General features: G+C 44.0%; 35 protein-coding genes, 1 pseudogene and 1 other annotated feature (1 of these 37 cut by a window edge). Of the genes and pseudogenes, 4 read left to right on the forward strand and 32 right to left on the reverse strand.

Translation table 11 applies throughout. The features are described 5' to 3' along the window. The 5 genes from AB5Z12_RS05725 to AB5Z12_RS05745 all read right to left on the reverse strand — a co-directional run. On the reverse strand, positions 1 to 1,543 hold the 5' portion of the coding sequence (locus tag AB5Z12_RS05725; protein WP_173718786.1) for a glycoside hydrolase family 65 protein. Its footprint begins 809 nt before the window's first position; 1,543 of the gene's 2,352 nt are visible here — the first part of the coding sequence; it begins with the start codon at positions 1,541 to 1,543; the stop codon falls past the left edge of the window. 4 nt (positions 1,544 to 1,547) lie between these two features. Continuing rightward, positions 1,548 to 2,390, reverse strand: a complete 843-nt coding sequence (locus tag AB5Z12_RS05730) for a carbohydrate ABC transporter permease (RefSeq protein WP_173716400.1) — start codon at positions 2,388 to 2,390, stop codon at positions 1,548 to 1,550. Next, complete coding sequence (locus AB5Z12_RS05735) at positions 2,390 to 3,268, reverse strand: carbohydrate ABC transporter permease (protein WP_173716399.1); 879 nt, start codon at positions 3,266 to 3,268, stop codon at positions 2,390 to 2,392. The genes AB5Z12_RS05730 and AB5Z12_RS05735 overlap by 1 nt, the downstream gene beginning before the upstream one ends. 113 nt (positions 3,269 to 3,381) lie before the next feature. After that, complete coding sequence (locus tag AB5Z12_RS05740) at positions 3,382 to 4,692, reverse strand: ABC transporter substrate-binding protein (protein WP_173716398.1); 1,311 nt, start codon at positions 4,690 to 4,692, stop codon at positions 3,382 to 3,384. Then, positions 4,670 to 4,867, reverse strand: coding sequence for a hypothetical protein (locus AB5Z12_RS05745; RefSeq protein WP_173716397.1), 198 nt, complete (start codon positions 4,865 to 4,867; stop codon positions 4,670 to 4,672). Before AB5Z12_RS05745 ends, AB5Z12_RS05740 begins: the two co-directional genes overlap by 23 nt. Before the next feature lie 89 nt (positions 4,868 to 4,956). Here AB5Z12_RS05745 and AB5Z12_RS05750 point away from each other — a divergent pair, with 89 nt between their 5' ends. The 3 genes from AB5Z12_RS05750 (at position 4,957) to sstT (ending at position 9,575) form a co-directional block, all read left to right on the forward strand. Beyond that, positions 4,957 to 6,714, forward strand: a complete 1,758-nt coding sequence (locus AB5Z12_RS05750; protein WP_226840987.1) for a sensor histidine kinase — start codon at positions 4,957 to 4,959, stop codon at positions 6,712 to 6,714. After that, the gene (locus AB5Z12_RS05755) at positions 6,704 to 8,227 is read left to right on the forward strand and encodes a response regulator (protein ID WP_173716396.1); all 1,524 of its coding nucleotides are present in this window, start codon (positions 6,704 to 6,706) and stop codon (positions 8,225 to 8,227) included. The genes AB5Z12_RS05750 and AB5Z12_RS05755 overlap by 11 nt, the downstream gene beginning before the upstream one ends. A 124-nt stretch (positions 8,228 to 8,351) precedes the next feature. Next, the gene (sstT, locus tag AB5Z12_RS05760) at positions 8,352 to 9,575 is read left to right on the forward strand and encodes a serine/threonine transporter SstT (RefSeq protein WP_173716395.1); all 1,224 of its coding nucleotides are present in this window, start codon (positions 8,352 to 8,354) and stop codon (positions 9,573 to 9,575) included. Between the two features lie 112 nt (positions 9,576 to 9,687). Here sstT and AB5Z12_RS05765 read toward each other — a convergent pair. The 13 genes and pseudogenes from AB5Z12_RS05765 to AB5Z12_RS05825 form a co-directional block, all read right to left on the reverse strand. Continuing rightward, positions 9,688 to 9,756: pseudogene (locus tag AB5Z12_RS05765) on the reverse strand (DUF6783 domain-containing protein); the annotation flags it as partial. A gap of 8 nt (positions 9,757 to 9,764) precedes the next feature. Further along, a complete protein-coding gene (locus tag AB5Z12_RS05770; RefSeq protein ID WP_173716394.1) occupies positions 9,765 to 10,481 on the reverse strand; it encodes a SigF/SigG family RNA polymerase sporulation sigma factor in 717 nt (238 codons plus the stop codon). 12 nt (positions 10,482 to 10,493) lie between these two features. Further along, positions 10,494 to 10,919: an anti-sigma F factor gene (spoIIAB, locus tag AB5Z12_RS05775; RefSeq protein ID WP_118583239.1), complete on the reverse strand. Its 426-nt coding sequence runs from the start codon at positions 10,917 to 10,919 to the stop codon at positions 10,494 to 10,496. Continuing rightward, positions 10,919 to 11,263, reverse strand: coding sequence for an STAS domain-containing protein (locus tag AB5Z12_RS05780; RefSeq protein WP_148461256.1), 345 nt, complete (start codon positions 11,261 to 11,263; stop codon positions 10,919 to 10,921). Before AB5Z12_RS05780 ends, spoIIAB begins: the two co-directional genes overlap by 1 nt. A gap of 123 nt (positions 11,264 to 11,386) precedes the next feature. After that, positions 11,387 to 12,751, reverse strand: coding sequence for a lipopolysaccharide assembly protein LapB (locus tag AB5Z12_RS05785; protein WP_195589075.1), 1,365 nt, complete (start codon positions 12,749 to 12,751; stop codon positions 11,387 to 11,389). A 15-nt stretch (positions 12,752 to 12,766) separates the two neighbouring features. Then, positions 12,767 to 12,919, reverse strand: a complete 153-nt coding sequence (locus tag AB5Z12_RS05790; protein WP_021925740.1) for a hypothetical protein — start codon at positions 12,917 to 12,919, stop codon at positions 12,767 to 12,769. A 67-nt stretch (positions 12,920 to 12,986) separates the two neighbouring features. Next, positions 12,987 to 14,294 (reverse strand): folylpolyglutamate synthase/dihydrofolate synthase family protein, encoded by a 1,308-nt coding sequence (locus AB5Z12_RS05795; protein WP_334285933.1) that lies wholly within the window; start codon positions 14,292 to 14,294, stop codon positions 12,987 to 12,989. Positions 14,295 to 14,568: 274 nt separating this feature from the next. Next, positions 14,569 to 16,581 (reverse strand): LTA synthase family protein, encoded by a 2,013-nt coding sequence (locus AB5Z12_RS05800; protein WP_173773381.1) that lies wholly within the window; start codon positions 16,579 to 16,581, stop codon positions 14,569 to 14,571. 14 nt (positions 16,582 to 16,595) lie between these two features. Then, the gene (locus AB5Z12_RS05805) at positions 16,596 to 19,247 is read right to left on the reverse strand and encodes a valine--tRNA ligase (protein ID WP_173773382.1); all 2,652 of its coding nucleotides are present in this window, start codon (positions 19,245 to 19,247) and stop codon (positions 16,596 to 16,598) included. A gap of 38 nt (positions 19,248 to 19,285) precedes the next feature. Further along, positions 19,286 to 19,567 (reverse strand) — a binding site (T-box leader). 121 nt (positions 19,568 to 19,688) lie between these two features. Beyond that, on the reverse strand, positions 19,689 to 23,759 hold the full coding sequence (locus tag AB5Z12_RS05810; RefSeq protein ID WP_368357339.1) for an FtsX-like permease family protein: 4,071 nt from the start codon (positions 23,757 to 23,759) through the stop codon (positions 19,689 to 19,691). A 7-nt stretch (positions 23,760 to 23,766) separates the two neighbouring features. Further along, entirely contained in the window at positions 23,767 to 24,483 is a 717-nt protein-coding gene (locus AB5Z12_RS05815; RefSeq protein WP_118583251.1) for an ABC transporter ATP-binding protein, read from the reverse strand. 253 nt (positions 24,484 to 24,736) lie between these two features. Continuing rightward, entirely contained in the window at positions 24,737 to 25,708 is a 972-nt protein-coding gene (locus tag AB5Z12_RS05820) for a hypothetical protein (protein ID WP_226815465.1), read from the reverse strand. A gap of 576 nt (positions 25,709 to 26,284) precedes the next feature. Beyond that, positions 26,285 to 27,904, reverse strand: coding sequence for a GGDEF and EAL domain-containing protein (locus AB5Z12_RS05825; protein ID WP_243872239.1), 1,620 nt, complete (start codon positions 27,902 to 27,904; stop codon positions 26,285 to 26,287). A 239-nt stretch (positions 27,905 to 28,143) separates the two neighbouring features. On the opposite strand from AB5Z12_RS05825, the gene AB5Z12_RS05830 reads away from it, so the two are divergent. Beyond that, on the forward strand, positions 28,144 to 28,275 hold the full coding sequence (locus tag AB5Z12_RS05830) for a DUF6783 domain-containing protein (RefSeq protein WP_368357340.1): 132 nt from the start codon (positions 28,144 to 28,146) through the stop codon (positions 28,273 to 28,275). A 13-nt stretch (positions 28,276 to 28,288) separates the two neighbouring features. On the opposite strand, the gene AB5Z12_RS05835 is transcribed toward AB5Z12_RS05830, so the two are convergent. From AB5Z12_RS05835 to AB5Z12_RS05900, 14 genes are all read right to left on the reverse strand, one after another. Further along, the gene (locus tag AB5Z12_RS05835) at positions 28,289 to 29,593 is read right to left on the reverse strand and encodes an O-acetylhomoserine aminocarboxypropyltransferase/cysteine synthase family protein (protein WP_173716385.1); all 1,305 of its coding nucleotides are present in this window, start codon (positions 29,591 to 29,593) and stop codon (positions 28,289 to 28,291) included. Between the two features lie 173 nt (positions 29,594 to 29,766). After that, positions 29,767 to 30,366: a pyridoxal 5'-phosphate synthase glutaminase subunit PdxT gene (gene pdxT, locus AB5Z12_RS05840; RefSeq protein ID WP_173716384.1), complete on the reverse strand. Its 600-nt coding sequence runs from the start codon at positions 30,364 to 30,366 to the stop codon at positions 29,767 to 29,769. A 1-nt stretch (position 30,367) separates the two neighbouring features. Continuing rightward, positions 30,368 to 31,243, reverse strand: a complete 876-nt coding sequence (gene pdxS / locus AB5Z12_RS05845) for a pyridoxal 5'-phosphate synthase lyase subunit PdxS (protein WP_173716383.1) — start codon at positions 31,241 to 31,243, stop codon at positions 30,368 to 30,370. Between the two features lie 359 nt (positions 31,244 to 31,602). Continuing rightward, entirely contained in the window at positions 31,603 to 31,791 is a 189-nt protein-coding gene (locus tag AB5Z12_RS05850; protein WP_118583262.1) for a small, acid-soluble spore protein, alpha/beta type, read from the reverse strand. A 207-nt stretch (positions 31,792 to 31,998) separates the two neighbouring features. After that, positions 31,999 to 32,184, reverse strand: a complete 186-nt coding sequence (locus AB5Z12_RS05855) for a PspC domain-containing protein (RefSeq protein WP_021924744.1) — start codon at positions 32,182 to 32,184, stop codon at positions 31,999 to 32,001. 93 nt (positions 32,185 to 32,277) lie between these two features. Further along, entirely contained in the window at positions 32,278 to 32,697 is a 420-nt protein-coding gene (locus AB5Z12_RS05860) for a DUF4097 family beta strand repeat-containing protein (RefSeq protein ID WP_368357338.1), read from the reverse strand. After that, positions 32,684 to 33,145: a hypothetical protein gene (locus AB5Z12_RS05865; protein ID WP_368357337.1), complete on the reverse strand. Its 462-nt coding sequence runs from the start codon at positions 33,143 to 33,145 to the stop codon at positions 32,684 to 32,686. The genes AB5Z12_RS05860 and AB5Z12_RS05865 overlap by 14 nt, the downstream gene beginning before the upstream one ends. Then, positions 33,142 to 33,867 carry a DUF1700 domain-containing protein gene (locus tag AB5Z12_RS05870; protein ID WP_173716381.1) on the reverse strand — a complete coding sequence of 242 codons (726 nt, stop codon included), beginning with the start codon at positions 33,865 to 33,867 and terminating at the stop codon, positions 33,142 to 33,144. The genes AB5Z12_RS05865 and AB5Z12_RS05870 overlap by 4 nt, the downstream gene beginning before the upstream one ends. Before the next feature lie 5 nt (positions 33,868 to 33,872). Then, on the reverse strand, positions 33,873 to 34,226 hold the full coding sequence (locus AB5Z12_RS05875; protein ID WP_173716380.1) for a PadR family transcriptional regulator: 354 nt from the start codon (positions 34,224 to 34,226) through the stop codon (positions 33,873 to 33,875). A gap of 338 nt (positions 34,227 to 34,564) precedes the next feature. Beyond that, positions 34,565 to 35,077 carry an HD domain-containing protein gene (locus AB5Z12_RS05880; protein ID WP_368357336.1) on the reverse strand — a complete coding sequence of 171 codons (513 nt, stop codon included), beginning with the start codon at positions 35,075 to 35,077 and terminating at the stop codon, positions 34,565 to 34,567. After that, positions 35,074 to 36,186: an RluA family pseudouridine synthase gene (locus AB5Z12_RS05885; protein ID WP_368357335.1), complete on the reverse strand. Its 1,113-nt coding sequence runs from the start codon at positions 36,184 to 36,186 to the stop codon at positions 35,074 to 35,076. Before AB5Z12_RS05885 ends, AB5Z12_RS05880 begins: the two co-directional genes overlap by 4 nt. 232 nt (positions 36,187 to 36,418) lie before the next feature. Then, positions 36,419 to 37,912, reverse strand: coding sequence for a hypothetical protein (locus AB5Z12_RS05890; protein ID WP_368357334.1), 1,494 nt, complete (start codon positions 37,910 to 37,912; stop codon positions 36,419 to 36,421). A gap of 75 nt (positions 37,913 to 37,987) precedes the next feature. Next, positions 37,988 to 40,489: a LuxR C-terminal-related transcriptional regulator gene (locus tag AB5Z12_RS05895; RefSeq protein ID WP_368357333.1), complete on the reverse strand. Its 2,502-nt coding sequence runs from the start codon at positions 40,487 to 40,489 to the stop codon at positions 37,988 to 37,990. After that, positions 40,465 to 40,736 (reverse strand): hypothetical protein (locus tag AB5Z12_RS05900; protein ID WP_368357332.1); only part of this gene is annotated, 272 nt, incomplete at its 5' end. The genes AB5Z12_RS05900 and AB5Z12_RS05895, both read right to left, overlap by 25 nt.

The following is a 40,736-nucleotide window of genomic DNA, read 5'->3' on the forward strand; positions in this document are numbered from 1 at the left end:
CCATAAGATTGGTATAAAAATTATTATCCGTAATAGCATTGTACTCATCTGGTCCTGTTACCGCACAAATACAGTATTTTCCGCCCTTGCACTCAGCAAAATATCCTACATCCGCCCAGACTCTGGCAGTCTCCACAAAAACCTCAGCAGCCATATCTTTGAAAAACTCCATATCCCCGGTAACACTCACATACAGCCAAAACGCATAGGCAATATCTGCATTGATATGATACTGGGCCGTACCAAGTGGAAAATAAGTGGAAGCTTCCTCTCCATTAATAGTACGCCATGGATAAAGAGCCCCCTTCTGGTGTCCAAGAACTTTTGCACGGTCCCGGGCCTGATCCAATGTACGGAAACGATACTCCAGAAGTTTTCTTGCAAGCTCCGGTGCTGTGTACACAAATACCGGAAGCACATACATTTCTGTATCCCAGAAATAGTGTCCTTCATATCCTTCCCCAGAAAGCCCCTTTGCTCCCATTCCTGTGCGTCCGTCTCTTCCTGCAGACTGCATAATATGAAACAGGTTAAAACGGATTCCCTGCTGAAGGGTCTCATCATCATAAATCTGAACATCGGAAACATCCCAGAATTCATGGATTTTATCCATATGAGCCTGGAATTCCTTCCTCCATCCATTCTCAGATGCCTCTTTCAGTTCTTTTTTCGTAAATCTTTCCAGCTCGCTAACCTCCATGTCCTGACTGGATGTATAGACAATAGCTTTCTCACAGGTAACCGTAGTATTTTCCGGAATCTCCATTCTGCTTTCACACACAGCATGTCTTTTTTCTTCCTCTGTTTCAAAAACAGTTACAATCTCTCCGGCTCCTTCTATTTTATACTGACTTCCACAGCCCACAGTCATGCAACTCTGCAAAGTAGTGCCCTCATAATACAGCACACCGTCTTCAGCCTGAAGTTTATCCATATGCAGTCTGCTTCCAAAAGGACCATAGCCGATCAGCGGATTTGTCTTCCTCGTATGATTCTCCACATCCCCATTTAAATGAGAGCAGATACGAATCTCCCCTGAAAAATTCACTGGTGTGATCTGAATTCGCTGGTACATTCTGTTCTTATGCACCAAAGACACAAAACGTTCCATCACAAGCTGCAGCTTTTTCCCCTTTGGAGAAATCCAGGTCAGCTTTCTTTCCACATAGCCATCTTTCATATGGAGCACACGGCTGTAATCTTCCACCTTGCCGGTGCGCATGTCAAACAGCTCTCCATCTGCATAGATTTCTGTTTTCTTAAGATCCGGCAGATTCAGAAGTGACTGGCTCTTGGTCGGAAATCCATAATTCCACTCTCCGTAAGGAATGTCCACACTTTCATAAAATCCGTTGATAAAGTTGCCTTCCAGCCCTTCATCAACAGAGAAATCATAGCCTTCTTCAAAAGTACCTCTGGTACCAATATATCCATTTGACAATGCAAAGGTTGTCTCATTCCGGTAATTGGTTTCCATGGAAAATTCCTTTTCTGTAACATTCCATGTCTCTACTGGATAAATCGGTTTCTTGTTGATATCCATATTCTCATCCTTTCACAGCCCCTGCAGTAAGACTCTCCATAACCTGTCTCTGCAGAAGGATAAATAAAATAATTGTAGGAAGCACCGTCATCACAACTGCTGCAAACAGCGCGGAATAGTTGTTTGCAAAAGTTCCCATATAATAATTCAACGCAATAGGAACTGTCCTTGCACGGTCACCGCTTGTCAACATCAAAGCGAAATAGAACTCATTCCAGATATTGATAAACTGAATCATGGCAATGGTCACAAGTCCCGGCTTCGCCAGCGGCAGGATAATATGTAAAAATGTCTGGATAAAAGTTGCGCCATCAATATAAGCCGATTCCTCAAGCGCTGTGGAAATGGTCTTATAATAGCTGACCATAACAAAGAAAGACATTGGAATTCCCATTGCAGAATACACAATGATCAGACCAAGCTTTGTATCAAAAATCCCCAGCTTCTGGAAAATGGCAAACAATGGCTGGGAAATTGCCTGTGCCGGAAGCATTAAGGATGCTGAGATCAAAAGCACGATCAGAGTTTTCAGTTTAAAATCAAATCGAGAAATCACATAAGCGCACATTGCAACCAGCGCTACCGTAACAAGAACACTGATTCCCACAATGAGCACACTGTTCATGAAATATTTCAAAATCGGTGCATACTGAAGTGCCGCCTTATAGTTATCCAGGTTAAAACTGGATGGCAGGGACAATGCAGAGGAGTTAATCTCTGCATAAGATTTAAAAGACCCCAAAAACGCCCAAATGATTGGTGCCAATGAAATAAAAATCAAAAAGATCATAAAGAAATATTTGAAAAAGGACGCGATCCCATTTTTCACTCTGCTTGTTTTTCTCATTATGCCGCCTCCTTTTTCTCACGGAAAAGACCTTTGATCAGAATAACCAGTGTGATTCCGATAATGATCTGTACTACCCCTACTGCGTTTGCTTTTCCATAATTGTTTTCCAGTGTCGCTGCCTTATACAGATAAATGGGCAGGTTCAAAGTAGAAGTTCCAGGTCCGCCTTTTGTTGTCATGTAAATAATGTCAAACTGTGACACCATGGCCACACTTGCAAGAGTGACACAGGTTCCGCATACATTTCGCATCAGCGGTAGCGTAATATAACGGTCTGCCTGCCAGGGAGTTGCACCGTCGATTGCTGCTGCCTCATAAATCTCTTTGCTTACAGCACCCATTTCTGCCAGAAAAATAATGGTGTTAAATCCGGAATAGAGGATCCAGGTTGCTGTCACCGTCCAGAATGCATATCTGGAATTTCCGAACAGATTTGGAACCATGGCGTAGTCGATTCCAAGAAAATCCATGATTGGCTTTACAATTCCGAACATAGGATTTAAAAGCAGAGTAAACATAACACCTGTTGCCGCTGTAGGAATGATATTTGGGATCATGTATGCTGTTCTTGCAAATTTCCAGCCCTTCGGTTTTCTTCGAAGAACAAGTGCCATAGCAAGACCAACACCTACATGTATGGTGGACTGCAGCACTACCCACAGAAGGGTGTTCCGGATGGAGCAGATAAAATCGCTGTCACTGAAAATCGTAATAAAGTTTTTGATTCCCTGAAATGCAGGTGAATTAAAAGCGGTATAATCACACAGAGATGTGTAAAAAACAGTGATGATAGGAGCCGCATATACCAGTGCAAATAAGATCATGCAGGGAATGGTAAACAAAAAAATCCATATCTTTTTATTCTTTGTATTCATTTTTTCTCCTCACAAAAAGAATCCTGCCTGCAGAAAATTCCAACGGAATTTCCTGTTTCATAAAAACAGCCTGTCACCAGAGCTGTATTGGTGCCGGTGACAGGCTATTTACATTATTCCACGTTCTTTGCTGCCGCTTCTGACAGTTTTGTGCAGAACTCTTCTGCTGTGATGTTTCCATATGCCAGTTCCGGAAGCTCTGTTGAGAAGGTATCAATTGTATTCTGATACCAGTATGCCTGATTCTGTCCGTAAGTCACCTCTGCCTTGCCCTGGATTTCAAGTGCCTGTGCCATCAGAGGATCGCTCTCGGAAAGTGTATCCGGAACCTCAAGATTATCAGATACAGGCTGTAATCCGGTCATTTCCAGAGCCTTGATCTGGTTTTCCGGAGTTGTCTCGAATTTCAGGAATGCAACTGCTGCCTCTATTTTCTCAGGATCGGTAGCGCCTACCATATCGCCAGGTGTTGGAACCATTTCCATTCCGTTCCCTGGAAGAAGCATGATACCAACCTTGTCATAGAAGCCTTCCGGAGCCTTCTCTGTCTCAGAGAAATCCGGGATCATCCATGGTCCGTTCGGGAACATTGCAACTTCGCCGTTAAAGAAATGAGTTGCCATTGGATCATATTTTCCGCCAACAGCATCTGGTGTTGTATAGTTCTGGAACATTTTCTGGATGTTCTCTGCTGCTTCAATTACTTCTGGTGTATTGTAATCTGTTGGATACATAGTGTTCATCCACTCATTTCCAGCATCACCGTTTGTTCCAATAAGAGCACTCATCCACAGGTTTGTCAGCCATCCGGAATCTGCACTATCCATTCCGATCGGGGTGATTCCTGCTTCCTTCAGCTTGTCGCATGCTTCAAAGAACTCATCCCAGGTTGCATATGCTACTTCCGGAGCCTCGATTCCAGCCTGCTCAAACAGGTCTTTGTTATAGTAAATGTAAGAAACCTCTTTAGAAACCGGAATACCATAAATCTTGCCATCTACTGTATTGAAATCCAGAGATGTTTCATCAAACAGAGATTTCCACTCCGGATCTGCATCCAGGTAAGGTGTCAAGTCTGCTACTTTTCCGGATTTTGCAGCCAGCTCGATAATGTTGTTTCCACCATTGAAAACGATATCCGGCAGATCTCCGCTGGAGATAAGAAGTTTGATTTTCTGATTAAATGCATCTGTTGTAGGAATTTCCTCAAAGCTGAACTCTACGTTCTTTCCTTCCTCTGTCTGCTGAAAAGCTTCGAACAGATAGGAATAGTACTCAGCTGCGTAGTCGGTTCCTACGTGATAGTTGATCACGCTTAAAGTTACTTTTTCATCATCGGCAGCCATTACAGGTACAGCCATTCCCGCACACATAGTTCCGATCAGTGCTGCTGCCATAATTTTAGAAATCATTTTTCTTTTCATGATGTTCCTCCCTTGTTTTGGTTTGTGAGTGTATTATAGCCTGTAAAGCCCCTTTTTTTAATAAAAGACCTTGTGCTGTTCCTTGGATATTTCCGCACCATTTTCCTGATTTTTTCCCATTTTTCTCCTTTTCTTTCTCCTGTTTAAAAATTTTGTCCTCTTCTTTAAAATACATGACATTCCTGCAAATTTAATTGATGTACTTTTTGAAATGTGGGATAATATAAAAGTAATTATTTTTCCAAATTAAGGAGGTTTTCCATTTTGGCTGATCACACTCCTAAGAAATATCCCTCTCTCAGATTTTTCATTACCGTCACCATTATGATCATCGTGGGATTCGTTTTACTATTATCTGTGGGATTTTATTATATCAAAACTTCTTCTATATTAAGAAAGACCTCCCGCGACTCCATTGTGCGGGAGTTAAATCAGGTCAATGATACCATACAGGACCAGGTGGAGACAATTGATTCCGTCATTCCTCTTTTTATGTCTAATGAGGTGATCCAGAATGCACTGGAAAATCCGGACGCGGGAACCAATCATCCATTTTCCGTAGAGCGGCAGATGTCTTATATTTATAACAGTTCTGCTCTTTCCGAAAAGAATTTCACAGATTCCATTTACATTTATAACAATCATAACATTATTTACCATGCCTATACTTCCGGGATTCTGGAAAACGTGGAAGATACCTCAGACTTTCTGCAAAGTACCATCGACGCCTCTGATCCGCACCTGATGTGTTATACTTCCCCGCTACACGAACAGAACATGTACTTTGCCCGCAATCTGTATAGCAGCAATTCAGGAAACAGGATTGGTATGATTGTTATCAACATCAATGCCAGGAAATGGATTGAATACTGCTCGAAGACCATTGATTCATCCTGGTTTATTATGCTTTTTAACAGAGAATTTTCCCTTAGTACAGATTCTGATTTTTCAGGAGAGGATCTTCAGACTTTATATTCCAGTCTGAATACAAAAAAAGGCTCTGTGCTGTTTAAGGAACAAAGCTTTGCCGGCAAAGATTATTTCATGGCATCCCAGTCCCTGGAACGACTGGGACTTACCTCCGCAGTGGCCGCTCCCAAAGAACTGCTTCTTGAAAACCTGAACAGTACCCTGAAATCCTATCTTCTGGTTACCCTGGCAGTGGCTCTCATTGCCCTGTTTGCGGCATTTATTATTTCCCGGGCAGTTACCCGTCCCATTGATACCATGATTCTTCTCATCAATGAGATTTCAAAAGGAAACCGCAGCTCCCTTCCGCCAGAAAGCTTTTATCAGGAATTCCAGGTGTGGGCCCAGTCCTTTAATCAGATGCTTCTGCAGCTTGACACCTATTATCAGGATATTTATCAGCAAAAACTTCTTATAAAAAATGCCGAGATCCGTGCTCTTCAGTCCCAGATGGATCCACACTTTCTTTTCAATGTGCTCAACACTATTGCATGGAAAGCCCAGATGATTGACAACGAAGAGATTTATGAGATGGTAATTTCCCTGGGAAGCCTGATGAAAATGAACACCCTCTCCCGAAATCACAATTTCACTTCCATTTCAAAAGAAATGGAATATGTGCGACTTTATGTATATCTTCAGCAGATGCGTTTCGAGGACAAAATTTCCTGCGATATCCAGATACCGGAACAGGCTCTTTCCTGCGAAATCCCCTGTCTTTCCATTCAGCCACTTGTGGAAAATGCAATTGTCCACGGTCTGGAACCCAAGAAAGGAAAAGGTCATCTGATCATCCAGATCATAGAGGGAGATGACCAAATGCTGGAAATCTGCATTATTGACGACGGAATCGGTTTTGAAGTGATACCAGATATTCAGTCCATCCGGCATTCTGAGAAAGACAGCCACACTCACATCGGCATGAAAAACCTGGACAAGCGGCTGAAACTGCTTTATGGATCAGACTCGGGGATAAAGATCACAAGCCTTCCAAACAAGTGCACCACAGTTTCTTTCCACATTCCAAGAAAGGAGTTTTCCCATGATATTTAAGCTTCTTGTAGTTGACGACGAAGTCACTATGCGAAAAGGTATTTCCAATTATATGAACTGGGCATCCATCGACTGTCAGGTTGTGGGAAGCGCTTCTGACGGAATGGAGGCCATAGATTTTCTGAAAAATCATCCTGTGGATATCGTAATCACAGATATCAAAATGCCCGCTGCAGACGGACTGGAAGTAGCTCGCTTTGTTCACGAAAATCATCCTATGACAAAGGTGATCATCCTGACCGGATACGCTGATTTTGAGTACGCACAGACTGCCATCAAATATCACGTCACCTCCTTCATTTTAAAGCCAACCAATAAAAAAGAACTTTTCGCTGCTGTCCAGGAGGCTCAAAAGCAACTGATTGTTTCCCAACAGCAGGAGAATATTGCAAAAGAAGGTGTCTTTTTCCTGAAGGATCAGCTGATGCAGGAGCTGACTGACCATCCCTGCACAGAAGAATTAAAAGAAAAGCTTCTTTCCCTTGGACTTCACATGGATTGCTATTATGTAGCAGCTTTTAAACCCTCTTCCGATGAACCGGATCTGTCAGCTCTGAAAAAAATTGTAATTGCGGAGAAAAAGAACACCTATTGTTACCGTTATAACAATTTAATCCTGAATGTTTATTTCCAGACGGAGCCCAGCCCTTCCATTCCAGAATATATTCTGGAAAACTGTCGTGAGATCTCCGGTATTGTAAAGGCATTCAGTTCTTCTGAAATTCTTACCGGGATCAGTGCTCTTCATCAATCCCCGGAAGCGTTTCAGATGGCAGTTTCCGAGGCCATCCAGGCACTTACCCATAACTTTTATAGCGAACAACGAATTTCTGTTTTTGAAAGCATCAATTCCGAGGAATCTGCGGAACTTTCTGTAGAAAATTCACTGAATCTTTATCAGATTGAAAGCAGTCTGAACAACTGGGCTTTCCAGGAAGCCAGTTCTGTTTCCAATCATATTTTTTCCAAGTTCAAAAGCAGTTTTACCAATTCACAGGATGCAAAGAATATCTGTTCCCAGATTTACTACATCTGCTGCCGTGTACTGGTAAAAAAAGAGCTGGAGCCTGTTCCCCTTAGATATCTGGAAGACCTTTTGAAATCCCGGGATATTTTTGCCCTGGAGAGTGCTGTTTCTCAGATCATGGAATATACCAGGGAAAACAGTATGAACACCCATGCAGTTCCCAATTACATTATAGAAAACACCATACAGTATATTGTCCAGAATCTGGCTGGAAATCTCTCCCTGGATACCATTGCTCAGGAACTGCATATTTCCCCCTCCCACCTAAGCCGCACCTTCAAAAAGGCAACCTCCTGTTCTCTTACTGAGTACATCAATAAGGAGCGCATTCATAAGGCAAAGGAGCTTCTGCATAATACGGATCTGCTTACTTACGAAATTGCAGAAGCTGTGGGATATAAGGATGCCACCTATTTTTCTTCGATTTTCCGGAAATATGAAGGCCTGAGCCCTTCTGAATATAAAACAAAGTTTTTTGTACAATAGAGATACAATAGAGATTCACTGCAATTTTCCTAAAAGTTTGTTGCACAATCCCCTCACATCCTTTATAATTAGTTAATTGATTAATCTTTTATCAAATTAAAGAGGGAAAGAGGTAAAGAAACAAATGAAAAATCTATGGAACAAATGGACCGGGATTGCACTGGTAAAACGAATCGTCGTCGGTCTGATTCTTGGTGCCATCCTTGGAGTTGCAGCCCCCGGTGCAACCAGCATTGCCATCCTTGGTGATGTATTTGTAGGTGCCCTGAAAGCCATCGCACCCCTTCTGGTATTCTTTCTGGTTCTCAGTTCACTGTGCAACGCAGGAAAATCCCATGGCGGCGTTATCAAAACAGTAGTTGCCCTTTACATGTTCAGCACTGTACTGGCAGCTGTGATTGCCGTTTTCGCCAGCATGATTTTCCCTGTACAGCTGACACTTACCAATGCAGCCGCAGACGCCAGTGCTCCACAGGGTATTGTGGAGGTCCTCAGCAACCTTCTTCTGAATATTGTTGCCAACCCGGTATCTTCCCTGGTGAATGCAAACTATGTAGGTATCCTTACCTGGGCCATCCTTCTTGGACTTGCCCTTCGTACAGCAAATGACACCACCAAAAAAGTCCTTGCTGACATTGCAGACGGAACATCCCTGGTGGTCAGCTGGATCATCAACCTGGCACCCTTCGGAATCTTCGGTCTGGTATTTAACACCGTATCCACCAACGGATTAGACATTTTCACTACCTATGGAAGACTACTGCTGCTGTTGGTAGGCAGCATGCTTTTCATCTACTTTGTAACAAACCCGCTTCTGGTTTACTGGTGTATCCGCAAGAATCCATATCCGCTGATTCTGCACTGCCTGAAGAAAAGTGCCATCACCGCATTCTTCACCAGAAGTTCCGCTGCCAATATTCCAGTAAATATGAAAGCCTGTGAGGAGATGGGGCTTGACCGTGACACCTATTCCGTAACCATTCCTCTTGGTGCAACCATCAACATGGACGGAGCTGCTATCACCATCACCGTTATGACAATGGCAACTGCTTTTACCCTTGGAATCCACGTTGATATCCCAACCGCCATCATCCTCAGCCTTCTTGCAGCCCTTTCTGCATGTGGTGCTTCCGGTGTTGCCGGCGGATCCCTCCTTCTGATTCCTATGGCCTGCTCCCTTTTCGGAATTTCTGACGACATTTCCATGCAGGTTGTAGCTGTAGGCTTTATTATCGGAGTTATCCAGGACTCAGTTGAGACAGCCCTTAACTCCTCTTCTGACCTGCTTCTCTCTGCTTCTGCAGAGTTCAGACAGTGGCGTCTGGAAGGAAAAGAGATTAAATTCTAACACCCAATAATGCTCTGGAAAATATGAGAAAATACTTTGCTTTTTCTCCTTTTCCAGAGCATATTTGAAAAAGGCTTTCTGCAAGATGTGCGTCACAATTTGTGGGAGAATTGGCCGGGATCAGGGCACCATAGCGGGCTACGTCAACTGAATCCGGGAAAAATATACCGCAAAGTTTCACTTTGGCTCTTACTTCTCCATTTCTCTCAGCTTCTTCAATATCCTTTTCTCCATCCTAGAAATCTGAACCTGGGACATTCCCATTTTTTTTGCAACCTCTGTCTGTGTCATATCCTGAAAATACCGAAATACAATCAGTCTTTTCTCCTCTCCTTCCAATTTTTCCAGAATCTCCTCCAGAAAAATCCGGTTCAAAAGCTTTTCATGGCGATCCTCTTTTTCCGGAAGCCTGTCCACAAGCTGCAAATCCGTTCCATCTCCCTGATACACAGTCTTGTAAATAGAATCCACCTCTGCAGCCGATTCCAGCGTCATCGCCAATTCTTCCATCGGCATATCCATAGCATCTGAAAGTTCTCTTAGATCCGGCTCACGGCCTAACTTTTTCTCCAGTTCCTCCCTCATTTTACAGATCTTATATTGATTCTCTTTTATGGAGCGGCTCACCTTCAGAATTCCATCATCCCTAAGAAACCGCTTAATCTCTCCAATGATCATTGGTACTGCATAAGTAGAAAACTTCACATCAAATTCAGGATTGAAATGATCTACAGCCTTCAAAAGCCCGATGCTTCCAATTTGAAAAAGGTCCTCCATTTCCACCCCTCTCCCCAGAAAACGCCTGGCAACACTATACACCAGTCCCATATTTTCCGAAAACAAAGTATCTCTTGCCTCTTTATCTCCCTGGTGAATGCGCCCAATGAGAGCAAGAGTGTGATCCATGCTTCCTCCTGATCAATTACCGATTTTTTTGCTCATATGCACACAGGTTCCTTTTCCAACCTGTGAGGTGACTTTAACCTCATCCATAAATGCTTCCATAAAAGTAAACCCCATTCCTGACCTGTCCTGATCAGCGCGGGTCGTATATAAGGGCTCCATTGCTTTTTCCACATCTGCAATCCCTATGCCATCATCCTCAATATCCAGATAAATTGTTCTCTCTTTTCTGACACACTTCATCCGTATCTTATGTACCTCGCCTTGATAGCCATGAATGATACAGTTGGTTACAGCCTCTGACACAGCCGTTTTCAAATCTGCTACTTCCTCCAGTGTGGGGTTCAGCTGGGTGCAAAATGCCGCAGCAGCTACCCTTGCCAACCCTTCATTCTCCGGACGGCTATCAAAAATAATGGTCATTTCGTTGGAATTTCCCATCAGACTCCCCTCCCTTCCAGCTGCATCTCATTTTCTGTTCTTTCCAGTTCCAGAAATTTACTCACACCTGAAAGCCGCAGCAATTTTTCAATATATCCGCTTACATGGCAGGCCTTCATGCAGCCAGAACGCATCCCCAGAGCCCGGTATCTCCCCATGATCAAACCTACGCCCGAACTGTCCATAAAAACAGTATTTCCAAAGTCAAAACAAATGGTTCTGATATATATTTTTCCCATAATCCTGTCTGATTCTCTCCGGATCAGCTCAGAAGCCGGATGATCCAGTTCCTCAGGCAGTTTAATATTCAGACAGGTTCCCGTAGTTTCAAAAACAGGTTTCATAAATAAAATCCCCCTTTTTTACTCTATTTTGACCCTCTGCACAGGAAAAAGAAAAAGAGATGTGCAGGTCTATCCCGCACATCCCCGGTTCAGAGGTTTCTCATTATTGTAATTCAGAAATTTTTATTCATAATACTGAAAATCACCATTTTCATCATAATATCCGTTTTCGTCGCTGTAATCAGAATATCCGGATTCATCATACCCACTGTCACCAGATGCATCATTGTAAGAACTGTCATAACCAGAGGAATCCGTTTCAGAGCCTTCTGTTGTATTGTCAGTTCCATCATTGCTTTCGGAATCAGAGGAATCTTCGCTGCCCTCAGACTTACTGTCTTCCGTGATTCCAGACACACCAGTAGCTGAACAGATGGTATTATAAATTCCCATTACATCATCTCCCAGCTGATCTTCATAAACCTTCTGGATTTCCAACGCAGCTGCATCATACTCATTCTGTGTATAAGCTGCATACGCATTCAGAAGTGCCTGATAACTGGTGCTCTTCTTCTGCTCGGCATCAAGCTGCTGGGTGATTTCCTCTGCCACATCTCCGGATTCCTTCGCCTCACCCTGGGCTTTGGAAAGCTCCGCACCCTGGCTGACCAGAGACTCGCTGTACTTTACAATCTGTTGATTGGCTTCTCTGTAAATCCCCTGCTTGATAGCCGGAACTGCCAGAAACCAAAATGCAGCCGCACCTGCTGCCACACCCGCCATAAGTGTCACAAACAGTGAAATTCTTGAATTTTCCCTGTAAACTGCCGGCTGTACCACAGTACTTCTGGAAATCTCATCCGAACCTTCTGTCTTGCCCTTGGCACCCAAAAGTCCTTTTTTCTGTTTCTCAAGTCTGGTCGTTACACCGGTTCTCTCATCTACTTCACGAAGAAAACGTAATGTAGTTGTATTGGTCTTATCAATACGAGCCGCCTTTTTCAAGGTTCTTCTTGCCTTGCCCCAGTCATGATTCTTCATATAGATCAGCGCCAGCAGGTGATAGCCTTTGATCAGCTTGGTATTCTGGTTCAGAATTTTGCGAAGCTGAATAGCAGCCATATCCTCATGGCCTTCCCTGCAAAGAGCCAGGGCATTATTATATTTTCTTATTGTCTCATTAATAGCATCCAGTTTATTCGAATTCGCCTGAAGACGATTAATATATTCATTCGCAATATTCCGGGTAGGCTGCAGATTCTTACTGATCACCCACTCGCTAAGAGCAGCAACCACCTCTCCCATTTCAAAATACACAAGACCCAGAAGATTTCTCGCCTGGATATTTCTCTTGTTAAAGGTAAGGCTCTGCTTCAGACAGTTAACAGCTCCTGAAAGGTCTCGGATACTTGCCTTCTCCAAGCCCTGATTGTAATAAAGTTTGGATAGATACTCCACCTTTTTCTGGATCAGGACGTTGCACCCGCAATGAGGACAGTAATCCAGATCCTTGTCAGCCAGGAACGCGCCGCAATTCATACAGTTCATTAAGTATCTCCTATTCTATTTCATCCTGCGTCCGCTTTTGGACTCCCTGAGCATTTCCTGAAGAATGTCCAGAATATCCGTCAGCTCTCTATCGTAAATAGCCTCTTCCGCGTCTGTCACATCCAGACAGGGCTCAAATTTCTTCAGTTCCTCTTCGTAATCGATCATAAAATTCCTCCACAGATTTCCGGAAAATCAACCAGAAATCCCATGTTTTCTTTTTCCTGCAGACAATTTACTTTTTCAACAAGAGTGTCTTAATCTCTCCCACCAGGTAAAGAGAACCCACGCAGAACAGCATTCCGTCCTCTCCTTTGGCCTCGTGAGCCATATGAAAAGCTTCTTCAATATTATCAGAGTTTCCAACATCCTTACAGCCTTCTTTGCAAAAGATCTCTGCCAGCTCCGCAGACGGCACCTCACGGTATCCCCCAACCTCTGTGGTCACAACTTTACGGAATTTTATCCTGCTGCAAATTGTATGGATCATATCCTGGTAATCCTTATCATTCACCGCAGAAAATAAAAGTGTCAGCGGATACTCCTTCTGAAACCGCTCTGCAGTCTCCACAAACCTGCGCACGCCATCCTCATTATGTGCACCATCCACGATCACACCTGGCAAAATAGTCTCCATTCTGCCCTGCCATCTGGTATTTGCAATTCCTGCCTGCAGCTGTTCCAGCGTCACCGGAATCCTGTCTTTCAGCACTTCCATGGTAGTAAGCGCCAGAGACGCGTTCATCACCTGATACCATGCAATAAAAGGAATATGGAACCTGGTATCCCCATAATAATCGTCCTCCAGGGAAAAATCAATGCCGTCTTTATTATTTCCCAGTACCTTTGCTCCAGCCTGAACTACTTTATAAGCCGGACTTCCAAGCTCCTTTGCCTTCGCAGCGATTACTTCTGCCGCATCCTTGTCATTTCCATCATAGATTACAGGAACTCCCGGAACAATGATTCCAGCCTTCTCCCCTGCAATCTCTCTTACCGTATTTCCCAAAAACTGCATATGATCCAGACTGATAGATGTGATCACGCAAGCTACCGGATTCTCTACCGCTGTAGTCGCATCCAGCCTTCCGCCAAGCCCGGTTTCCAAAGTCACATAGTCCACCCCTGCCTCTGCAAAGATCACCATTCCCATAAGAAACAGCATCTCAAAATAAGTAGGATGGTAACTTCCTTCAGCCACAAGCTCGTCCGCCAGCACTTTCACTCTCTCAAAAGCTTTCAAAAAGGTGTCATCATCAATATTCACCTCATTGATCTGAAACCGCTCGTTGATCTTCACCAGATGGGGAGACGTAAACAGACCGCAGGAATACCCTGCCTCCCTGAGAATAGATGTGAGAAACGCACAGGTGCTCCCCTTCCCATTCGTTCCCGCAACATGTATCACCTTAAACTTCTCCTGTGGATTTCCCAGTCTCCTCAGGCATTCCTTCGTATGCTCCAGGCTGTTCTTTTTTGTAAACTTCGGAGTCTCCTCAATATAAGCAACCGCTTCCTCATAATTCATAATCTTAACCACCATTTATCTATTGTATTTCGTCCGTAACTTTTCATTCTCATAGTAAGTCTGGCAGAATATACTGCCTTCTGAATAGTTCCATTCCTCTACCATTATATAATAGTCACACCAGAAGTCCACCCCTAATCGTAACTTTTTATCCGACAAACCTCGCACAGAAGAAATCAGAGAGGTTCCGAAAAAATCTCATACGGCAGAATTTGGGGTTAAAAAGGAGAGGACACAGTCTGAGCTCCAGCGGAGCAAATTTGTCCTCTCCTTTCTTCGTGAAACGTTCCTACCTGGAATTCACTTTCCACTGACTATCATACAATGCATAAACCGCTCTGTCAAAGCTCTTGCTAAGAGCCTTCCTCGTCGAACTGTTACTTCTCTGTACAACTGCCAGTCTGTCAAAATCCGACAGCTCCGTACCCGAGATCACCAGCATGTTCGGACTTACATATGCCGTATCATACCACTCTCCATTCAGCTTCACCTGACTGGACGGGGTGAAATTCGTGCCTTGGATATAATAAGTCCAATCCGTATCCGACACTAACCGAATGGAATCTAAGGTCACATCGTAAAGTCCCATCCGCATCTTCGTTCTCTCAAAAGGATTTTCTCCTCCATAAGCATATCGCTGACCGTACAGCACATCATACTGCAGTGTCTCCAGATCGACCTGATAATTCTTGGTATTTCTTCTTGCCTGATGATATTTCATGATCGTACCCTCATGAATACCAACTCTGTCCAGAACCTCTGCTGCGATCTGATAAGAAGCCAGATTCTCATCCTTCTTGGTAAGTCCCATATTATCCCAGATTACATACTCCGTCTGGAAAAGATACTTATTTTTCAGATCTTCCACAGTCAGTCCCATAGTAGGCAGATGATCCCCATACATAACCAGGATCACATCCTCCGGATAGTCTGCCAAAGCATCTGTTAACTCTTTCACAAACTGATCCATCTCATGAATCTGATTCACATAGTACTCCCATTTACAATTCAGCTCATCCGTAGGAGAACCGGAAACTGTAATAGAAGGATTATCCAGAATGGGCTCGCTTGGATAATCGCCATGTCCCTGCACGGAAATGGTATACACATAATCCGGACTGTCAGTAGAGTCCAGACACTTAATGATCTCATCCGTCAGCACACTGTCTTTTACCCACCCAAGAGGATTCTGTAGGTTCTCATCTGCCATATACTCTTCAGAGGTAAAGGTGTCAAATCCCAGATTTGGGAAAACAGACCTTCTTCCATAGAAGTTGGCTTCATTATTATGTACCGCATGTGTGGAATACCCCAGATTTTTCAGAACATAGGGCACACTTTCACAGGTAGTCTCCTTAAGAATACTCTTATAAGGATATTCACCTGGTCCAAAATAGTGAAGACTCATACCTGTAATGGTCTCAAATTCCGTATTTGCCGTACCGGCTCCAACAGAAGGAACCTTGTAATATCCGGAAGAATACTCTTTCATCAGCTTTCTGAAGTTCGGGATTGGATCTTCAGAAATATCCAGGTAATTTACCAGTGTCGGATCAAAGAAAGACTCAAGCTGAAGGAACAGAATATTCGGTCTCTTTCCATCCTCTTTGGTCTTTGGAAGATTGGACTCTGTCTTCTCGATCCGGTTAATCTCATCCTCAGAATAATCTCTCGGCTCACTGATACCTGTATTAAAAATAGTAGTCGCCAGACAATAAGGATAACCATAATCCTCATAAGCAAACGCGATATTGCCAAAATAATTAGACAAAACCCTTTTTTCAAGAGCCAGCTGTGTCACGCCTCCAAAAGCCACAAAACCAGCAATTACCAGCGGAATCACATACCGGTACTTAATCTTCTGCTCATACTTCGGTCCCTTGACCAGTAGGATCAAAAGCCCCAGTACAACAAGTCCGATCAAAATACATCCGATCACCACACCATAAAACGGCAGATATTTCTGCATGATCGCAATACCATCCGTCAGCATATGCAGATCCGGTCCGGTAAATGGTGTAACACGGTTCATCAGAAGAATACAGTTTACGATTCCAAGAAACAGCCAGAAAACGGAAACCACAACTCTCCAGAAGCACCGCCTGTGAAACAGATAAACGATCAGCATTGTAGTAAAAATAAACATCGTATTATAAGCAAATACCAACGGTTTTCCCGTCATATAATCCCAGGCCTCCACTACAGAGTGGCGGCACAGTGCCTCTATAAGGAAATAGAGCACTGCGCACCAGAGTGCCTGGAGAATCAGGGAAATCTTATTGCAAAATTTGCTCAGCTTCATGCAAAATCTCCTTTTTATCTCTTAAGCTGCTCAAGCTGTGTTTCAACCTTTTCTTTCATCTCTTTGTACTTCGCAAGCTTCTCCTTCTCTGCATCAACCTTGGCAGCAGGAGCCTTATTTACGAAATTTGGATTATTCAGCATTCCCTCACAGCGGGCGATTTCCTTAGTCAGTCTCTCCTGCTCCTTTGTCAGTCTCTCAAGCTCTTTTTCCTTGTCAACAAGGTCTTCCAGAGGCATATAAACAACTGCATTGGAAACAACAACAGAAACTGCATCCTCACCAATACCAGTCTTATCCTGCTGAACATGGATTTCTTTTGCAAAAGCAAGGTTTGCAAAGGATTTCTTGCTGTTCTCATACATCTGGCAGATAGCAGCATCTTTTCCAACAATGATCAGATGTGTCTTTCTGTTCTGCGGAACATTCATGCTGGTTCTTGTGTTACGGATGCCGCGGACAACCTCCTGGAAGCTTCCGATTGCAAGCTCAGCCTCAGGAGAATTCCACTCGTCCTTATATACCGGCCAGTCAGAGATCATAATGGACTCTTCCTCCGGAAGCAGTGTGCAGTAGATTTCCTCTGTGATAAATGGCATAAACGGATGAAGCAGCTTCAGTCCCTGGGTCAGCGCTGTGCGAAGTGTCCAGAGAGCCTCGTTTGCTGCCTTTGGATCCTCTTCAGCCTTCCACAGACGAACCTTGGCGATCTCAATGTACCAGTCGCAAAGCTCGTCCCACAGGAAATCATAGATCTTCTGAACTGCAATACCCAGCTCATATTTTTCCATATTGTCGGTTACTTCTTTGATCACATTGTTCAGTCTGGAAAGGATCCATTTGTCCTCAGCGCAAAGAGAACCAATCTCCGGCTCCGTTACATCCTTTCCTTCCAGATTCATAAGAACGAAACGGGAAGCATTCCAGATTTTATTTGCAAAGTTACGGCTGGATTCTACACGCTCCCAGTAGAAACGCATATCGTTTCCAGGTGCATTACCAGTCATCAGGGTAAGACGAAGAGCATCTGCGCCGTACTTGTCGATTACTTCCAGAGGGTCAATACCATTTCCAAGGGATTTACTCATCTTGCGTCCCTGGGAATCTCTTACCAGACCATGGATCAGCACATGATGGAACGGTGTCTTTCCAGTCTGCTCAAGAGCAGAGAATACCATACGAATAACCCAGAAGAAAATAATGTCATATCCGGTTACCAGCACATCTGTTGGATAGAAGTACTCCAGTTCCGGTGTCTTATCCGGCCAGCCAAGTGTGGAGAATGGCCACAGAGCAGAGCTGAACCAGGTATCCAGAGTATCCTCGTCCTGATGAAGATGTGTGCATCCGCATTTCGGACATTTTTCCGGCATTTCTCTTGCAACTACAGTCTCACCGCACTCATCGCAGTAGTAAGCCGGGATTCTGTGTCCCCACCACAGCTGACGGGAAATACACCAGTCACGGATGTTCTCCAGCCAGTGAAGGTAAGTCTTGTCAAAACGCTCCGGGACGAATTTCAGATCTCCATCCTCAAGAGTCTTGATAGCAGCTTTTGCCATTTCATCCATCTTTACAAACCACTGAGGCTTGATCATCGGCTCTACAGTTGCATGGCAGCGGTCATGAGTTCCAACGCTGTGATTGTGCGGAACAACCTTTACCAGAAGACCAAGCTTGTCCAGATCCTCTACCATGGCTTTTCTTGCTTCGTAACGATCCATGCCGGCGTATTTACCACCCAGCTCATTGATGGTAGCATCATCATTCATGATGTTAATTTCCGGAAGGTTGTGTCTCTTTCCAACCTCGAAATCGTTAGGGTCATGTGCCGGTGTGATCTTTACGCATCCGGTACCAAATTCTTTATCAACATACTCATCGGCAATAACCGGGATCTCTCTGTCTGTGAGAGGAAGCTTCAGCATTTTGCCAACAATGTCTTTGTAACGGTCATCATCCGGGTTTACTGCAACTGCAGTATCTCCAAGAAGTGTTTCCGGACGTGTTGTTGCGATTTCCACGAATTTTCCTTCTTCTCCAACAACCGGGTAATTGATGTGCCAGAAAAATCCGTCCTGATCCTCATGCTCAACCTCTGCATCGGAAATGGAAGTCTGGCATACCGGACACCAGTTGATGATACGGGAACCTTTGTAGATGTAGCCTTTTTCATATAACTTGATGAAGACTTCCTGTACAGCCTTGGAGCATCCCTCATCCATGGTGAAGCGTTCTCGCTCCCAGTCTGCAGAAGCACCAAGCTTCTTCAGCTGGTTGATAATTTTTCCGCCGTACTCTTCTTTCCACTCCCAGGCATATTCCAGGAATTTCTCACGGCCGATTTCTGCCTTGTCGATGCCTTCTTTTTTCAGTTTCTCAGTAACCTTAACCTCTGTAGCAATAGCTGCATGGTCAGTTCCCGGCTGCCACAGTGCTTCGTAGCCCTGCATTCTCTTGAAACGGATGAGAATGTCCTGCATAGTTTCATCAAGTGCATGTCCCATATGCAGCTGTCCGGTTACGTTTGGCGGCGGCATAACAATGGTAAATGGTTTCTTATCCGGGTTTACTTTTGCATGAAAATATCCGTTGTCCATCCATTTCTGGTAAAGACGTTCCTCGATTCCTTTTGGATCGTAGGTCTTTGCAAGTTCTTTGCTCATGATTTTCCTCCTAAAAAAAGAGCCCCTCACACAATTGTGTGAAGGGCGAAATTAACGCGGTACCACCTTCATTATGTGCAAAATGCAAAGTACTGTTTCCCTGAATTCATTTACAGTCTTCGCTCTGTTGTACACATATCTCTTTCCTGTAACGCTGGAATTGCGTGAAAACTTACTGCAGATATCACTGCTTGTTCAGTTTCCCGGCTCAGAAGCTACCTTCAGTGAATGCGGATCTCAAAATGTCTTCCACCACAGTTATCCCTGGACATTTCTCTCTGGGAGGGCATTTACTTACTCCTCTTCTTCAACGCTTTTCGCTGCAGCGGTCTGATCTCCTTGTAAATATCCGGAAAAAGCCGCCACTTTTATGGATATAACTATAATTGCATTCTTCCGGCTTGTCAAGCTAATTTAAAAATTTCACAATTACAATAATTTTTATTCCACACTCTTTAAGGATTCCACCATATCAATGGTTTTCAGCTTAAAATGCATCACCCCATTCACCACAATGGAAAATATGCTTGTCAGAATTCCACTGTATAAAAAGCTCAACGGCTTAATATTACGTCCAAACATAACTGCATCCACCTCAACCGTAGTAATCACATACCTGTGAATGAGAATTCCAAACACTGCTCCAAACATAATTCCAAGCACTGTCAGGATCACGTTTTCCCGAAGCACATACTGGGAGACCTCTCCGTCATAGAAGCCAAGCACCTTCAAAGTTGCCAGCTCCCTCTGTCTTTCTGTAATATTGATATTATTCAGATTATACAATACCACAAAAGCCAGCATTCCTGCGGAAACGATCAGCACCAGGATCACCGCATCCAGAGTGCTCAGCATACGGTCAACCTGTGATGCCAGACTACTGGTATAACTGATGCTGAGAGCACCAGGATTAGCAAGGATCCGGCTTCCTGCCATTTCCAGATCATCCTTGCAGTCTTCCTGCATAGTAAACACAATGTTCTCATACTCCGGCTTTTCCCCGAACGTCTGCTCATAAACCCTGGGCGTCATATAAAGGTAATGGCTCATATAATTCTCTGTGATCACAGCCACCCTCACCTTATATTCCTTATCTCCCTTTTTTAGGGGAATCATATCTCCCACCTTTAATCCCAGCAGGGATGCTGTTTTCTCGGAAATAGCAGCACCTTCGTCGGTAAGCTCATATGTTTCCCCGGTAATACGGTTCTTTAAGGTTACATCCCTTGCAAACTCACTCAGGCTCTCTGGCACAAACAGATAAATACTGACGCTGGAGCTGCCTTTCGGAGCACTGATCTTCGTCATCTGTACCCGATTGCAATGGGCGATTTGCTCATTTTCCTTCATATATTCAAACAGCTCTGCATGTTCTTCCTCTGTAGCATCGCTGTCCTCAATCACCATTCCGTCATAATGCTGAAGCTCCCGGTACTGAATAGCGGCAATATCACTGATGGAATCCTGAATCCCAAAGCCAACCAGCATCAGTCCCATGCTTCCTGCAATTCCAAAGACCGTCATGATCAGGCGCTTCTTGTAACGGAAAAGATTTCGAATTGTGGACTTCCAGGAAAAGCTTAAATGCTTCCATATAAATGTGAGCCGCTCCAGCAATACCCGCTTGCCCTCTTTCGGAGCCGGTGGGCGCATAAGAGAGGCCGGTGTCTCCTGCAGCTCCTTTCCACTTGCGAAAAGAGTGGCTCCAACTGTACATACAACAGAGGCTGCGGAAGCGATCAGTGCGAAGCCAGGCTGATAATCAATGGAAATGGTATTTGCCACGTTATGATACATAATTCCATAAGCAGTTATAATAATGTATGGAATGATTTTCTCTCCGATCAGCATTCCCAGCACACTGCCAAGAAGAGTTGCAAAAAATGCATAACAGATGTATTTTGCTGCAATAGCAGACTTCTTATATCCCAATGCCTTCAAGGTACCGATCTGGGTTCGCTGCTCCTCCACCATACGAGTCATAGTGGTAAGACTGATCAATGCCGCTACCAGGAAAAAGATGACCGGGAAAACCTGACCGATGTTTCGAAGACGATCTGCATTATCACCGTAATCCGTATATTCCGGAAGAGCCTCCCTATCTGTGACCATCCACTCCGGCATTTCCAGATCTTCCAGCTCCTTTTTCGCATCATCCAGCTTCTGCTGATTCTCGGCAATCTCATCCTCAGCATCTTTTTTGGCGTCTTCGTACTCTTTCTTTCCGTCTGCAAGGTCTTTCTCGCCTTTTTTCAAGTCTTTAGCCGCATCCTGAAGCTTTTTCACATTGTCTGTAATCTCTTTTTCACCGTCTGCAAGCTTCTTCTCATTGTCTGCGATTTCTTTCTCACCATCGGCAAGTTTTGCCTCATTTTCTGCAATCTCTTGCTCACCGGAAGTAAGCTTTGCCTCATTTTCCGCAATTTGCCGGGCACCGGAATTATACTGTTCCAGGCCGGAAGCATACTGCGCTTCGTTGTCATTCAGCTTTGCCACATTGGCATCCAGTTCCGCCTGTCCTGCTGCCAGGGTCTCTGCATTGGAATCAATTTCTTTCTGGGCTTTATTCAGTTTTTTCTTTGCTGCCTTTAACTGCTTCTGACCTTTTTCCAGTTCCTGTTCCCCTGCCTCTATCTCAGCTTTCGAGGCAGCAAGAGTATTCTCCTGTTCCTGAATCTGAATCCATCCGGCATCAATCTGTGCCTGACCTGCTGTTATCTGTTCCAGACCAGCATTCAGCTCGCTTTCTTTCTGCGAAAGCTGGGAAAGTCCATCCTCGACTGTTGCAAGCCCGCTTTCCAACTCACTTCTGTTCGCTGCAAGCTGCTGCCGCTGACTCTCAATCTGCGCTTCACTTGCCTGAATCTGCTGGGTTACCGCCGCCTCCTGTTCTTCCAGTGCAGACACCTGAGCTGCCAGAATATCTATTTCCTCCTGGGAAGCATCCGGATTTTCCAGTGCTGCTTTGTAACTTGCGCGTACTATCTCAAGCTGGCTCTGCAGCTCCATCAGCTGAGCTTTTGCACTTTCCAAAGCACTTATTCCATCCTGAAGCTGGGCTTCTCCTGCTGATACCTGGGAAAGTCCATCTGTAATCTGCTGCTTCTGGACATTTAACTGGGTTCTGGTACTTTCGATCTGCTGCTGTCCGGCAATGATCTCCGCTTTTGACTGATCCAGTTCACTTTGCTTTGTTGTCAAAGTCTGCTTTGCGGCTTCTAACTGCTGCTCGCCTGCCTCAATCTGGGCTTTTCCATCTGCAAGTTTCGCTTTATTTTCATCTAAAGTCTTCTGATTTTCCTCTAATTCTGCCAGACCACTGGTTACCTGCTTCTGCGCGGAATCAAGCTGAGCCTGTCCGTCAGCAAGCTGGGCTTTTGCTGCATTTACCTGACTCCATCCATCATCCAGCTGGCTTCTGGCAGTGTCAAGCTGGCTTTTGCTGGAGGAAAGCTGACTCCTGGCAGATTCCAGCTGACTTTTTCCATCAGCAAGCTGCGCTTTCGCATCTTCTAACTGGTTTTTCCCATCAGCAAGCTCTGTCTTCGCATCTTCCAGCTGTTTTTTTCCATCGGCAAGCTCTGTTTTTGCGTCTTCTAACTGGGATTTTCCATCTTCATACTCGTTCCTGCCGTCTTCTAAATCCTTTTCACCTTTATCCAGCTCTTCTTTTGCGTCAGCAAGCTTTTCATCTGCCTCTTTTTTCCCATCGTCCAGCTTCTTCTGGGCATCATTGATTTCCTCCTGTGCATCCGCCTTCACAGCTGCAAGGCGGATCTGACAGCGATCATCTGCTATGTTTTCAACACGGTCTTTGATCTTGGCGATCAGATTCTCATAACCGTCTGTATAACTTGTAAGACCCTTTGCTCCATGAACGGTCACATAAATCTGCGTATAAATTTCCTGGTCAAAATCTTCTGGGAGCACATATCCAAATCCATTGACTTCACCAGTTCCAAGGGTGGTATTTCCTCTATTAAAGGAAATATAAAGAGGACTTCTTCCAGTTCCCACTACCGTATATTCTGTGGTCACAAGAACGGGGGAATCTCCTTCTTCACGCAAAGCCACCTTATCTCCTACCTTATATTCATTGGAAGAAGCAAATGTGCTATCCAGAAAAATCTCTCCACTTTTTTCCGGAAGGCGTCCCTCCTGCACATCCAGTTTATTCACTGTGTCATTTATGGATTCAATGTGAAGAACCTTCTGCTTCTGGCCTTCCCCGCACATCACATCGGTAGACCAGGCACCTTCTGCGGACTCGATGCCATCTATACTTTCTATGGAAGAAACATCATCAGATGTCAGGCCCATTGTGCCCACAACCTTGATATCCATCAGGCTGCTTTCGTCATAATAGGCATCTCCGGAATAGCGCATATCCGGCGAGGAAGCCTGAATACCGGAAAAGAAGGCCACTCCAAGAGCCACGATCAGAAGAATGGAGATAAACCTGGATTTGCTTTTTCGGATCTCCATCCAGAATTCTTTTCTTAATGCTTTCATCTCTCACCTACCACTCAATTTCTTCTACCGGGGTTGGGTGGGCATTCAAAGTCATCTGTGCCACCTTGCCGTTTTTTATTTTAATCACGCGATCTGCCATAGGCGTCAATGCAGAGTTATGAGTGATAACCACTACTGTCATCCCCTTCTGGCGGCACATATCCTGTAAAAGCTTGAGAATCGCCTTACCAGTCTGGTAATCCAGAGCGCCTGTTGGCTCATCGCAAAGGAGCATCTTCGGATTCTTGGCAAGAGCTCTTGCAATGGAAACTCTCTGCTGTTCACCGCCTGATAACTGGGCAGGAAAATTTCCAAGTCTGTCTTTCAGCCCCACCTCTTCCAAAACAGTTTTCGGATCCATGGGGTTCTTACAGATCTGTCCTGCCAGTTCTACGTTTTCCAAGGCTGTCAGATTGGGAACCAGATTATAAAACTGAAAAACAAATCCAATATCGTCCCTGCGGTAGCTGGTGAGCTGGCGGTTATTGTATTTCGCTATATTCCTTCCATCTACCCAGATCTGACCGCTGGTGGCAGTATCCATTCCGCCCAGAATATTCAGAACCGTAGTCTTGCCAGCACCACTGGGCCCTACGATCACGGCAAACTCGCCTTTAGCTATGTTAAAGCTGATCTCATCTACTGCGATTATTTTTACTTCTTTCGTTCCATAAATCTTAGAAACCTTTTCAAGGTGAATATAGTTTTCTGTGGTACCCTGCAATTTATCACACTCCTGTTTTTCAAATATATTTCAATTTTAGTATAGCATTGCAGGTTTTTTTGTTCAATCAGAGAAAGTATGAAATTTCTATAAAGATAACTATACGTTACTGGTCACGGAGTAAACAGTAACAATTATACCAATCGCGTAGGATATGAATTCAAGTGTGCAGTTATAAAAATTATAGTTATTTCAAAAACAGCCTCTGACTTTCCCAGTAAAAAAGTCAGAGGCTGTTTTTCTTTCCTGCTCATCAATTGCAGAATATATAATTACAATCTGCATATCCGTATTTCATAAGGCGTGGAGAATATACATACCAGTATTTATCTGAACTGGAATCAATTACTACCACAGTATCACCGGTATTCAGTTCACCAATCTCATTTGCCGCATCATATCCCATAGCGGATCGAAGAGCCAGATATCCGGTAGGCACTTTTACATACAAGGTAGCATATGCATTTCCACCCACCAGATAATCTTTGTTTACAAATCCATTGGTATCATATTTCGGGGAATACACATACCAGTACTGGGAATCACTTGTGTCCAGAAGCTGTACGGTATCGCCGGAATATAATTCCCCGATTTCATTGGAAGCATCATATGCCTTCATATTGCGAAGTGCCAGATAGCCCTTGGCTACACTGACCGTTCTTACTTCGCCAAAATAGCTGGAATCTGTATCCAGTCCCTCTTCTCTGTACAGGTACTCCTGGTTCACATATCCATAGCCGTCCAGTTTCGGGGAATACACATACCAGTACTGAGAATTGCTACTGTCGGAAACCCAGACGGTATCTCCCGAATAGAGCTCACCGATTTCATTAGATGCATCATATTCCGGTGCATTGCGAAGAGCCAGATATCCGGTGGAAACGCTTACGGTCCACATTGTATTATAGGAAGATACGGAAGATGTCACAGAATCCAGATAATCATTATTCACATATCCGAAATCGTCATACTTAGGAGAGTATACATACCAGTAACCAGTGGCGCCAGTATAATCCAGTACCTCCACCAGATCACCACTGTAAAGTTCTCCGATCTCATTACCGCTATTATAGGATGTATCTGTCCGCAGAGCCAGATATCCAGTAACAACATTCACACGGTAAGTATTACAGGAAGCCTCTGCCTCCTGCGTAGTTCCGGGAACTGAAAATGCAAGGGCTGCAGCTGCAAGAACAGGTATGCAAATCTTCTTCATTTTCGTCATAGAAAAATCCCCCTTCATATAGTCGTTGCTGTCCACCCCATGACCAGCAACATACAATTTTCTGAAAAAACACTTTTTTCATGTATTTATATATGAAAATTATAACGGATTAACCATGGCTTTTCAACTCCGTTTTTCTTATTATACACCACCTGACTCTGTTTTTTGTAATGCTTCATTTCCATCTTCTGTGCCATAATTGCGCAGCATAAAACTGTCCTCTACAGCTTCTTTCATATTGGTAGCGTCTGCATAATTATTATTCAGGATTAGCTTATCTAAACCATAGCAGGTCTACCCTTTAATGTAATGATCAAATTCCAGTTTAAAGCTATACCGATCTGTATCGGGGTCACTTGCAATAGACGAAAGACTAGTACATCGCTTCGTAAATAACTATACCAATCACGTAGGATGTGGATTCGAGTGTGCAGGTATAAAAACGTAGGCGTAGCGGGCTACGCCGAGGCTTTTATACCTGTGCAATCGAATTCACAGACAAGTGAGTGGTATAGTTATTTCGAAAACGATGTACTAGTATTTCCCTTAGAGCGTATAAAAAAGCGCTTATCAGAATTATTTTTTCAGACAACCGTAGCTGCCTGTCTTATCTTTTCCATTGAAATATTTCTTTGAAAATTCCTCCGCCGGACAGGGTCTGGAATAATAGTATCCCTGAAGCAATTCCGGCTTATAAGTCTGGACAACGGAAAGGATTTCCTTATTCTCCACCCCTTCCACACAAACCTTTATTCTGGTCTGCTTACTCAGATTCATAATATATTCCAGAATCGCCTGATCCATCTCATCATCCTGAATGGAACGGACAAAAGTATGATCGATCTTGATCCACTGTGGTTTCAGCTTGCGAAGCAATGCAATGGAAGAGTACTCCGTGCCGAAATCATCCAGTGCCATATTGATCCCCATATTTTTAAAATATTCAAAATCATCCCGAAGGCCATTGGGATCCGATACCTTACAGCTCTCTGTAAGCTCCAGGATCAGCTGCTTCTCCGGTGTGCCAGATTCTTCCACGATCCGTGTCACCATTTCCCTGAAGCCTTCCTGAAGTATCTGGATATAAGAAACATTCACGGAAATTACAAAATCAGGATTCTCCATGCGCCACAAGGCCGCCTGGGCAAGTGCCTCATTCAAAAGCCACTCTCCCACCTGTCTGATGGTTCCGTCTTCCTCCAGGATCGGAATAAATTCCATTGGGGAAACCAGGGTTCCATCCGGCAGATAAAAACGCATCAGAGTCTCAGCACCATAAACCTCCTGAGTCTCTCCGTTCACCAGAGGCTGGTATACCAGTGCAAACCCTCTGCAATTATTGGCAACAGACTCACGGAGAACTTCCTGCAGTCGGAATTTCTCCACTGTTTTTCTGTGCATTTGTCCGGAAAACTGCGCAATGCTACCACGTCCCACTTTCTTCGCCTGCTCAAGGGCGTATTCCACATTTGCATGCAAAGTCTCGAAATCCTCTGCATCCTGTGGAAAAAAGGCCACTCCGCAGGAAATTGTCAACTGGATCTCCAGATTCATCTCCCTGGGGACTTCCTCCGAAAATCTCTGCACTTCCCGGTAAATCCGGTCAAGCGCACTCTCGGATTTCTCCGTGGTAATACAATAGAATTTACCTCCTGGTCCTCGATAAGAAATAACGCCCTCCATACTCTGACATTTCTGTCCCAGACGCTGCAGCACCTCATCTCCTACCAGATACCCAAGAATATCATTGATTCTCTGAAGTCTGTCCACATCAAAAAGAAGAACCGCACCTTCCATTCCATGACTGATAAATGACGGAAGCTGCTTCTTCAGCTCATGAAACGTATATAAACCAGTGGGCTGGTCAAACTTGGCATTCACACCAAGATTCATCATCGTGCCAACAAAAAGGCCAAGGCTTCCATCCGCATTCCGCTCCACAATTCCCTGGCACCTTACCCATACATATTTCCCATATTTATTTAAAGCCCGGTATTCACAATTATGCCGGTTGCTTTTCCCCTCAAAAATACGACCGATATCCTCCAGAAAAATATGCTGGTCTGCAGGATGGATATGCTGTACCCATTCCTTCGCCGTATTCTCTATAAATTCTCCCGGCAGATTGAAGTAATCCACACTTGGCTTAGACCATCTGGAAAAATCGCGTTCCAGGTCTGCTATATAAATGTACATATTATCTGAAGTCTGAGACAGAGCATCAAATATATGGCTGTCAAGATTAGAGATATCTATCACACAAAATCACTGCCTTCCCTTTTCCCCTAATACATCAATATTTTACCATACTTTGCACAATTCTGTCTACCGTTTTTGACAATTCTGCACATAAAATGTTAAAAAAGTATAAACAGAAGAATAAATAATACAAACATTTTTATGATAATCTGTAACCATTCCGTAGATGCCAGAGCCTGTTTGAAAAATCATCCCGCAATCCGCACGTCCCACTTTGCGGCATATTTTGCCCGAATTCGTTTGTTGCAGCCCGTAAAAAAGGTACTATATTTCCATTTCAGGAGATACAGTACCTTTTACAAAAATGAATTTATTTTTTAATTATTTTACTGCCTCGAATGCTGCGTCCAGAGCCGCGATCAGGTCTTCCACTTTCTCAATACCGATGGAAAGACGGATTGTGTTTGGTTTGATTCCCTGGTCAAGAAGCTCTTCCTCTGTGCACTGGCTGTGTGTGGTTGTTGCAGGATGGATCACAAGAGATTTTACATCTGCAACGTTTGCAAGCAGTGAGAAGATTGCAAGGTTATCAATAAACTTCTGAGCGGTCTGTGCATCACCCTTGATCTCAAATGTAAAGATGGAACCGCCACCGTTTGGAAGGTATTTCTTATAAAGATAATGGCTTGGCTCACTCTCCAGTGATGGATGATGAACAGCTTCTACCTGTGGATGTTTAGACAGGTAATCTACGATTTTCAGGGCGTTGCTTACGTGACGCTCCACTCTTAAGGAAAGAGTTTCCAGTCCCTGTAAGAACATAAATGCATGGAATGGAGAAAGGGTAGCTCCTGTATCACGAAGGATGATTGCACGAATGTAAGTTACAAATGCTGCCGGAGCGGTTGCCTCTGCAAAGGAAATTCCATGATAGCTTGGGTTCGGCTCAGAAATCCACGGGAATTTGCCGGATGCCTTCCAGTCAAAGTTACCGCTGTCTACGATTACGCCGCCGATTGCAGTTCCATGGCCGCCGATAAATTTGGTGGCAGAATGAACGACGATATCTGCACCATACTCAATCGGGCGAACCAGGTAAGGAGTTGCAAATGTAGAATCAACTACAAGAGGAATGTTATGTTTGTGCGCAATTTTTGCAACTTCTTCAATATCAATCAGGTTGGAGTTCGGGTTTCCAAGAGTTTCAATAAAGATTGCTTTTGTGTTTTCCTGAATTGCCGCTTCGAAGGAGCCTTCTACATCCGGGTCTACAAATGTTGCGGTGATACCGCTGGTCTGCGGAAAAGTATGTGCCAGAAGGTTGTATGTTCCGCCGTAGATGGTCTTGGAAGCTACAATGTGCTCACCTGTTTTTGCAAGTGCCTGGAATGTATAATTGATAGCTGCTGCACCGGAAGCAACTGCAAGTGCTGCAACTCCACCTTCAAGAGCAGCAATTCTCTGCTCGAAAACATCCTCTGTAGGGTTGGTAAGTCTTCCATAAATATTTCCGGCATCGCGAAGTCCGAAACGGTCAGCTGCATGCTGTGAGTTATGGAACACATAAGATGTGGAAGCGTAGATTGGAACAGCTCTTGCATCTGTTACCGGATCTGCTTTCTCCTGTCCAATGTGTAACTGTTTTGTTTCAAATCCCCAGTTTTTAGAATCTCTGATATCTGCCATTTTTCTTTCCTCCGTATGTTTACTATTTTTCATCATTTTTTGTTAATGTTAGTTTTGTTATTGTTTTTGATGTTTTTCTTTGCTGTTGCTTTGTTTTTGTTGATGAATGCATAGTAACATACTGGGGATTATCTGTCTAATATGTAAAAATAATATCTGGTTATAGGTTCATTCTATAGCCAGGTATTTGGGGAATTTTTCTTTGCATATTTCTTTACACTATTCAGAAACGCCTCATGTATCCTGTCATCCTCATCCAGTTCCGGATGAAATGCCAGTCCATACTGCTTTTTATACTTTACAGCTACAATGTTTCCATCCACCTCAGCCAGTACTTCTGCGCCTTCCCCACATTTTTCAATATAAGGGGCACGAATGAATGTCATGGGAACCTGACCGATTCCTTTCATTTCCCTGATGGTGTGAAAACTGCCAAGCTGTCTGCCGTAGGCATTTCTTTTTACTGTCACAGGCATGGTTCCGAAATACACATGCCCATCATTAGAGAGGTGGTCAGCCAGAAGGATCACCCCTGCACAAGTGGCAAGCACCGGCATTCCAGCCTGGATTTTCTCTTTCAAAGGCTCAAACATTTCCAGCTCCCGAAGGAGTTTTCCCTGTACCGTACTCTCCCCGCCTGGCAAAACCAGTCCGTCAAAGTCTCCATCCAGGTCTTCCTTTTTCCGCAGCTCCATGCACCGGGCACCCAGTTTTTCCAGTTTACTCTTATGTTCTGCAAAAGCTCCCTGCACAGCAAGGATTCCGATTTTCATCTTATTTGCCCCTCTCTGCCATCAGAAGCTGGATTTCCTGCTCATTGATTCCAACCATAGCTTCACCAAGATCCTCGGAAAGCTCTGCAAGCATTTTGGAATCCTGATAGTTGGTGACCGCTTTTACAATAGCTGCTGCACGCTTCTTCGGATCACCGGATTTGAAAATACCAGAGCCCACAAACACACCTTCTGCGCCAAGCTGCATCATAAGTGCCGCATCTGCAGGAGTCGCAACACCGCCTGCTGCAAAGTTTACCACAGGAAGTCTTCCGTTTTTGTGTACATACTCAACCAGCTCATACGGTACACGCAGGTTCTTTGCTTCTTCAAAAAGCTCATCCTCACGCATGGAAACCACTTTCGCGATCTCGCTATTCATCATGCGCATGTGGCGCACCGCCTGTACCACATCGCCGGTTCCTGGTTCGCCTTTTGTACGGATCATGGAAGCGCCTTCTGCGATTCGCCTTAAAGCTTCTCCTAAATCTTTGGCTCCGCATACAAATGGTACTTTAAACTGACGCTTGTCAATATGGTAAACATCATCTGCCGGGGAAAGTACCTCGCTCTCATCAATATAATCAATCTCAATTGCTTCCAGGATCTGCGCTTCTACAAAATGTCCGATACGGCACTTCGCCATAACCGGAATGGAGACTGCCTCCTGGATTCCTTTGATCATTTTGGGGTCGCTCATCCTGGAAACACCGCCTGCTGCACGAATATCTGCCGGAATCCTCTCCAGCGCCATAACCGCACAGGCACCTGCCTCCTCTGCGATTTTTGCCTGTTCCGGAGTGGTAACGTCCATGATCACTCCACCTTTTAACATCTGTGCAAGCTGTTTATTTAATGCATATCTTTCCTGGCTCATTTTGATTTCCTCCTGTATGTATTGTGCAGAAAAATTGTGGGGCACTGTTTTAACAGATTTCCATTTCTTCAACTGCCTTTTATTTGTCTGAAAGCATACAGGAATACTGTACCGTTATAAATATCCAATTTTTATATATTTTAAAAGGACAGTTTGAATATTTTCTCTCAAACTGTCCTGCAGGACTTGTTTTTTTCCAGCAAAACCTTCAGTGCCCGGGCAATTTCTACCTCGTCTTCTGCAATCAGGATACGCATAGTTTTCCTCCGTTTTTTCTGAAAAGGAGACGCTTACGCGTCCCCCATTTCCCCGCCCCTCCTAGAGCCTGATAACAGGTTGCAGGGGCAAATAATATACTATTATTTTTTCGGTTTCTTTCGCGCCATTATGCCACCGATCCGGCCCGTTTCTTTGGCGGAGAGGCTTTTCCAGCCCCCTTCTAAGACTTTATCCAGAATGCCAAGTTCCTGCGCAATTTCATATTTTGTCTGTTCTTCAGGGGTAAGATTTCCGGATTTGTAAGCTTCTACTTCTTTGTCTTTGTTCATATGTCTATGCTCCTTTTTACAGTGTTTGGATGTATATAGGGAGTATGGACAAAATACAATACATTTATTCAAAGTGGATGCAATTTGACATGGCATATTCCACGCGAACCGTCGCAATATTCTGCCAAGCTGACTGTCAACTACAACTAAGCAGCTCGGCCTCCCGCAGCTAAGTTTTCGCAGGCAGTGGAGCTTGTGCGGTTCTTCTTATGCTTTCGGAATAATAATCGCTGCAATAATATATGCCCAGATTCCGGCGCCGCCGAAGCAGGTCAGAATCACCCAGGCTAGGCGGACCAGGGTTGGGTCGATATCAAAATACTCGGCAATTCCGCCGCACACACCGCACAGCATACAGTTTACGGTTGATTTGTATAAACGCTTATTGCTCATAATTGATTCCTCCGATCTGACATTTCTGTCTCATTTTTTATCCATTACATAACTTTACACCAGAGCGTGTCTGAAAAGAGCTTTCTGCAAGATTTAGTTTTCCCCAGTAAACTCCACATCAATCTCGCCCATTCCGCATTCCAGCACCATATCTTTTCTGGCACCTTCATTGGAAATGTTTTTCTCAATGCCAAGTCCACTGTACTCAGAATCCTCCAAATCAATCTCACCCATACCACAGGAAAGATCGTAATTATAGTCCTTCTCTTTTCCAGTTACTACCATGTCAATTTCACCAGCACCGCAGTCCGCATTCAGTTTCTGAACATCAATCTGATCAATGTCGATGGTTCCGGCGCCAACCTGAAGATCACAATTCGCTGCTGTGATATTTCCATAACCGCAAAATTCTCCGGCACCAACTTCCACCGAAAGCTCCTGTACTTTTAAATCGCACTCCAGATCAATGGTTCCCATGTCAACGCCCAAGCTTACCGTATCAAATTCTTTCACTGAAGGAATACTGACTTTTATCTGTTTCTTCTTTTTTTACATTGCCACTGCGGGTATCTGTAATCGTGATTTTCCCAGAAGTTTCCTTAACCACCACATCGTTCTTCGTATCATTTGCCACATTTACCCGAATCTTGTCACCATCGTATTCCTGGATAAGGAGCTCATCATACTTCAAACTGATTTCCAGATCACTGGCAAAATCCATATCCACAGTATTTCCATCTAAAGCATCCCAATCTATGTCAGAAGAATGATATTGGACGTTTCCCCAATGGATCAAACCAGCCAGCGGATAATCATTATCCTGAAGCAGCTGTCCAGCCTGATCAAACACATTTACGCCTGTTTCCACTGCTGCTACAGAAATTCCACCGATACATAAACCAATTCCTGCCACTGCGAAAGCACCTGCTGCAATCAGCATTCCCTTTGTTCCTTTTTTCATGCCTGCTCCTCCTTCTTATTCCGATACACGATTTTCTGTAAAAAGTCTGTCACCTTACGAAGAATCCATGGGAAAATCGTGGAGCCCAGCCATCCTGTTAAAATGCAGAACAGAATTCCTGATGCAAACAAAAGACAGCCGATTCCCATTACCAGAAGTCCCACAGCAGTATTGGTAACCAAAGTTCCAACCCCCACACTCATGCAGGCGCAGGCTGCTACGATAAATGCGAACGCCACAACTCCGGATACAAAAATTGCCAAAAACGGAAACAAGATCACCACCAGTAAAATACTGAACACGCCACTGGCTGCTGTAATGATAAATGGGGAAAGAAATACCAGGGCAATTAGGATCAGGATAAATCTGCTGTTGCTTCCCTTCTCTTTCGGGCGATATCCCCTGTGGATACGATCTGTTTTTCCTGCATGTTCCCCATCTCTTTGGCGAATCTCCGGCATATAAGAAGCCTTGTTTTCCCTCAAGTCCTCATATCCATTCTCTGTATACTGTGCATATTCCTCATTGCTTTCGTCAAGGTCTGCCTTTATTATGGCAGCCACTTTTCCGGGGCTTCCAAGCTCTCTGATCACGGAAGCCTCATTCTCAGGACCGGCTTCGTCAAAATAACTGTTGTAGTAAGCCAGCGCCTCCTGCTTTTCTGCTTCCGAAATATCAGACAGCAGCCTCTCTAGCTGTTTCATAAACTGCGCTCTGTCCATACCTGTTAATTCTCCTCCCTCATGTGGCCGCTGTCCGCATTTCTGCCAGCGTCCTCAAACATACTGCCTATCTTGGTGGAATAATTCTTCCACTCGATCTTGTACAAATTCAGCTGTGCCTGCCCTTTCTCCGTCAGTTTATAATATCTGCGATTTCGTCCGGCATATGCCTGATCGTAGACTTCCAGGCAGTCATCCTTCTGCAGGCGGCGCAGCACTGGATAAAGTGTGGATTCTGAAATATCCAGAACTCCGCGTACATCCTGGGTGATCTTGTATCCGTAAGTACCTTCCGGCTCCTTGGACACAACCGCCAGGACAATAGCATCCAGAAGTGCAGCTCCTGTGTTAAATACCATCTGATCACTCCAATCATATTATATAATTCATCAATATTATTTAATTAACAATACTATATGATATATAATATAGTTTTGTCAATACCATTTTTGAAAACAAATTTCTATATTTCTATCATTTACACAAAAAAAGGCGCAGCCAATGCCACGCCAATATTTCAACATATTTTCTTTCACTTCAAATAACTGATAAATTTCTCCGTCACAGGTGAAAGCCTTTTTTATCCTTCACTACAAACCCAATTTCCCGGAAATAGGCGGTTCCATAGATTGAATTTCCAGGCTTAATATTGCAGCAATTAACCATTCTTTTTTCTTTTTCAACGCCTTCTATTGCTTTACCTGGCAGGCAATTTATAGATACTTGTGAGTGAATTTTTGCCTGTATTGGTCTCAAATACGCGCTCTCTGGCTGTTTCGACAGCATTCTCAGACATTTCACTTTCATCTGCATTTACAAGGAAATCAGCTTCCAGAAGAATGCGGTAATCCAGTCCGTCTACGTTTGTATAGGTGTGGTGATGGCTGACCAGATAGTTGATTCTCTCTTTCATTTCATCATCAATTTCCACATCCTTAAGGAAATTTTTTACCAGCTCAGGACTTTCTTTTTCCTGGTTGGAGCCGTTTGTATTACCATATTTTACGCGGCATACAGGGCAGGCAATGTCGTGGATCACGGCTGCGATTTCCAGAATTTCCTGCTTTCTTTCGGTCAAATTTTCCATCTCGCCAATCATTCTGGCATATGTATATACCTTCAAGAAATGGGCAATATCATGCTTGTTTCCATCGGAATATGCGATCATTTTTGCGATAACATTATTTATGGTTTGCTGTGTTTCTGTCATGTTTTTTCCTCCTCGTTTGCATTCAAAAAGCGGCAGAAATCATCTGGAAGGGGAGCTTCCAGAGTGATTATTTCATCTGTAAATGGGTGACAAAAAGTCAACTTCCAGGCATGGAGCGCAGCTCTTTTGAAGCAGTCATTCCTATTATTTATTCTGCCTTCCGTATTCTTTTTTTCTTTTCTGTTACTCATTTTCAAACACGCTCTAGGATTGTACATCGTATCTCCCAGAAGAGGGTGACCTATCCCTGCCATGTGAACCCGGATCTGATGGGTTCGTCCGGTTTCCAACTGAAGCTCAACAAGAGTCACGTTACCGAAATTTTTTATGTTTTTATAATACGTAACTGCATTCCTGCTTCCTGGCAACAGTCCATCTGGAGAAATTGTCATTTTCATGGAATTTTCCGGATCCGGGGCAAGTGGTATAGCAATTTCTTTCCAGAATACAGAATCATTTGCTTCTGATAAATCTCCTTCTGCAAGCGCCAGATATTTCTTTTGCAGCTTTCCTTCTTCCCTCTGCTTCTGCAATCTGGCTGCCGCCACCTGGTTTCTGGCAAAAAGTAAAATCCCGGAGGTCTCTTTATCCAGACGGCCAATGGACCGAATGCGTGTTGTCTCATTTTTTTCACGAAAATAGGCTGCGAGCAGGTTAGAAATGCTGTCCTGATAATGGCTTCCGGATGGGTGCGTCACCATACCAGCTGGCTTGTTTACTACAAGTAAATCCTGGTCTTCATAAAGGATCTGAAGTTTCTGAAGTTTTAATCCGTCTTCCAGCTCTTGTCTTTCAAAATCCAATAATTGTTTTTTTCCTTGTTCTATAAAACTACTTGTATCTGAACACACCAGTTGCTTTGAATCAATCCCTTTCGCTTCCAGACATACCTGAAGCCGATCACCAGGCACTGCTATTTCCGTTACACGGCACTGTTTTCCATTTTTAAGGATACCTCCCGGCCTGAACTTTGCCTGACTGATCTGCCTCTTCGTAAGCCCTGCCTCAGCCCGCAAAACCTCTCCTACTTTTCCAGACTCTGTAATCCTTATCTCAAGATATCTTTCCATATCTGCATCCTTGATAGCTCCTGCCCATATCTTTTTCAAAATGAAAGCTCCGCTGCTCAAAACACGAAGCTTGTTTAGCTTTATCACATAGTTTATCACAAAATGAAAGCTTATGAAATCCCCTATGATCTTAAAACAGGAAATAATAAGCAAGCCGAAATACACACAGGTATTCGGCTTGCAAAATTTGTCATATATTTTTCAGGAAATTCTTTTTGTCCACGTTCCAGAATGTGTTTAAAAAGGCTTTCTGCAATCTGCACGCTCTAGATCAATATTCCATCAGCCTTCCTGCCTCATCAATATAGAACACGTCATCCGGTCCTATATAATAGCTGTCGGAACCATCAAAGTATATTACATTTCCTTCCCCATCATACCAGTAATAAGTATCTCCCGGATCACTTTCCTCTACATAATCTTCATCAGGAATGTAGTCTCCGTATCCTTCACCATCGTCAGCAGTCTGGGCTTCGTAGGCGATAGAATCGGACTCACGGGAAAAAGCTGCACCTGCATAAATATTTCCATATCCGGAAATCACAGGACTGAGCATCAGATCGCCATCTCCATCCAAAGTAACATCTGCCACATAGATTCCGCTGTCATTGACCAGTTTCAAGGCAGTTGTGCCAAGTGTGGTAAAAGTACCGCTGTCAAAAAAATATCCCCCTGTTTTATCACTATTCAGGCTGTTGTAGATTTCCCAGGTTCCTTCTCCATAAAGCCGGATATTCATGGCATTTAAATCTCCATACTGATACCAGCTGTCAAAATAGGAGATAAACATTTCCAGGCTCTCACCTTCGGCACTTGGGTCATAATCTTCTCCTTGAGTGAGAGTGGTTTCTGTATTTTCAACGCCCTCAATCTCCGTCAGTTCCAGAGAAGAAATGGCAGCCCGGTATTCCTCCTCCATCTCCTCAGCAAAATCCGCTGAAACTCTGTAAGCATAAGCAAAGGTATTGGTATCTGTCTGGAAATACAGCATTTTCCATTTGCAGGTATCTTCGTTTGCTCCGGTGGTAAACTCCAGTTCATATGCCGGATAAGTGAATTTCTCTGTATATTCCTGGTTCTGTACTGCTGTGAAATCCTTTATTTCCGATTCACTTACAAAGCCTGCAAACTGTTCCATATATTCCTCCGGGGTACCGGTGAATTCATTGTCATTTAAAGCACTGCAGTTGACGATCACCGTCATACAGTCCTCTGTCATATCGGAATAGAAATACCCTCCTTCCCAACTGGAATTGTTATAAAGAGGGCGCAGTCCTGTATAGCGTTTATTTGACATGAGGACATAGCTTTTCTTTTCCACACTGTCTTCGTTTTCAGTCTGACCTTCCGAATTCTCTTCTGTCTGATCTTCCTCTGCTCTGGTAAAAACCGCAGCCCCGTCATTTCCCATATGAAGAGTATCCGCGGAGTCCAGATAAAATCCCTCCAGCCACATGCCCATGCGATTGTACATGTCATATCTGCCATTTCCGTCGTTGTATTCATCCACATATTCCAGATATCCCTGAACATCATCGCCTTCTCCGGTGTGATATACAAACAATCCGTCTGCACTTAAGGTAAGAGTTTCATCAGCCTGTGCATCTTCATTTTTCCATACACCGGAAAGTGCTGCATAGTCAGCTCCGTCCTCTACCTGAAGCGTATCCTCGTTTTCTGCCATTACGCTGTAAATACCGGCTGGGGGAACAACTGCTGCACATAAAATAAACGCGATGACCGCTGTAACTATTTTTCTCTTCATACCATTTTCCTCCTGTCGAAATATGTTGTACCTTTACTATACGTTTTCTCTGACAAAAATAGTATTAACTTCCAGTTAGCTTTTCCCTTCCATCAGCTCCAAAAGATACTTGCGCTTCACCCGGACATCCCCGGGAATCTGTAATTTGGAATAAATCTGATTGATGTACTGCTTCACAGTTCCCTCGGATAAAAACAGACTCTGGGCGATTTCTTTGTTGCTCATATGCTTCGCCATAAGCTCCGTAATCTCCAGCTCACGATCTGACAGTACTTTAAAGACCGGCGGATACGCCTCCTCTTTTTTTAACTGATCGCACCGCATTTCCCATTCTTTCCCCATTCTGGTGATCCTGAAAAGAAAATTTTCATTGATGCCGAAAAAGCTCCCCTTCAAAAGCTCCTCTATGTATGGATAATTCTCCACAAATGGCATAAGGATTCCATCTGGAAAAGCCTGGGAAAGTGATCCTCTCAAAAGTTCAAGCGCCTGTTCTGTTTTTCCCAGCTTCCAGTTGGCCGCAAGAAGCTGGATCTGCACATGAAGCGCTACCAGATCGTAGTGAAGAGCCTGACACATGGCAAGAATGGATTCGCTTCTTCCGATCACCTTCGAATATTCTTCCTGGGCAAGATAAACCTGATTCTCGATCATTTCCATCATCGGTCTCCCAGGTGCCAGAAAATTCACCGTAGAAAGCATGTGCGCTCCAAAGAGAGCCGGAATCCGCTCCGTTTGTCCGGTGACTGCATAGTAATAGGCGCAGGTGCTGTCAAAAATATTGACCCAGGTGGTATTATGCCCCTGCAGCAGTTCTTTTCGACGTTCTTCAAACGTATTTCTCATTTTTATGTCCATACAGATAGACAGCCTTTGTGCCAGAAAATCGCAGCAAAGTGCAATGCTCTCCTGCCCATTTCCCTGAATCTGGGTATAAGCCTTTTCCAATGCTATATGGGCATCAACAAAATTTCCGCGCATAAAGTGAGCCTCTGCGCTCATAATCGTTTCTGCACCCTGTCCGTGTCCGTTTGTAATCTTGTAATAATGAGGCATACACTGGTTCATCTCTTCCAGCTCTTTGTCAAGGTCTCCGCTTTTCCTGTGAAACATCATAAGTACAGATGGGGAGCCAAACGTCCAGCCTCCGTCACTTCGGATACTGATGGCAGGTCTTGTCATCTTCTCGCTGGCACTGCGGTGAAACTGACTCATTCTCGAAATATCATTGTACATAAGAAAGCTCTGGATCAGATCGCATTCGCCCAGAAGATTTCCTCTCTCTTCCTCAGACAGCTTTGGATGTTCTCTGATGGATGCCAGAAGAAGTTCTTTCAGTTCCAGCATTTTGGGAATATTTTTCCAGTTAAACATGCATCTCATAAGAACCAGAATTGCAAGCGGATATTCTTTTAAAACGGAAACCGGACATCTGTTCAAAACTTCCAGAACCTCTTCCGGTTTTAGAGAAGCAAGTAAGATTCCGGCATCTTTTTGCACCACCCGGAGAATAGCTGCAAAATTCTGATTCCGCCAGTATGCTGACAGGGCATGAATATAGGCACCATGTTTTTCATACCATGCACCATATCTTTCATAGTAGAAAGCCTGCCTGGAATTATCCAGTGTTCTGAACGCACGAAATGCGCACTCTTTCATCATATGGTGAAAGCGATAAGTCTGCCCGTCATTCAGGCAGGTGACAAAAGCATTCTGCCTGGTGAGCATTTTCAGAATCTGGTGTACGTCTTCTCTTTTTGTAATAAATTCTGCCATCTCTTCCGTGAATTCATCTGCAAGCCCCATGGCACTTAAAAATTCTTTTCTGTCTTCTGGCAAAGGATTCAGCATGGAAGCGGAAAACATCTGGTAAATGTCAGATGTTTTTCCTGGCAATTCTCCTGATTTTGAAAAAGAACACAAATTCAGGTAAACAGCTGCGAACCATCCTTCGCTGGATTTCAGAAGCTGCTCAAGCTGGCTGTCTGTCAGGCTGGTTCCGCAGCGGCGGATATAGGCTAACAGCTCCCCAGAGTTCAGACGCAGATCCTCTATTTCTATTCTGTGAAGTCTTCCTCCAAGCCTTACAATCCAGTCATCACTGATAAAATGATTTCGGCTTGCTACGATCAGATGCACATTTTCCGAAATCCTCCCTGCCATTCTGCACAGGAAAGTGGCCGCCCGGTCATCTTTTAACAGATGAAAGTCATCTATAAAAATATAACAATTTTCACATTTTTCCAGTTGATAGCATAGAATTTCCGTCAAAAATCCAGCGGAAGCTTCATCTTCCGGGCAGTCGTAATTTTCCAGAAAGTTAAGTCCTGCGAAGGAAAATGCATTTTGCACACTTTTCCAGAAGATAGAAAGGTTTTGGGAGTAGATGCTGATCCGGATCAGCAAAGCCTGACTGTCTTTCGCCAGTCTGGACAGGTACCAGTTTACGGCGGTTGTCTTCCCATATCCCATAGGGGCTGTTATGGCAGTCAGTGCGCTGTTGGAAACAGGCTGCAGGGATTTTTGTAAACGGTCTGATATGTAAATGGAATTCAGGCTGATTTTTTCTTTAGGCATTTCATACCCTCACTCTCTTGTTTTATAAGTATATTGCTGTTTACACCGTTTCCGGAGTATGATTTGTAGGAATAATTTTTCAAACACGCTCTAATGATCATTCTATTTTTAATTATAGTGGAAAAGACAGGAAATTCCAATGGATTCTTTTGCTTTTGCTTATGTTTGACTGTCAAGCGTTTTTGAAAATGTCCTAAAATAATTGAAGTATTAGCCCCGGCTTTTTGCTGGGGCTTGTTATATTGAT

Source organism: Ruminococcus sp. RTP21358st1_G6_RTP21358_211008 (assembly GCF_040908885.1).
GTDB lineage: Bacteria > Bacillota > Clostridia > Lachnospirales > Lachnospiraceae > Blautia_A > Blautia_A faecis.

Bases quoted from the DNA above. Each gene is read 5' to 3' on its own strand.
- AB5Z12_RS05785 (WP_195589075.1), bottom strand. From the start codon at position 12,751: ATGAACTGTATGAATTGCGGCGCGTTCCTGGCTGACAAGGATCTGGAT.
- AB5Z12_RS05880 (WP_368357336.1), bottom strand. From the start codon at position 35,077: ATGACAGAAACACAGCAAACCATAAATAATGTTATCGCAAAAATGATC.
- AB5Z12_RS05810 (WP_368357339.1), bottom strand. From the start codon at position 23,759: ATGAAAGCATTAAGAAAAGAATTCTGGATGGAGATCCGAAAAAGCAAA.
- AB5Z12_RS05825 (WP_243872239.1), bottom strand. From the start codon at position 27,904: ATGTACATTTATATAGCAGACCTGGAACGCGATTTTTCCAGATGGTCT.
- AB5Z12_RS05770 (WP_173716394.1), bottom strand. From the start codon at position 10,481: ATGGATCACACTCTTGCTCTCATTGGGCGCATTCACCAGGGAGATAAA.
- AB5Z12_RS05790 (WP_021925740.1), bottom strand. From the start codon at position 12,919: ATGATCGATTACGAAGAGGAACTGAAGAAATTTGAGCCCTGTCTGGAT.
- pdxT (WP_173716384.1), bottom strand. From the start codon at position 30,366: ATGAAAATCGGAATCCTTGCTGTGCAGGGAGCTTTTGCAGAACATAAG.
- AB5Z12_RS05740 (WP_173716398.1), bottom strand. From the start codon at position 4,692: ATGAAAAGAAAAATGATTTCTAAAATTATGGCAGCAGCACTGATCGGA.
- spoIIAB (WP_118583239.1), bottom strand. From the start codon at position 10,919: ATGGGAAATTCCAACGAAATGACCATTATTTTTGATAGCCGTCCGGAG.
- AB5Z12_RS05865 (WP_368357337.1), bottom strand. From the start codon at position 33,145: ATGAAAAAAGGAACAAAGGGAATGCTGATTGCAGCAGGTGCTTTCGCA.
- AB5Z12_RS05805 (WP_173773382.1), bottom strand. From the start codon at position 19,247: ATGAGCAAAGAACTTGCAAAGACCTACGATCCAAAAGGAATCGAGGAA.
- AB5Z12_RS05835 (WP_173716385.1), bottom strand. From the start codon at position 29,593: ATGGCAGATATCAGAGATTCTAAAAACTGGGGATTTGAAACAAAACAG.
- AB5Z12_RS05755 (WP_173716396.1), top strand. From the start codon at position 6,704: ATGATATTTAAGCTTCTTGTAGTTGACGACGAAGTCACTATGCGAAAA.
- AB5Z12_RS05890 (WP_368357334.1), bottom strand. From the start codon at position 37,912: ATGAAGAGAAAAATAGTTACAGCGGTCATCGCGTTTATTTTATGTGCA.
- AB5Z12_RS05875 (WP_173716380.1), bottom strand. From the start codon at position 34,226: ATGGTATTTAACACAGGAGCTGCACTTCTGGATGCTATTGTCCTGGCG.
- AB5Z12_RS05895 (WP_368357333.1), bottom strand. From the start codon at position 40,489: ATGCCTAAAGAAAAAATCAGCCTGAATTCCATTTACATATCAGACCGT.
- AB5Z12_RS05780 (WP_148461256.1), bottom strand. From the start codon at position 11,263: ATGAAACCTGTTTTTGAAACTACGGGAACCTGTCTGAATATTAAACTG.
- pdxS (WP_173716383.1), bottom strand. From the start codon at position 31,243: ATGAGCCAGGAAAGATATGCATTAAATAAACAGCTTGCACAGATGTTA.
- AB5Z12_RS05800 (WP_173773381.1), bottom strand. From the start codon at position 16,581: ATGAAGCTGAGCAAATTTTGCAATAAGATTTCCCTGATTCTCCAGGCA.
- sstT (WP_173716395.1), top strand. From the start codon at position 8,352: ATGAAAAATCTATGGAACAAATGGACCGGGATTGCACTGGTAAAACGA.
- AB5Z12_RS05850 (WP_118583262.1), bottom strand. From the start codon at position 31,791: ATGAACAAAGACAAAGAAGTAGAAGCTTACAAATCCGGAAATCTTACC.
- AB5Z12_RS05795 (WP_334285933.1), bottom strand. From the start codon at position 14,294: ATGGTGGTTAAGATTATGAATTATGAGGAAGCGGTTGCTTATATTGAG.
- AB5Z12_RS05745 (WP_173716397.1), bottom strand. From the start codon at position 4,867: ATGTATTTTAAAGAAGAGGACAAAATTTTTAAACAGGAGAAAGAAAAG.
- AB5Z12_RS05735 (WP_173716399.1), bottom strand. From the start codon at position 3,268: ATGAATACAAAGAATAAAAAGATATGGATTTTTTTGTTTACCATTCCC.
- AB5Z12_RS05820 (WP_226815465.1), bottom strand. From the start codon at position 25,708: ATGACGAAAATGAAGAAGATTTGCATACCTGTTCTTGCAGCTGCAGCC.
- AB5Z12_RS05730 (WP_173716400.1), bottom strand. From the start codon at position 2,390: ATGAGAAAAACAAGCAGAGTGAAAAATGGGATCGCGTCCTTTTTCAAA.
- AB5Z12_RS05855 (WP_021924744.1), bottom strand. From the start codon at position 32,184: ATGAGCAATAAGCGTTTATACAAATCAACCGTAAACTGTATGCTGTGC.
- AB5Z12_RS05870 (WP_173716381.1), bottom strand. From the start codon at position 33,867: ATGGACAGAGCGCAGTTTATGAAACAGCTAGAGAGGCTGCTGTCTGAT.